55 protein-coding genes, 1 tRNA gene, 1 other RNA gene and 1 pseudogene (2 of these 58 cut by a window edge) are annotated in these 55,398 nt (G+C 73.2%); 21 read left to right on the top strand and 37 right to left on the bottom strand.

The window, feature by feature from the left end:
- Positions 1-1,420, bottom strand: the 5' portion of a protein-coding gene (locus tag FXF52_RS07235; protein ID WP_148794666.1) for a bifunctional [glutamine synthetase] adenylyltransferase/[glutamine synthetase]-adenylyl-L-tyrosine phosphorylase. 1,613 nt of this gene lie to the left of the window's left edge; 1,420 of the gene's 3,033 nt are visible here — the first part of the coding sequence; its start codon is at positions 1,418-1,420; its stop codon lies beyond the left edge, outside the window.
- Between the two features lies 1 nt (position 1,421).
- The gene (locus FXF52_RS07230; RefSeq protein ID WP_187413372.1) at positions 1,422-2,213 is read right to left on the bottom strand and encodes a type 1 glutamine amidotransferase; all 792 of its coding nucleotides are present in this window, start codon (positions 2,211-2,213) and stop codon (positions 1,422-1,424) included.
- A gap of 466 nt (positions 2,214-2,679) precedes the next feature.
- On the opposite strand from FXF52_RS07230, the gene FXF52_RS07225 reads away from it, so the two are divergent.
- From FXF52_RS07225 to FXF52_RS07215, 3 genes are all read left to right on the top strand, one after another.
- The gene (locus FXF52_RS07225; RefSeq protein WP_255471796.1) at positions 2,680-4,470 is read left to right on the top strand and encodes a transposase; all 1,791 of its coding nucleotides are present in this window, start codon (positions 2,680-2,682) and stop codon (positions 4,468-4,470) included.
- Positions 4,471-4,562: 92 nt separating this feature from the next.
- Positions 4,563-5,438, top strand: coding sequence for an LD-carboxypeptidase (locus FXF52_RS07220; RefSeq protein WP_148794817.1), 876 nt, complete (start codon positions 4,563-4,565; stop codon positions 5,436-5,438).
- A gap of 123 nt (positions 5,439-5,561) precedes the next feature.
- Positions 5,562-6,047 (top strand): hypothetical protein, encoded by a 486-nt coding sequence (locus FXF52_RS07215; protein ID WP_148794660.1) that lies wholly within the window; start codon positions 5,562-5,564, stop codon positions 6,045-6,047.
- A 180-nt stretch (positions 6,048-6,227) separates the two neighbouring features.
- Here FXF52_RS07215 and FXF52_RS07210 read toward each other — a convergent pair whose 3' ends face one another.
- The 3 genes from FXF52_RS07210 to glnA all read right to left on the bottom strand — a co-directional run bounded on the left by FXF52_RS07210 (position 6,228) and on the right by glnA (position 8,771).
- Complete coding sequence (locus FXF52_RS07210; protein ID WP_148794658.1) at positions 6,228-6,602, bottom strand: VOC family protein; 375 nt, start codon at positions 6,600-6,602, stop codon at positions 6,228-6,230.
- A 90-nt stretch (positions 6,603-6,692) separates the two neighbouring features.
- Complete coding sequence (locus tag FXF52_RS07205; RefSeq protein ID WP_148794656.1) at positions 6,693-7,385, bottom strand: YafY family protein; 693 nt, start codon at positions 7,383-7,385, stop codon at positions 6,693-6,695.
- A 36-nt stretch (positions 7,386-7,421) separates the two neighbouring features.
- Positions 7,422-8,771 (bottom strand): type I glutamate--ammonia ligase, encoded by a 1,350-nt coding sequence (glnA, locus tag FXF52_RS07200; RefSeq protein WP_148794654.1) that lies wholly within the window; start codon positions 8,769-8,771, stop codon positions 7,422-7,424.
- A gap of 200 nt (positions 8,772-8,971) precedes the next feature.
- Here glnA and FXF52_RS07195 point away from each other — a divergent pair, with 200 nt between their 5' ends.
- The gene (locus tag FXF52_RS07195; protein WP_148794652.1) at positions 8,972-10,732 is read left to right on the top strand and encodes an NAD+ synthase; all 1,761 of its coding nucleotides are present in this window, start codon (positions 8,972-8,974) and stop codon (positions 10,730-10,732) included.
- 113 nt (positions 10,733-10,845) lie between these two features.
- Entirely contained in the window at positions 10,846-11,691 is an 846-nt protein-coding gene (gene panB, locus FXF52_RS07190) for a 3-methyl-2-oxobutanoate hydroxymethyltransferase (protein ID WP_148794650.1), read from the top strand.
- 45 nt (positions 11,692-11,736) lie between these two features.
- Here the strand turns inward: panB and npdG are convergent, their stop codons facing one another.
- Both npdG and FXF52_RS07180 read right to left on the bottom strand, forming a co-directional pair.
- Positions 11,737-12,435: an NADPH-dependent F420 reductase gene (gene npdG / locus FXF52_RS07185; RefSeq protein WP_148794648.1), complete on the bottom strand. Its 699-nt coding sequence runs from the start codon at positions 12,433-12,435 to the stop codon at positions 11,737-11,739.
- A 91-nt stretch (positions 12,436-12,526) separates the two neighbouring features.
- Positions 12,527-13,990, bottom strand: coding sequence for an RNB domain-containing ribonuclease (locus tag FXF52_RS07180; RefSeq protein ID WP_148794646.1), 1,464 nt, complete (start codon positions 13,988-13,990; stop codon positions 12,527-12,529).
- Between the two features lie 55 nt (positions 13,991-14,045).
- Here FXF52_RS07180 and FXF52_RS41525 point away from each other — a divergent pair, with 55 nt between their 5' ends.
- Positions 14,046-15,098, top strand: coding sequence for a hypothetical protein (locus FXF52_RS41525; protein WP_187413363.1), 1,053 nt, complete (start codon positions 14,046-14,048; stop codon positions 15,096-15,098).
- 281 nt (positions 15,099-15,379) lie between these two features.
- Positions 15,380-16,654 (top strand): M48 family metalloprotease, encoded by a 1,275-nt coding sequence (locus tag FXF52_RS07165; protein ID WP_255471782.1) that lies wholly within the window; start codon positions 15,380-15,382, stop codon positions 16,652-16,654.
- Between the two features lie 73 nt (positions 16,655-16,727).
- Here the strand turns inward: FXF52_RS07165 and FXF52_RS07160 are convergent, their stop codons facing one another.
- From FXF52_RS07160 to FXF52_RS07115, 10 genes are all read right to left on the bottom strand, one after another.
- The gene (locus FXF52_RS07160) at positions 16,728-17,696 is read right to left on the bottom strand and encodes a hypothetical protein (protein ID WP_255471781.1); all 969 of its coding nucleotides are present in this window, start codon (positions 17,694-17,696) and stop codon (positions 16,728-16,730) included.
- A complete protein-coding gene (locus FXF52_RS07155) occupies positions 17,690-18,022 on the bottom strand; it encodes a PadR family transcriptional regulator (protein WP_148794641.1) in 333 nt (110 codons plus the stop codon). Before FXF52_RS07155 ends, FXF52_RS07160 begins: the two co-directional genes overlap by 7 nt.
- 76 nt (positions 18,023-18,098) lie before the next feature.
- The gene (locus FXF52_RS07150; protein WP_148794639.1) at positions 18,099-19,310 is read right to left on the bottom strand and encodes a PP2C family protein-serine/threonine phosphatase; all 1,212 of its coding nucleotides are present in this window, start codon (positions 19,308-19,310) and stop codon (positions 18,099-18,101) included.
- Between the two features lie 286 nt (positions 19,311-19,596).
- Complete coding sequence (locus FXF52_RS07145; protein WP_148794637.1) at positions 19,597-19,893, bottom strand: GYD domain-containing protein; 297 nt, start codon at positions 19,891-19,893, stop codon at positions 19,597-19,599.
- 197 nt (positions 19,894-20,090) lie between these two features.
- Positions 20,091-20,363 carry a membrane protein insertion efficiency factor YidD gene (gene yidD, locus FXF52_RS07140; protein WP_148794811.1) on the bottom strand — a complete coding sequence of 91 codons (273 nt, stop codon included), beginning with the start codon at positions 20,361-20,363 and terminating at the stop codon, positions 20,091-20,093.
- A 189-nt stretch (positions 20,364-20,552) separates the two neighbouring features.
- Positions 20,553-21,326, bottom strand: coding sequence for a phosphotransferase family protein (locus tag FXF52_RS07135; protein WP_148794635.1), 774 nt, complete (start codon positions 21,324-21,326; stop codon positions 20,553-20,555).
- 187 nt (positions 21,327-21,513) lie between these two features.
- An RNA gene (gene rnpB / locus FXF52_RS07130) (RNase P RNA component class A) lies at positions 21,514-21,925 on the bottom strand.
- Positions 21,926-21,982: 57 nt separating this feature from the next.
- Positions 21,983-22,180, bottom strand: coding sequence for a hypothetical protein (locus FXF52_RS07125; RefSeq protein WP_148794633.1), 198 nt, complete (start codon positions 22,178-22,180; stop codon positions 21,983-21,985).
- Between the two features lie 133 nt (positions 22,181-22,313).
- A complete protein-coding gene (locus FXF52_RS07120) occupies positions 22,314-23,765 on the bottom strand; it encodes a hypothetical protein (protein ID WP_148794631.1) in 1,452 nt (483 codons plus the stop codon).
- Positions 23,762-24,271: a SigE family RNA polymerase sigma factor gene (locus FXF52_RS07115; RefSeq protein WP_148794629.1), complete on the bottom strand. Its 510-nt coding sequence runs from the start codon at positions 24,269-24,271 to the stop codon at positions 23,762-23,764. The genes FXF52_RS07120 and FXF52_RS07115 overlap by 4 nt, the downstream gene beginning before the upstream one ends.
- 123 nt (positions 24,272-24,394) lie before the next feature.
- Here FXF52_RS07115 and FXF52_RS07110 point away from each other — a divergent pair, with 123 nt between their 5' ends.
- Positions 24,395-25,156, top strand: a complete 762-nt coding sequence (locus FXF52_RS07110) for a sulfite exporter TauE/SafE family protein (protein WP_148794627.1) — start codon at positions 24,395-24,397, stop codon at positions 25,154-25,156.
- A 66-nt stretch (positions 25,157-25,222) separates the two neighbouring features.
- Here FXF52_RS07110 and FXF52_RS07105 read toward each other — a convergent pair whose 3' ends face one another.
- The gene (locus FXF52_RS07105) at positions 25,223-26,455 is read right to left on the bottom strand and encodes an MFS transporter (protein ID WP_148794625.1); all 1,233 of its coding nucleotides are present in this window, start codon (positions 26,453-26,455) and stop codon (positions 25,223-25,225) included.
- A gap of 53 nt (positions 26,456-26,508) precedes the next feature.
- On the opposite strand from FXF52_RS07105, the gene FXF52_RS07100 reads away from it, so the two are divergent.
- Positions 26,509-26,988 (top strand): MarR family winged helix-turn-helix transcriptional regulator, encoded by a 480-nt coding sequence (locus tag FXF52_RS07100; protein ID WP_187413362.1) that lies wholly within the window; start codon positions 26,509-26,511, stop codon positions 26,986-26,988.
- Positions 26,989-27,039: 51 nt separating this feature from the next.
- Here the strand turns inward: FXF52_RS07100 and mctP are convergent, their stop codons facing one another.
- The 7 genes from mctP to FXF52_RS07065 all read right to left on the bottom strand — a co-directional run bounded on the left by mctP (position 27,040) and on the right by FXF52_RS07065 (position 33,902).
- Positions 27,040-28,695, bottom strand: coding sequence for a monocarboxylate uptake permease MctP (gene mctP / locus FXF52_RS07095; RefSeq protein ID WP_148794623.1), 1,656 nt, complete (start codon positions 28,693-28,695; stop codon positions 27,040-27,042).
- A complete protein-coding gene (locus tag FXF52_RS07090) occupies positions 28,695-28,937 on the bottom strand; it encodes a DUF3311 domain-containing protein (RefSeq protein ID WP_148794621.1) in 243 nt (80 codons plus the stop codon). The genes mctP and FXF52_RS07090 overlap by 1 nt, the downstream gene beginning before the upstream one ends.
- Positions 28,938-29,090: 153 nt before the next feature.
- Complete coding sequence (locus tag FXF52_RS07085) at positions 29,091-30,311, bottom strand: bifunctional RNase H/acid phosphatase (protein WP_148794619.1); 1,221 nt, start codon at positions 30,309-30,311, stop codon at positions 29,091-29,093.
- A 5-nt stretch (positions 30,312-30,316) separates the two neighbouring features.
- Complete coding sequence (locus tag FXF52_RS07080) at positions 30,317-31,054, bottom strand: zinc ribbon domain-containing protein (protein WP_148794617.1); 738 nt, start codon at positions 31,052-31,054, stop codon at positions 30,317-30,319.
- On the bottom strand, positions 31,044-31,916 hold the full coding sequence (locus FXF52_RS07075) for a Nif3-like dinuclear metal center hexameric protein (RefSeq protein ID WP_148794615.1): 873 nt from the start codon (positions 31,914-31,916) through the stop codon (positions 31,044-31,046). The genes FXF52_RS07080 and FXF52_RS07075 overlap by 11 nt, the downstream gene beginning before the upstream one ends.
- Before the next feature lie 176 nt (positions 31,917-32,092).
- A complete protein-coding gene (locus tag FXF52_RS07070) occupies positions 32,093-32,674 on the bottom strand; it encodes a flavoprotein (protein WP_148794613.1) in 582 nt (193 codons plus the stop codon).
- Positions 32,675-32,678: 4 nt separating this feature from the next.
- The gene (locus FXF52_RS07065) at positions 32,679-33,902 is read right to left on the bottom strand and encodes a helix-turn-helix domain-containing protein (RefSeq protein ID WP_148794611.1); all 1,224 of its coding nucleotides are present in this window, start codon (positions 33,900-33,902) and stop codon (positions 32,679-32,681) included.
- A gap of 244 nt (positions 33,903-34,146) precedes the next feature.
- Here FXF52_RS07065 and FXF52_RS07060 point away from each other — a divergent pair, with 244 nt between their 5' ends.
- From FXF52_RS07060 to FXF52_RS07055, 3 genes are all read left to right on the top strand, one after another.
- On the top strand, positions 34,147-34,818 hold the full coding sequence (locus tag FXF52_RS07060) for a bifunctional DNA primase/polymerase (RefSeq protein WP_148794609.1): 672 nt from the start codon (positions 34,147-34,149) through the stop codon (positions 34,816-34,818).
- A gap of 78 nt (positions 34,819-34,896) precedes the next feature.
- Positions 34,897-35,058: a hypothetical protein gene (locus FXF52_RS41520; RefSeq protein WP_187413361.1), complete on the top strand. Its 162-nt coding sequence runs from the start codon at positions 34,897-34,899 to the stop codon at positions 35,056-35,058.
- A gap of 461 nt (positions 35,059-35,519) precedes the next feature.
- Positions 35,520-35,777 carry a DUF3040 domain-containing protein gene (locus FXF52_RS07055; protein ID WP_148794607.1) on the top strand — a complete coding sequence of 86 codons (258 nt, stop codon included), beginning with the start codon at positions 35,520-35,522 and terminating at the stop codon, positions 35,775-35,777.
- Between the two features lie 45 nt (positions 35,778-35,822).
- Here the strand turns inward: FXF52_RS07055 and FXF52_RS07050 are convergent, their stop codons facing one another.
- Entirely contained in the window at positions 35,823-36,761 is a 939-nt protein-coding gene (locus tag FXF52_RS07050) for an SWIM zinc finger family protein (RefSeq protein ID WP_148794605.1), read from the bottom strand.
- The gene (locus tag FXF52_RS07045; RefSeq protein WP_148794603.1) at positions 36,758-40,069 is read right to left on the bottom strand and encodes a DEAD/DEAH box helicase; all 3,312 of its coding nucleotides are present in this window, start codon (positions 40,067-40,069) and stop codon (positions 36,758-36,760) included. Before FXF52_RS07045 ends, FXF52_RS07050 begins: the two co-directional genes overlap by 4 nt.
- A 63-nt stretch (positions 40,070-40,132) precedes the next feature.
- On the opposite strand from FXF52_RS07045, the gene FXF52_RS07040 reads away from it, so the two are divergent.
- Complete coding sequence (locus FXF52_RS07040) at positions 40,133-41,005, top strand: carbohydrate kinase family protein (RefSeq protein ID WP_148794601.1); 873 nt, start codon at positions 40,133-40,135, stop codon at positions 41,003-41,005.
- Between the two features lie 6 nt (positions 41,006-41,011).
- On the opposite strand, the gene FXF52_RS07035 is transcribed toward FXF52_RS07040, so the two are convergent.
- Positions 41,012-41,533 (bottom strand): DinB family protein, encoded by a 522-nt coding sequence (locus tag FXF52_RS07035; RefSeq protein WP_148794599.1) that lies wholly within the window; start codon positions 41,531-41,533, stop codon positions 41,012-41,014.
- 83 nt (positions 41,534-41,616) lie between these two features.
- On the opposite strand from FXF52_RS07035, the gene FXF52_RS07030 reads away from it, so the two are divergent.
- The gene (locus tag FXF52_RS07030; protein ID WP_148794597.1) at positions 41,617-41,823 is read left to right on the top strand and encodes a hypothetical protein; all 207 of its coding nucleotides are present in this window, start codon (positions 41,617-41,619) and stop codon (positions 41,821-41,823) included.
- 79 nt (positions 41,824-41,902) lie between these two features.
- Here the strand turns inward: FXF52_RS07030 and FXF52_RS07025 are convergent, their stop codons facing one another.
- Both FXF52_RS07025 and FXF52_RS07020 read right to left on the bottom strand, forming a co-directional pair.
- The gene (locus FXF52_RS07025; RefSeq protein ID WP_148794595.1) at positions 41,903-43,054 is read right to left on the bottom strand and encodes a polysaccharide pyruvyl transferase family protein; all 1,152 of its coding nucleotides are present in this window, start codon (positions 43,052-43,054) and stop codon (positions 41,903-41,905) included.
- Positions 43,055-43,124: 70 nt separating this feature from the next.
- Positions 43,125-43,700, bottom strand: coding sequence for a TetR/AcrR family transcriptional regulator (locus FXF52_RS07020; RefSeq protein ID WP_148794593.1), 576 nt, complete (start codon positions 43,698-43,700; stop codon positions 43,125-43,127).
- Between the two features lie 90 nt (positions 43,701-43,790).
- On the opposite strand from FXF52_RS07020, the gene FXF52_RS07015 reads away from it, so the two are divergent.
- From FXF52_RS07015 to FXF52_RS07000, 4 genes are all read left to right on the top strand, one after another.
- Positions 43,791-44,372, top strand: a complete 582-nt coding sequence (locus FXF52_RS07015; RefSeq protein ID WP_148794591.1) for a dihydrofolate reductase family protein — start codon at positions 43,791-43,793, stop codon at positions 44,370-44,372.
- A 41-nt stretch (positions 44,373-44,413) separates the two neighbouring features.
- A complete protein-coding gene (locus FXF52_RS07010; RefSeq protein ID WP_148794589.1) occupies positions 44,414-45,349 on the top strand; it encodes a phosphotransferase family protein in 936 nt (311 codons plus the stop codon).
- A 136-nt stretch (positions 45,350-45,485) separates the two neighbouring features.
- Positions 45,486-45,989 (top strand): SigE family RNA polymerase sigma factor, encoded by a 504-nt coding sequence (locus FXF52_RS07005; protein WP_148794587.1) that lies wholly within the window; start codon positions 45,486-45,488, stop codon positions 45,987-45,989.
- Entirely contained in the window at positions 45,986-47,374 is a 1,389-nt protein-coding gene (locus FXF52_RS07000; RefSeq protein ID WP_148794585.1) for a hypothetical protein, read from the top strand. The genes FXF52_RS07005 and FXF52_RS07000 overlap by 4 nt, the downstream gene beginning before the upstream one ends.
- Here FXF52_RS07000 and FXF52_RS06995 read toward each other — a convergent pair.
- The 3 genes from FXF52_RS06995 to FXF52_RS06985 all read right to left on the bottom strand — a co-directional run bounded on the left by FXF52_RS06995 (position 47,346) and on the right by FXF52_RS06985 (position 51,350).
- A complete protein-coding gene (locus FXF52_RS06995) occupies positions 47,346-48,143 on the bottom strand; it encodes an alpha/beta fold hydrolase (RefSeq protein WP_148794583.1) in 798 nt (265 codons plus the stop codon). The genes FXF52_RS07000 and FXF52_RS06995 overlap by 29 nt on opposite strands.
- Before the next feature lie 126 nt (positions 48,144-48,269).
- Positions 48,270-49,760, bottom strand: coding sequence for an NCS2 family permease (locus FXF52_RS06990; RefSeq protein WP_148794581.1), 1,491 nt, complete (start codon positions 49,758-49,760; stop codon positions 48,270-48,272).
- Between the two features lie 255 nt (positions 49,761-50,015).
- On the bottom strand, positions 50,016-51,350 hold the full coding sequence (locus FXF52_RS06985; RefSeq protein WP_148794578.1) for a low temperature requirement protein A: 1,335 nt from the start codon (positions 51,348-51,350) through the stop codon (positions 50,016-50,018).
- Positions 51,351-51,499: 149 nt separating this feature from the next.
- Here FXF52_RS06985 and FXF52_RS06980 point away from each other — a divergent pair, with 149 nt between their 5' ends.
- The 3 genes from FXF52_RS06980 (at position 51,500) to FXF52_RS41515 (ending at position 52,935) form a co-directional block, all read left to right on the top strand.
- On the top strand, positions 51,500-52,225 hold the full coding sequence (locus tag FXF52_RS06980) for a hypothetical protein (protein ID WP_148794576.1): 726 nt from the start codon (positions 51,500-51,502) through the stop codon (positions 52,223-52,225).
- Complete coding sequence (locus FXF52_RS06975; RefSeq protein ID WP_148794574.1) at positions 52,222-52,584, top strand: transcriptional regulator; 363 nt, start codon at positions 52,222-52,224, stop codon at positions 52,582-52,584. Before FXF52_RS06980 ends, FXF52_RS06975 begins: the two co-directional genes overlap by 4 nt.
- Positions 52,585-52,764: 180 nt before the next feature.
- On the top strand, positions 52,765-52,935 hold the full coding sequence (locus FXF52_RS41515) for a hypothetical protein (protein WP_187413360.1): 171 nt from the start codon (positions 52,765-52,767) through the stop codon (positions 52,933-52,935).
- Between the two features lie 146 nt (positions 52,936-53,081).
- Here the strand turns inward: FXF52_RS41515 and FXF52_RS06965 are convergent.
- The 4 genes and pseudogenes from FXF52_RS06965 to FXF52_RS06950 all read right to left on the bottom strand — a co-directional run.
- Positions 53,082-53,156 (bottom strand) — tRNA-Val (locus FXF52_RS06965).
- Between the two features lie 83 nt (positions 53,157-53,239).
- Positions 53,240-53,707 carry a peroxiredoxin gene (locus FXF52_RS06960; protein WP_148794573.1) on the bottom strand — a complete coding sequence of 156 codons (468 nt, stop codon included), beginning with the start codon at positions 53,705-53,707 and terminating at the stop codon, positions 53,240-53,242.
- Between the two features lie 78 nt (positions 53,708-53,785).
- The gene (locus FXF52_RS06955) at positions 53,786-54,223 is read right to left on the bottom strand and encodes a DUF3052 domain-containing protein (protein ID WP_148794571.1); all 438 of its coding nucleotides are present in this window, start codon (positions 54,221-54,223) and stop codon (positions 53,786-53,788) included.
- A gap of 111 nt (positions 54,224-54,334) precedes the next feature.
- Positions 54,335-55,398: pseudogene (locus FXF52_RS06950) on the bottom strand (thiamine pyrophosphate-dependent enzyme); its annotated part runs 901 nt beyond the window's last position; the annotation flags it as partial.

Here is a 55,398-nt window from a genome sequence, read left to right as displayed (position 1 = left end):
CCTCGGTGGCGTGGGTGACCCACTCGGCGCGGAACTCCTCGACGGCGCTGCGGCCCGGGGTGGCCTGGTAGTCGAGCGCGGCGGCCAGCCAGCGCAGCGCGGCCGGCTCGGTCGGCACGGTGTGGGTACGCCGCAGGTGCTGGAGCTGGAGCCGGTGCTCGACGGCGCGCAGGAAGCGGTAGCCGCGCAGCAGCGCCTCCCCGTCGGCCCGGCCGACGTAGCCGCCGGCGACCAGGGCGCGCAACGCCGGGATGGTGCCCGGCGCCCGCAGCGATTCGTCGCCCCGGCCGTGCACGAGCTGGAGCAGCTGGACGGCGAACTCGATGTCCCGCAGCCCGCCCGGACCCCGTTTGATCTCGCGTTCCAGCTCCTTCGGCGGGATGTTCTCGATGATCCGGCGGCGCATCGCGCGGACGTCCTCGACCGCCTCGGGCCGTTCCGCCGCGGTCCACACCAGCGGCGCGAGCTGGTCGATCCATTCCCGGGCCAGCGCCAGGTCGCCGGCCGCCGGCCGGGCCTTGAGCAGCGCCTGGAACTCCCAGGTCCGGGCCCAGCGCCGGTAGTAGGCCAGGTGGCTGGCGAGGGTGCGCACCAGCGGGCCGCGGTTGCCCTCTGGGCGCAGCGCGGCGTCGACCGGCCAGGCGACCAGCCCGCAGACCTCGATCAGCCGGGTGGCGACCTGGGTCGCGGCGGTCAGGTCGTCGTCCTCGGCCGCCACGAAGATGACGTCCACGTCGGAGACGTAGTTCAGCTCGTCGCCGCCGGCCTTGCCCATCGCCACCACGGCCAGCCGGGGCCGGGACGCCCCGCCGGGCAGCTCGTCCACGGCGATCCGGTAGGCGGCGGCGAGGGTGGCGTCGGCGAGCGCGGAGAGCGCCGCCATGGTCTGCTCCAGGCCGCGCCCGCCGGTCAGGTCGGCCGCCGCGATCCGCAGCAGCGCCAGCCGGTACGCCTGCCGCAGCACGGGAACCGGGCCGGTGGCGGCGGTCAGCCGGGCGGCGGTGGCCAGGTCCAGCCGACCGTCGGCGCTGGGGGCGAGCCCGTCCGGTGCGGTTGCCAGCACGGTCCACTGTTCCGGGTTGGCGACCAGATGGTCGCCGAGCGCCGACGAGGCGCCCAGCACGGCGGTCAGCCGGCGGCGCAGCCCCGGGTCGGCGTACAGGGCGCCGAGCACGGCCGGCTTGCCGCTGACCCGCCCTTCCGCCTCGACGAGCCGGTGCAGCTGGCGCAGGGCGAGGTCCGGGTCGGCCGCCCGGGAGAGTCCGGCCAGCAGCTCGGCGGCCCGCTCGTCGGTGGGCTCCTGGGTGTCCGGCCGCCACAGTCCCAGGCCGTCCGGACCGAGCAGGTCGGCCGCCCGCGCCCGGCCGTCGCCCTCGGCGAAGCCGTACCGGGCGAGGCGGCCCCTGATCGGTCGGGTCATCTCAGTGCCCGAGCAGCGGCAGGCTGCGGCGCGGGGCGTCGTCGTCCAGCTCGCCGAGGGCGAGGGCGGCGAACCGGACGGCGAACGGCTGCCAGACCTCCTCGACGTCGGCCATCACCCGGTCGCAGGCGGCCACCACCAGCTCCGGGTCGTAGCCCAGCTCGGCCAGCAGCGTCGAGTCGCGTGCCCAGTCGGCGATCATCGGGGTGTCGCACTCGATGTGGAACTGCAGCCCCCAGGCCCGGTCACCGAGCCGGAACGCCTGGTGCGGGTAGCGGGTGGAGGCGGCGAGCAGGGTAGCCCCGTGCGGCAGCTCGGTGATCTCGTCGGAGTGCCACTGGAAGACGTCCGGCATCAGCGGCACGTACCGGAAGAGCGGGTCGGTTTCGGCCGCATCCCGCTTGCCGACCACGGCCGGCCCGACCTCCGGCCCGGACGGGCTCCGTTCGACCTGCCCGGCGTGCGCGGCGGCGAGCAGTTGCGCGCCGAGGCAGACGCCGAGGGTGGGGACGCGCTGCCGGACCGCCTTGCGCAGCAGCCCCTCCAGGGCGGGGAACCAGGGCGCGCCGGGGCTGCCGTCGGGCAGCGGGTACGCCTGCTGCTCGCCGCCGAGCACCACCAGCGCGGCGTACCCGTCGAGGTCGGCGGGGAGCTCGTCACCGGCGTGCGGGCGGAGCACCCGCAGCTCGATGCCCCCTTCGCGGAGCCACTCCCCCAGTCGGCGGAGGTCGTCGGTCGGGTCGTTCTCGATCACCAGCGCGGTCGCCACGACGTCGAGGCTATCCGGTGGCAGCGGGCACGGCCGGAACGGCTCGGCGCACGGCATGGCCGCGGGCCCTGTCAGTCTTTCGATCAGGGGATGACGTTGTTGGATGATTGGCGCCGCGGTGTGAGTGGGATCGCCAGGCATGATCGGAGATGATCCGGCCGCTTCTATCGAGGGCCGGGTGATCACGTCGGGTACGGGCCGGTATACGCCGTCGGCGAGGACTCGGCGGGGTGGCTCGGCTCGCACTGGCAGGAACGCGGCTGGTTTGGTCGGACCCCGCGGGTACGGTCCTGCTCGACGAAAACCGAGCGCCCGGGCGGCGGGAAGGTTGGCAATGAGTTCTGTTGCATCCCCGTCTGCGCCTGCCTCTCGGCGGACGCGGGGCAGGTCGAAGGCGAGGAACTGGCGGCGGGACCCGGATGGCCCGTGCGCAGTGATCCGCCTGGGCCTTGACGCGTCGAATAGCCGGTCGCGTGCTCGGTTGGAGCGGATGTTCGCCGCGACGTTTCAGTTGCGGCGGGCGCTGCAAGCGCAGGCCCGGTCGCGGGTGGACGCGTTGTGGGCGGCGTCCCGGCTGCGTGAGCGTGATCTGGCGGGAGCACGTGCGCGGTTCGAGCTGACACGTGCGGCCCTGGAGGCGGCTGCTTACCGGCATGTCGAGGCGGCCGGGTGGTTGCGGCATCACGTGACCAACGCCATCGCGATGCACCTGGCCGACGAGGTGTGGCAGACCTGCGACCGTCATCTGTTCCCGGACAGGTCGGGCAAGCGGGCGGGCAGGCCGAGGACCGGCACTTGGTGGGACCACCGCCGTATTCCCGGCCGGGCCAGGTCGCACACGAAGCCGCGCACATGGGAGACGTTTCGGCTGGTCGGCGGTTTGGATGCGCACGCCTCCGCCTACCCACCGCGTCAACCCGACTCCGCGCTTTCCCAGCCCCGCGTGATGCCGACCCCGCCACGCCCTCTGAAGGGCTGGTGGGAGTACGACGGGCCCCTCGCCATCGTGTTCACCGGCCTGCCCGCAGGCGACCTGGTCCTGCCCGTCCGGTTGCCTCAGGGCGCAGGCCAGTGGGCGCGCCTACACCATTTCCTCGCCGATCCGACCCTCTGGCACAAGATCGATCTGGTACGGGTGGAAGACCATCGTGCGTGCGGTGGCTGGCGCTACTACGCGCATCTGATGATTCTGGGCTCTGGGTGGACGAGTCCGGCTGTCGCGGCCAACCGTAAAGGCGCGCCACGGGATCGGGTCGCGGGGGTGGATGGGAACGTCAGCAACCTCGCCGTCGTCTCCATGCCCGCCAGCCCCTCCACCGACGGTGGACTTGCCAGTGACCATGTGGCCGTCACGCCTGAGCAGCGGGCAGCAGTCGAGAAAGCCCGACTGGCCGCCCGCCGCCGGCAGCGAGCCCTTGATCGCTCCCGCCGGTCGTCGAATCAGGCGCAGTACACGTTGAGCGTTCGGCAGGCCAGACGGGCTCGCCGCCGCCGGGAGGCGGGCCTGCCCGAACGGGCGGCAACCACCCCGGCGGGCACCCGGGTCAGTGACGCGGCCGGCCATCCGAAACGCGCCTACCGGCGGGATATGCTCAGCACCACCTACCGGCGGGTCCGCGCGCAGCACGCGCAGGACTCTCGCGCGATGTCGCAGGCGAAACAGCATCGCGCTCGCGACATCGCCCGCACGATCGTTACCCGGCACGGCAGCCACCTGACCGTCGAGCACACGGACATGCGGGTATGGGCGCGACGATGGGGACGCGGGATCGCCATGTTCAGCCCCGGCCAACTCGTCGCCGCCCTGCACGGCGAGGCCAGAGCCGCAGGTGGACGGATGCTGCGTGCCGGCACCCGGCAGACAGCTTTGTCGCAGCGCTGCCCCTGCGGGCACCGACAACGCAAACCCCTGTCCCAGCGCGAGCACAACTGCCCCCACTGCGGGCTGATCGGCGACCGGGACCTGGTGTCGGCGGCGATGGCCGCATGCGTGCGCTTGACCGACCCGGACGACCCGAGAACCGCCTACCTTGATGAGACTTCCGTTGCCGCACTGCGGCAACGGGTAGCAGGGCAGCAAGAGGCCCTGACCCGGTCAACCGCACCCACCCCCACAACGGCGGCAGGGACGGCAGCCACCCCTGCGGTGGCCTCTGCCGGGCAAAGACCACCCGCACCCGGACGTGCCACCCCCGATGAGACCCGCCCGACTACGGGCGGGACCACGCGGCACACACATCCGACCCCGCGGAACGCCCGCCCACAACGGGTACGGTCGTGAGCCGTAACCGACTCAACTCTTAGGCTGCCGTCGTGCCCACCGACGACGACCAGTGCCTACGCTCACCAGTCCTGCGTCCCGGCGACACCGTGATGCTGGTGTCGCCCTCCGGCCCGACCCGTCCCGAGCGGGTCGCCCGCGGCATCGAACTGCTGACCGGCTGGGGGCTGCGCCCGGTGCTGGCGCCGAACGCGTACGCCCGCCAGGGCTACCTGGCCGGCGGGGACGAGTTGCGGGCCGCCGACCTGAACACCGCCTTCGGCGACCCCGAGGTGCGCGGGGTGATCTGCACCCGGGGCGGCTACGGCGCGCAGCGGGTGGTCGACCTGATCGACATGGCCGCGGTACGTCGGGACCCGAAGGTGGTGGCCGGCTTCTCCGACATCACCGCGCTGCAGTTCGCGCTCTGGCGGGGCGCCCGGCTGGCCAGCGTGCACGGCCCGGGGGCGGCGTGGCTGGACGAGCGCACCCCGCCCCGCTCCGCGGAGTCGCTGCACGCCGCGCTGATGACCAGCGAGCCTGTGACCGTCGAGGCGGTGCGGGAGGAGGAGACGTACCCGGTCCGGGTGCCCGGCCGGGCCGAGGGCCGGCTGCTCGGCGGCAACCTCTGCCTGATCACCGCGTCGATCGGCACTCCGGACATGCCGGACCTGACCGGGGCGGTGCTGCTGATCGAGGAGGTGCAGGAGCCGCCGTACAAGGTCGACCGGATGCTCACCCACCTGCGCCGCTGCGGCGCCCTGGCGGGGGTCGCCGGGGTCGCGGTCGGCCAGTTCACCGAGTGCGCGGACGGCTGGGACACCGCGGTCACCGACGTGCTCGCCGAGCGCCTGGGCGACCTCGGCGTGCCCGTCCTCGGCGGCCTGCCGATCGGGCACGGCGTCGGCCAGCTCACCGTCCCGGTCGGTACCCCCGCCGTCCTCGACGCCACCGCCGGCACCCTGACGGTCTCCCCCGCCGTCCGCTGACCACCCGCCCTGGCCCGGCGACATCGGATTTTCAGCGCGTTGACAGGGTCGCCACGGGTTCTCCCCAGCTCCACCCGTCACTGTCGGTGACGTCAACGCACCCCCACCGAACTGGAGAACCGCATGATCCGCAAGATGTCGAGGAAGCACATGCTGGCCGGCCTGGCCGCCGCCGGGGTGCTCGGCGTCGGGATCGCCGCCCCGACGGTGGCGCTCGCCGACGACAAGAGCCCGAGCCCCAGCGCCAGCACCAGCACCGACCAGGGGACGGACCGGCAGCAGCAGCGGGCCGACCGGCAGGCCGCGTTCGCCGAGGCCCTCGCCAAGGAGCTGGGCGTGTCGACCGACAAGGTCACCGCCGCGCTGGAGAAGATCCGCGAGCAGCACCAGGGCGACCGGCCGGAGCGGCCGTCGACCGAGGACCGGCAGGCGTGGCAGCAGGAGCGGCAGGCCCAGCTGAAGGAGCGGCTGGACCAGGCCGTCAAGGACGGCAAGCTCACCCAGGAGCAGGCGGACGCGGTGCTCAAGGCCGTCGAGGCCGGCGTCTTCCCGGGCCCGGGCGCGGGCGCGCGCGGCCACCACGGCGACTGGGGCATGGCTGGCAAGTGACCCGGGTGGCCCCGCCGTCTCCTCACCGGCCGCTGTTCCCTCCCGGCCGGACCTGCCGGCGGGGCCACTCCTTGACTCCTCACCGGGCACGTTTCCCGCAGCTTTGGGTGCGGTTGTTGTCGTCGGGGCGACAACAACCGCACCCAGAAGCGACCGGAGACGCGCGACGGGCGGCCGGGGTCAGGCCGCGGCGGGCGGGGTGAAGACGCCGAGGTGGTTCCCGGACGGGTCGAGCAGGTGCGCGAAGGTCAGCCCGCTCGGCGCGGTCCGCAGCGGCACCAGGACCTTGCCCCCGGCGGCCTCGGTCCGCCGGCAGGTCTCCGCCACGTCCGCCACCTCGGCGTAGAAGATCGCGTAGTTCGGCGAGCCGCCGCCGGTGGCCCGGATCGCGCCGCCGATCCCCTGCTCCCCGCCGGCGGTCGTCACCCGGTACGACCCGCCGTTTGCCGCGCCCTGCTCCTCGAAGGTCCAGCCGAACAGGTCCGCGTAGAAGCGCTCGACCTCGTCCGGGCGGTCGGAACCGATCTCGAACCAGGTGATGGGCGTGCTGGACATGCTGCCTCCTCGTCGTGCCGGCCGGTCGGCCGTCGTCAGGAAGCAGCCTCACCCCACTGCGCGACAGCGTCCTGTCGGTGTTTCCCGGACTCACACCAGACTGAGCGGGCGGACCCGCTCGTGGGGGATGTCGAGGTCGCCGGGGTGCAGCTCCCGGGTCACCGGCTCCGCCAGCGGGTGCACCGAGCGGATCCGGTCGGTGCGGAAGCAGCGCAGCCCGTCGCGGAGCCGGCACCAGGCGACCAGGTACCAGTGCCGGGGGCTGCCGAGGTAGCCCAGCGGCTCCACGTCCCGCACCGAGTCGGCGCCGGCGCGGTCGGCGTACCGGAGGCGGAGCACACGGCGCGCGGTGACCGCGTCGGCGACGGAGGCCGGGACGGGGGTGGCCGGCCCGTCGCCGATCAGGTGCACCCGGCCGGCCAGCCGGTGCGCCTCGGCGGCGTCGGCGGCCGGCATCACCGCGACCAGCTTGCGCAGCGCCGCGCCGGCGGCCGGGGCGAACGGCGTGCCGGCCAGCCGGTGCAGCGCGACGGCCATGGCGACCGCCTCGCCCGGGGTCAGGTTGACCGGCGGCAGGGTGCGCGCCCGGTCCACCACGTAACCGCCGGTGCGGCCGGGCTCGGCCCAGATCGGCACCCCGGCGCCCTGCAGCGCGGCGATGTCCCGCTCGATGGTCCGGGCGCTCACCTCGAAACGCCGGGCCAGCCAGCTGGCGCTGCGCGGCCGCGGCGACACCGCCCGCAACTCCTCCACCAGCGCGTAGAGACGGTCCGTGCGGTTCACCCAGGGAGGCTATGCCCGGGGTACGACAGGACGGCTCTACAGCGAGAGGTAGCGCTGCCGCTCGTACGGGGTGACCTCGCGGCGGTACTGCTCCCACTCGGCCCGCTTGTTGCGCAGGAAGAAGTCGAAGACGTGCTCGCCGAGCACCTCGGCGACCAGCTCCGAGCCGGCCATCACGTCGATCGCCTCGGCCAGGTTCTCCGGCAGCGCCTCGTAGCCCATGGCGCGGCGCTCGGCGCTGCTCAACGACCAGACGTCGTCCTCGGCGCCCGGCGGCAGCTCGTACCCCTCCTCGATGCCCTTGAGTCCGGCGCCGAGCATGACCGCGAAGGCCAGGTAGGGGTTGGTCGCCGAGTCCAGCGAGCGCACCTCCACCCGGGCCGAGTTCGGCTTGCCGTAAGCGGGCACCCGGACCAGCGCGGACCGGTTCAGGTGGCCCCAGCAGACGTACGCCGGGCTCTCGGTGATCCGGTCCGGCAGCGCCTGCGGGAAGAGCCGCTTGTAGGAGTTGACCCACTGGTTGGTGACCGCCGTGTATTCCCGGGCGTGGGTGAGCAGCCCGGCGATGAACGACTTGGCCACCTTGGAGAGCTTCATCGGGTCGCCGGCGTCGTGGAACGCGTTGCGCTCCCCCTCGAACAGCGACAGGTGGGTGTGCATCCCGCTGCCCGGCTGGTCGGTGAAGGGCTTCGGCATGAAGCTGGCCTGCACGCCGGTGGAGAGGGCCACCTCCTTCACCACGTGCCGGAAGGTCATGATGTTGTCGGCGGTGGTCAGCGCGTCGGCGTACCGGAGATCGATCTCCTGCTGGCCGGGGGCCACCTCGTGGTGGCTGAACTCCACCGAGATGCCGATCCGCTCCAACGCCAGCACGGCCTGCCGGCGGAAGTCCCGGGCCACCGCGTGGGTGGTGTGCTCGAAGTAGCCGCCGGTGTCCACCGGGGTCGGCACCGAGCCGTCCTGCGCGCCGTCCTCCAGCAGGAAGAACTCGATCTCGGGGTGGGTGTAGAAGGTGAAGCCCTTCTCCGCCGCCTTGGACAACGCCCGGCGCAGCACGTGCCGCGGATCGGCCCAGGACGGGCTGCCGTCGGGGAGCAGGATGTCGCAGAACATCCGGGCGCTCTCGCCGCTGACCCCGCCCTCGAAGGGGAAGACCTGGAACGTGGTCGGGTCGGGCATGGCGACCATGTCGGACTCGAAGACCCGGGCGAAGCCCTCGATCGCCGAGCCGTCGAAGCCGATGCCCTCCTCGAAGGCCGCCTCCAGCTCGGCGGGGGCCACCGACACGCTCTTGAGCGTGCCGAGCACGTCGGTGAACCACAGCCGGACGAACCGGATGTCCCGCTCTTCCAGCGTACGGAGGACGAACTCCTGCTGACGGTCCACTTCCACCCCTCGCGACACGTACGTCCGGCACCGGGCCGGGCCGGCCCGGGCCTGACCGCCCAGTCTCCACCGGCCTGGTTACGCCGACGTTACGCGACCACATCGGGACTGTCCCGCCGTGTCCCGCCCCGGCGACGGGTGGCCCGCGTCTCCCACGTCCGGCCGGGTCGGGCCCGTCCCGCTGGGGCAAGATGAGGGACATGCCCACCGTGCGTCTCGCCCTCTGCCAGGTCAACCCGACCGTCGGCGACCTCGCCGGCAACGCGGAGCTGATCCGCGCCTGGAGCCGCAAGGCCGCCGACGCCGGCGCTCAGCTCACCCTCTTCCCGGAGATGATGCTGACCGGCTACCCGGTCGAGGACCTGGTCTTCCGCCGGTCCTTCGTCGCCGCCTCCCAGGCCGCGCTGCGGCAGCTCGCCGCCGACCTGGCCGCCGACGGGCTCGGCGACCTGCCGGTCGTGGTCGGCTACCTGGACGCGGACGGGCCGCCGCAGGTCAGCGGCGACGCCCAGCCGGGGCGGGGGGCCCGCAACGCCTCCGCGCTGCTGCACCGGGGCGCGGTCGTGGCCACCTATTTCAAGCACCACCTGCCCAACTACGGCGTCTTCGACGAGGACCGGTACTTCGTCCCCGGCAACACCCTCGAGGTGGTGCGGATCGGCGGGGTGGACGTCGCGCTGACCATCTGCGAGGACCTCTGGCAAGCCGGTGGCCCGTTCGCGGTGGCCCGGCAGGCCGGCGTCGGGCTGGTGGTCAACATCAACGGCTCGCCGTACGAGCTGAACAAGGACGACATCCGGCTGCCGCTGGTGCGCCGCCGGGCCGCCGAGGCCGGCGCCACCGTCGTGTACGTGAACATGGTCGGCGGCCAGGACGAGCTGGTCTACGACGGCGACTCGATGATCGTCGCCGCGGACGGCGCGCTGCTCGCCCGGGCGCCGCAGTTCGTCGAACACCTGCTGGTGCACGACGTGGAGCTGCCGCCGAGGAAGGAACAGGTCGACGGGGACCAGGACCTCGGCGGGATGCGGGTGGTCCGCACCGAGGTCAGCGACGGCCTCCCGCCGGCCGCCACCGGCGCGGTCGCGGTCGGCGGCATCATCGAACCGGTCGCCGACGAGGCCGAGGTGTGGCAGGCGCTGGTGCTGGGCCTGCGCGACTACGTCAACAAGAACCGGTTCCCCTCGGTGGTGCTGGGCCTCTCCGGCGGAATCGACTCGGCGGTGTCGGCCGCCATCGCGGTGGACGCGCTCGGGCCCGAGCGGGTGGTCGGCGTCTCGCTGCCCAGCCAGCACTCGTCGGAGCACTCGCGGGCGGACGCCGAGGAGCTGGCCAAGCGGACCGGCCTGGACTACCGGATCGAGCCGATCCAGCCCATGGTGGACACCTTCCTGGCCAACATGTCGCTCTCCGGGGTGACCGTGGAGAACCTCCAGGCGCGGGTCCGCGGGGTGATCCTCATGGCGCTGTCGAACCAGGAGGGCCACCTGGTCCTCACCACCGGCAACAAGAGCGAGCTGGCGGTCGGCTACTCGACCCTCTACGGCGACTCGGTGGGCGGCTACAACCCGGTCAAGGACGTCTGGAAGACGCTGATCTGGCGGCTGGCGAAGTGGCGCAACGCGGACGCCGAGCGCCGGGGCGAGACCCCGCCGATCCCGGAGAGCTCGATCGGCAAGCCCCCGTCGGCCGAGCTGAGCCCCGGCCAGCTCGACAGCGACACCCTGCCCGACTACGACGTGCTCGACCCGATCCTGATCGGCTACGTCGACGGCGACCTGGGCCGGGATGGGCTGATCGCCTCGGGCCACGACCCCGCGGTGGTGGACAAGGTGCTGCGGATGGTGGATACCGCCGAGTACAAGCGCCGGCAGTCCGCGCCCGGCACGAAGATCTCGCACAAGGCGTTCGGGCGGGACCGCCGGCTGCCGATCACGAATCGCTGGCGCGAGCACGGCTGAGCCCACCCGGAAGTGAATTCCTCCACTCCGCCCTGCCGCAGCCCGGTCGTCCGGTGGGACGATCGCGGCGGAACCCGGGGACCGCGAACGCGGCCTCGAGGAAGGAGAGAGTCATGGTGGAGTCCACCCCGACCGAGGTGACCGCCCTCTACGGCGGGCCGGCCACCCGACGGATCCGTACCCGCGACCTGATCGCCGCCAAGGAGCGCGGCGAGCGCTGGGCGATGCTCACCTCGTACGACCAGTACACCGCCTCGATCTTCGACCAGGCGGGGATCCCGGTGCTGCTGGTCGGCGACTCGGCGGCGAACAACGTCTTCGGCTACGAGACCACCCTGCCGGTGACCGCCGAGGAGCTGCTGCCCCTGGTCCGGGCGGTGGTCCGGGCCACGAAGCACTCGCTCGTCGTCGGCGACCTGCCCTTCGGCTCGTACGAGGAGGGGCCGGCGCAGGCGCTGCGGACCGCGGTGCGGTTCATGAAGGAGGGCGGCTGCCACGCGGTGAAGCTGGAGGGTGGCCGCCGCTGCGCCGCGCAGATCGAGGCCATCGTCGGCGCCGGCATCCCGGTGATGGCGCACATCGGCTTCACCCCGCAGAGCGAGCACACGCTGGGCGGCTACCGGGTGCAGGGCCGCGGCGACACCGCCGAGGAGGTGATCGCCGACGCCCGAGCGGTCGCCGAGGCGGGCGCGTTCGCGGTGGTGCTGGAGATGGTGCCCGGTGAGGTGGCCAAGCGGATCACCGCCGAGCTCCGGATCCCGACCGTGGGCATCGGCGCCGGCCCGGACACCGACGCCCAGGTGCTGGTCTGGCAGGACATGGCCGGACTGCGGACCGGCAAGGCACCGCGCTTCGTCAAGCGCTACGCCGACCTGGCCGGCGCGCTGACCGACGCCACCCGCCGGTACGCCGACGAGGTGCGCGACGGCCAGTTCCCCGCCGCCGAGCACACCTTCTGAGTACGCCGGGCGGTGCGGCTGCGGCCGCACCGCCCGCGCTCCGGCTCAGAGGTCGGTGACCCGGATGCCGGCGTGGGCCTTGTAGCGCTTGTTGATCGCGATGAGGTTCGCGGTGAACGCCTCGATCTGGTGGGCGTTGCGCAGCCGGCCGGCGTAGATGCCCCGCATGCCGGGAATCCGGGCGGCGAGCGCGGCGACCACCCCGACCAGTTCGCGGTCCTCGGTGCAGATCAGCACGTCCAGGTCGATCCGGTCGATCTCCGGGTCGGCCAGCAGCGGCGCGCTGACGTGGTTGAACGCGGCGCAGACCCGGGACTCGGGCAGCAGCCGGGCGGCCTGCTGCACGGCGCTGCCCTCGGCGACGGCGAGGGCGTACGGGCCCTGCTTGTCGAAGCCGAGCGGGTTGACACAGTCGACCACGATCTTGCCGACGAGCGGGCCGGCGAGGGCCGCGACGATGTCGGCGTGCCCGTCCCACGGCACCGCGATGATCACCACGTCGCTGCGGCGGGCCACCTCGTCGTTGTCCGCGCCCGACACCACCCCGCCGGCCGGTACGCCGGGCAGGGCGGCGATCTCGGCCGCGGCCTGCGCCGCCCGATCGGCGGAACGGGACCCGATCAGGACGGTCTGCCCGGCCCGGGCGAACCGGTAGGCCAGACCCCGCCCCTGGTCGCCGGTGCCACCGATGATGCCGACGGTCAGCCCGGAGACGTCGGGCAGCGCGGTCGCGTCGTAAGCCATGCGAGCATCCTCGCAAACCGCGCCGCCCGCCAGCACCGTGCACGGCTGTGACAATCCCCGCTGCCCCACCCCATCCGCGGACCCGCGGCGGTCAGGCGCGTTCGAAGAGGACCTTGCGGTGGGTGGGGTCGGCGGTGACCAGGCGGACCGGGACGCGCTCGCCGAGCGGCAACTCGCCGACGCAGCGGGCGCGCACCGGCGGCTCGTCCAGGGCCACCATGCCGCCGGGCGGGCGACCCGGCCGAGTGGTCCCGTTCCCGGCCTGCCGGGGCAGCTCGGTGGCCGCCCGGGGCTCGTCCACGTCCAGCACCGCCGCTTCGAAGGTCTCCCCCACCCGGTGCTCCAGCAGCACCGCCTCGGCCAGTTCCACCGCGCCCCGGGTGGCCGCCGACGCGGTGCGGTCGGTGGCCGCCATCACCTCGGGCAGCTTCGGCAGCGCGGCGCGGGCCCAGTCGGGCACCTCCCGGCCCTCGTGCAGGGCCAGGCAGACCTCGGTCGCGTACCGGTCGGCGAGCCGGCGCAGCGGCGCCGTGACGTGGGCGTACGCGGCGGCCACCCCGCCGTGCGCCGGCTGCTCGGGCAGCTCCCCGTCGAAGGCGGTGTACGCGGCCCCGCGCATCAGCTCGGCCGCCTGGTCGATGAAGGCGGCCGACCGGGGCTGGGAGGAGTCCAGCCCGGCGAGCACCTCACCCACCGACATCCCGGCCGGCCAGGAGACGCCCAACGGCCCGGCGGCCAGCCGCAGCCGGTCGACCGCGTCCGGCTTCGGCGCGGGCATCGTCCGCAGCAGCCCGATCCGGCCGGCGAGCATGATGTCGGCGGCCGCCATCCCGGTGAGCAGGGAGATCTGCGCGTTGTGGTCCTCCATCGGGCCGGGCCCGCGCAGCACCAGCCGCCAGCCGTCGCCGTCCGGCTCGACGTCCTGCTCGGGCAGGGGCAGGTTGACCGCGCCCCGGCGCAGCCCGCGGGCGGTGAGCAGGGCGCCGAGCTCGGGCAGCAGGGCGATCGGCTCGGGCAACCGACCGGCGTCGGCGGCGAGCTGCACGCCGACGTAGTCGAGCTTGGCCCGGCTGCGGACCCGGGCGCGTTCCACCACCACGCCGACCGTGCCGCCGTCGGCGTCGAGGTCGATGGTCCAGAGCACCGCTGCCCGGTCGGCGTCGGGCAGCAGGCTGGCCGCCCCCTCGCTGAGCGTGTGCGGGTGCAGCGGCACGTTGCCGTCGGGCAGGTAGACGGTCTGCCCGCGGCGCCAGGTCTCCGCCTCCAGCGCGCCGCCGGGGCGTACGTGGGTGGCGACGTCGGCGATGGCGTAGCGGACCCGGAAACCGCCACCGGGACGGCGGGCGAGGTGCATCGCCTGGTCGAGGTCGCGCGAGGTCGCCGGGTCGACCGTGACGAACGGGACGTCGGTCCGGTCGGCGACGGCCGGCAGCGGCGCGGCGGCCGCCTCGTCGGCCTCGCGCTGCGCCGCGGCCGGGAAACCCTCGGGCAGTCCCAGCTCACGGCGCAGCGCGCCGAAGTTGATGCGGGGCGCGAGTACGCGTCGGATCACCACGCGGTCAATCCTGACAGCGCGGCGGCCGATCCGCCCACCGGCCGGCGGCTCCAGCGTGGCGCCGGTCAGCGGCGGCCCCGACCGTCAGCCGGCTGCCCTGCGGGTGCTGGCCGGTCTGATCGTCGAACGGCCGGCGGCGACCCTCGTGCCCGCGGGTTTCCGCGCGGCGGTGAGTCGTTTGTGGGTGGCGGTCGAGGTACTCGTCCTGGCCTCGATCGGGCCCACCGACGACGCCGCGGAGGTTGTCTTCCTCGCCGCCGCCCTGCGCGCGGTGGCCGCCGAGGAGCTGCCGGTCGCCTTCCTGGCCGGCGCCTTCTTCGCCGCTGCCTTACGGGCGCCCCCGGTCGGGCGGGTCGGAGCGGCCTTCGCGGCGGCGGTCTTCTTCGCCGCCGCCTTCCGCGCGGGTGCCTTCTTCGCAGGCGCTTTCCTAGCGGGAGCCTTCTTCGCCGCGGTGACCTTCTTGGCGGCGGCCTTCTTCGCGGGAGCCTTCTTCGCCGCGGTGACCTTCTTGGCGGGGGCCTTCCTGGCGGGGGCCTTCTTCGCCGCGGTGACCTTCTTCGCGGGGGCCCTCTTCGCGGGGGCCTTCTTCGCCGCCGCAGTGACCTTCTTCGCGGGCGCCTTCTTGGCCGCCGCGGTGACCTTCTTGACGGCGGCCTTCTTCGCGGGCGCCTTCTTGGCGGTGGTCTTCGTGGCCGGCGCCTTCTTCGCGGGCGCCTTCCGCGCCGCCGACACTGCCTTTCGGGCGGCCGCCTTCTTCGCGACTGCCTTCTTCGCCGGGACCCGGCCGGCACCCGCACCCGAGGCGTTGGCGGACGCCTTGGTGACCGTCGCCGTCCTGGCCGTGGCCGCGCCCACGGTCCGCCTGGCTGCGGTGGTCTTCTTCGCGGTCGTACGTCTGGCGGCCGGGCGGGTGGTGGCCTGCTGTGCTTCGGCCATCTCGGTTCCCTCCTTGGGGACGTGCTCTCGCCCTCGCGGAGCACGGATCACCTCGACGCGGGCCATCCCGCGCCGTCTACCTGTCCTCCCCGGCCCAACGGGCGTCCTCGGCGTCCCACGCTTCGTTCCGCTCCCGCACCGTCTGCAGGGCGTTCTCCGCGTCGGCGGCTGAGGCGTACGGTCCGAGAACGTGCTTCGCGGGGCACACGTCGGCATCGGTCTCGACCCGGTGGTGTCGCGTGCACCAGTAGTAGTGCCCGCCACTTCCGTTGTCGCTCATGCGATCACTGTGCACCGCGAAGCGTCCGGCCGCCACCGGAACGCCGCAAATAGTCCTGATGTTCTCCACAGTAGACCTGCCGGTCCAGCTCGGGGCGAAACGGGCGAAGCCGGCAACGATTCCGCTGAACGGCCGGTGCCACCGGCGTCCGGTTCCCGGCAGGATCGGCGCTCGTGATCATCACGAAGGCCGGTACGGGGACCTGCCCGGAGTGCGGGGCGGCGACGGTGTCGATCCACGCCGCGATGCCGTGGTGCACCAGGTGCGAGTGGAACCTCGACGGCTACGACCGCACCCGCCAGGCGCCGGAGTTCGGCTGGGCCTGGGTCGACCGGCGCACCCACCGGCTCGCCACCCGGCTGACCCGGCAGCAGTACGCGGCGCTGCTCGACCGCCCGCTGGAGTCGGCCGGCCTCGGGCCGGCCGGACTGGTCACCGCCGTGGCGTCGCTGCTGCTGACCGCCGGCGTGCTGGCGCTCGCGGTCATCGGCGGCTGGCTGCTGTTCGCGTACCCGTTTCCGAACTTCGCCGTCGTGTTCGGGCTGGCGCTCATCGGCCTGGCGGTGGCGCTGCGGCCCCGGTTCGGCCGGCTGGACCCGGGCCTGGAGGTGCTCTCCCGGGAGCAGGCACCGGAACTGCACGCGCTGGTCGAGGAGGTGGCGACGGCGATCGGCGCGCCGGCGCCGCACGTCATCGGGGTGGACGGCAGCCGCAACGCGTACGCGACCTCGGTGGGGCTGCGTCGGCGTCGGGTGCTGGCCCTCGGGCTGCCGCTGTGGGGCGCGCTGGGCGGCCAGGAGCGGGTCGCGCTGCTCGGCCACGAGCTGGGCCACTTCGTCAACGGTGACGTCCGCCGGTTGCTGGTCACCCAACCGGCGCTGACCATGCTGGGCAACGCCGCCGACCTGTTCCGCCCCACGCCCGGCACCCGTGCCGGCGGGCTGCTGGAGATGATCGGTGAGGCGCTGGGTCGGATGCTGTCCTGGGTGTTGTCCCGGCTGCTCTTCGCCGGTCACCTGCTGCTCATGGTGACGGCGTTGCGGGACAGCCAGCGGGCGGAGTACCTGGCCGACGAGATGTCCGCCCGGGCGGCCGGCACGGCCGGGGCGACCCGGGCCCTCGATGTCCTGCTCAGCCTGGACTCGGTCACGCTGTCGGTCCGCCAGGGCGCCCGGGGCGGACACGGTCCGGCGACGTGGCGGGCGGGGGTGGCCCGGTCGCTGGACGCCGCCGCCGACCGGCTGCCGCTGGCGCGCCAGCTCTCCGTCCGCGAGGAGACGTCGCTTTTCTCGTCGCACCCGCCGACCGGCCTACGCCACCGGATGCTGTCCGCCCGGCCCTGGCAGGACCCGGCGGTACGGCTCGACGACGACCGGATCGCACGCCTCGACGCCGAACTGGCCCGCCACTACGAGCGGGTGGGCCGGATCATCAGCTGGTCCGCATGAGTCCGGCCGGGCTCGCCCGCTGTGGTGCACCGGCCCGGGCCGGCCGCCGCGCAGCGGAGGAGGCCGGGTGCGCTCAGGCGCGCGACGACACCGGCGACGGCGCGGCCACCGGGTCCGCCGGCCGCGCCGCGCCGATGACGTACGCCAGCGCGTACGGGGTGCAGGCCAGGTAGAAGAAGGGTTGCAGCTCTACCAGGTCGCTGATCAGGAAGATCTCCGACGGGGTCGGTCTGGGTAGCCCAAACGACGAGTCGGTCAAGCTGGTGAAGAGCCACAGTGGCGCCGAGATCCGGTCGACGGTGTCGGCCTGCGCCACCCCGTCAACGATGGTCTCCGGACCGCCGGGGATCTGGTTGATCACCATGAGCGCCACCGCAAGGTCGGCGAGGACGAGCGCGCACAGCACGCCGGTCCACCAGGCGGCCCGGGTGCGGCCCCGGCCGGCGAGCATCCCCACGAGGTGGAGCACCAGGGTGAGGCCGGGGAGCCACACCAGCAGGGCCGGCGCGACGCGGATCAGGTCGTCGGTGCTGCTGTTCAAGGCGTACTCCGCACCGACGGCAGTCAGGCCAACGGGCAGCACAATGCCGAGCGCGGTACGGACCGGGCCGGTGCGGGCGCCGCGGACGGCACTGGCGTAGGCGAGCCGGGCCAGCAGTATCGCGAGGCCGGCCGTGAGGACGGCCAGGATCGACGGCTGGGCGTCGATCAGCCACTGCGCCGGGGCAAACGCCTGGTTGACCGCGATGTTCATCAGCAGGCCTGAGGCCAGAATGATGACCAGGCAGGCCGGCGGGGCCAACAGCAGGGTGGCGGCCGTCCGGCGGGCCCGGGCGTCGAACCGGGGCCGGTCGACGACCGGCTCGCTGGCGCGGCTGACGGCCAGGCTGGCGGCGAAGCGCAGCATCCGCCACCGCTGGCCGCGCTCGGCCAGCACGTGCAGCTCGGCCTGCCACTCCCGGGACAGCTCGTCGTGCAGCTCCGCCGGCCAGCGGCGCACCGCCGACCGCAACAGGAATCCGGCCAGCCGCCGGGTCACCACGCGGGGACCCCGGTCGGCTCGGCGCCGCCCCAGGACGTCCCGCCGTCGGGGGCGAGGGCCCGCAGCTCGGCCAGCGCCTGCCGGGCGGCGTGTACCCCCTCGGCGGTGAGCAGGTAGTAGCGGCGCGCGGGCCGACCGGCGGTGGCCGGATCGACCTCCTCCCAGTCGGCGGCGAGCCAACCGGCCGCCTGGAGTCGGTGCAGAACCGGGTAGAGGGTGCCGCTGGGCAGGCCGGTGAGCTTCATCAGGTCGAGCCCGTAGCGGGGGGCCTCGGCGTCGGCGAGGAGCGCCGAGAGCACCTTCGCCACCGGAATCGTCATCCGCATGGCGGCACTGTATCGGATTTCTATATAGGGTGGAGTGCCACCGGGCGCGCGGTGTCGAGTGGACGGTCGCCGGGTCCTAGCTGGGCAGCCGGCGGATGGCCAGCAGGGCGATGTCGTCGACCGGGTGCTCGGCGTCGAGCAACGCCATGACGGTGCCGCACACGGTCTCGGCGGCGGCCAGCGGCACAGCGGCCATCAGCCGGGCGAAGCCGACGTCGAGCAGTTCGCCACGACGCTCGACGAGCCCGTCGGTGTAGGACACCAGGACCGCGCCGGGCGGGAAGTCGATCGTGGTGGTGTGCCGCTCGGGCTGCCGGGGGCCGGTGCCGAGGGGTGGATCGATCCGGGCGGAAAGCATGACATTCGGCTGGCCCGGGACGGCCAGCACCGGGCGGGGGTGTCCGGCCAGGGCGACGCGCACGGTGGCGCCGTCGGGGGAGATCATCGCGTACAGCGCCGTGGTCAGGCTGCCGGCCTCGAAGTGGACCACCTTCCGGTCGAGCAGCGTCAGCGCCTCGGCGGGATCGTCGCAGACCAGCGCGTACGCGCGCAGGGCGCTGCGGATCCGGCCCATCACCACGGCCGACCGCAGCCCGTGACCCGACACGTCACCGACGACCACACCCACCCAGCCGGAGGGGAGGGTGAAGACGTCGTACCAGTCACCGCCGACGCCGGAGGCGTGACCGGGCACATACCGGGCGGCCATCTCGATACCGGGCACCTCGGGCAGTTCGGTGGGGATCAGGCTGCGTTGCAGCGCCAGCGCGGCGGCCTGGTCCAGCGTGCTCGCGCGGGCCCGGCTGGCCAGGCTGACCCGGTCAGCCACGAGTTCCAGCAGGCGGACGTCGTCGGGGGTGAACCGGCGCGGCGTGAGGGTGCCGACGTGCAGGACACCGACGAGGTCACCGCGCGCGATGATCGGTACGCCCAGCAGGGACTGCACACCGGTCCGCAGCAGGATCGGGTTGACCACCTTGTCCGGGGTGACCTGCTCGATGACCACCGGTTGCCGGGTGAGGGCGATCCGGCCGGCGAAGCCTCGGCCGACCGAGACCCGGAAACCCTGCCGCACCTCCTCCTCCACCCCCTTGGCCGCGGTGGCGACCAACTGCTGGGCGCGTGGGTCGAGCAGGAGGATGGCGGCCGTGTCGACCTCCAGCAGGTCGCGGACCCGGTCGAGGAGTTCGTCGAAGAGGTCGGCGACGTCGAGGCGGGAGAGCGTGGCATCGGTCACCGCCTCGATGCGGCGCAACCGCTGCTCGTCCCTGCTCTCCGCGCGAACCACCCCAGGATCGTAGTTGTATCCCCGCAACCTTCGCCCGTCGCGCGCCCTGGCCGAGACCCATCCTCCGCAAGCGGCGCCTCGTCCAGGCCGACGGCGGCCAGTGGCGCGAGCACAGCGGTGAGGCGGCCACGCAACCGCCGAGGTGAGGCACCCGACACTCAACCTATCGTCGGCGCGCGATCGCCCCAACGACGCGTGGCTGCGACTCGTTATGCCAGCTCCGCCCTGGACGCGATGGCTGGGTCGGGCCGCCGGGCGCCGCCATCCTGGCAGTGTGTGGAAGGCCTTAGCCAGCGGCTTTGGCGATGATGCGATCCATCTCCTCACGATCGAAGGCCCGCAGGGTCGTGGTACGGACGTTGCCCGCCCCGCCGAGCTGCAGGAGCGCCGCGCCGGCGGTTTCGTCGTCGGGCGCCTCGACCACGGCCACGAGGTCGTACGGACCGACGGTCCAGTAAATGTTCAGGAGATTCGCCCCGAGATTCTGGGTTGCTGCGGCGAAGGCCTCGGCGCGCTTCGCGGTGTCCTTGTAGCCTCGGATCCCCTGATCGGTCCAGTTCAGCAACGCGATATACGTCGGCATGGTCCTTCACCTCCATGAAGAGACCTCATCATAGGGCCAATTCCGGGCATAATGGCCGAAATCTGCATCGTCCCTATGGCGCCCCTATCGGAGCCGACGAGGAAATGGTCGAGGAGACCCGCCGGGAGGGGCTGCCGTACGCGACCGGCCGGGAGCGCGTCCAGGCCCTGGCCGTCAAAGCCGGACCAGCCGCGTTTTCATGCACGCCCGGCTGGCAGCGGCACCGGGTCGGGGGTGCCAAACGCGACGATTGGCCGGCATCGGATCAGCCGGCGGTGGATCATCCGGCAGCCTCGCAGGACGCCGTATTGCTCGATAGCCGCTAACCCAAACGCGCTGCACGTTGGCACGAACCTGCACCGCGCCGCCGTGCGCGACGAGATGTGCTGCCGATACCCCTTGACCAGGCCGATAGCCAGCCGGGTAGGGACGCTCGCAGACGGCGACCATTCCGCCGATGGGCTGGCCATTACCCCCCACACCGCACGGACGATTACCTCCGGCAACGACAACCAGGCAGCCAAGTCAGCCCTGCCGTCGGTGCAGGCGTAGCAGCACGCGCCACATGGTGGCTCCGCAACCGGCATGTCCCACCTCCGTGCCTCAGCGACCATAGGTGATCATGCAGAACGGAGCGCGTCAAAGCTGTTCGGCTATGCCTAAGTACCCAGCCGGTGCTCAGCCGCGTTGAGCCGGCGGACCCATGCTTGCGCCTCGCCCGACCCTTCCGCCGCGTCGGCGAAGCAGAGGAATCCTTGTACGACCACGGCGGGTAAGACCGTCATCAGGTGTTCGGCAGCTCCGTAGGCGGCGATCACGGCCGGCCATTGGGATGGGTCGACGGACGACAGCAGGAGCCAGGCGAGGTCGACGACGCCGGGGGCGGCCGAGACGTCTTCCCAGTCGAGAAGTGCCAGTTCCCCGTTCGGGCCGGTGCGGACGTTGCGGGCGGACGCATCGCCGTGCACGAGGGTGAGCGGACCTGCCGAGGCGATGTCCTGCTCGGCCTTTGGCACCTGCCCGACAAGCCGCTCAGCAAGCCTTCGTAGGTTGGCAGGTAGGTCAGGGCGTGCTGCCAGCATTGGCATCGTCTGGTCGAACAGGTCGCCGACGAGGTCAGCTGCTGCACCTACCGGGCGCAACCACGGCCACTTCAGCGGAGCCTGCCCGGCCCATTGCTGATGCATGCGCGACAACAGGTGGGCATGTGCGATCGGGTCGGCTCCCGGTTGCCATGCGGAGAGGTCTTCGAGGACCAGCGTCGTGCCTTCCGGGGTTATCTCGGAGTGAAGGCAGTTGGGCACTCGGACGCCCACGACAGGCGCGATCTCGCGATAGAAGCGCACTTCGGCACGGAACATGTCCAGGACATCGGGAATCGAGCCTGGCTCTGGCAGGCCGCGGCGCTTCACAAACCCGTGCACCGCGCCCATGTTACGAGGGGTCCTCGAAGCAGGGTGACCGTGCGACGTGTCGGCGATGCCGCTCCGCGGCCGTCGCTGGGCCGTCTGGGCAGTGACCGGGCCGGCAAGCGCCGACCAAAGACGACCAACGAGGACCAGTAGCACCCGAGGAACCAGCAGGTCAGCCACCACGTAGGGCGGCTGACCTGGTGGGCGACGGACGAGTCGACCTGTACGCCGGATTCTGTGACCGACGCGGCCCGGAGGCGCGTCGGCGGCGGCCATCCATCTCGGCCTACCGTCGCCGGCAGGCTCCAGCGGCCTACCCGCAGACATCGGGCGGGCAGCCCTCAAGCGTCTGCGCGGACCATCGCCTCGCGGCGAGGATCCTTTCTTGGCCTTGCTCCGGGTGGGGTTTACCGAGCCATCCCGGTCACCCGGGATGCTGGTGGGCTCTTACCCCACCGTTTCACCCTTACCGTCCCGTTTCGGGGCCGGCGGTCTGTTTTCTGTGGCACTGTCCCGCGGGTCGCCCCGGGTTGCCGTTAGCAACCACCCTGCCCTGTGGAGTCCGGACGTTCCTCGGCAACGGGCCGTGAGCCCGTCGACGCGACCGCCCGGTCGACTCGTCCGTCGCGTCCATCATCCTAACGACGCCAGCGCCGCCGCCATTTCCCGGTCGGCGGTCAGCGCACGTCGATCGTCACCACACCCAGACCGGCGTACGCCTTGGGCGTCTCCGTCAGCACCGGGCGCCCCTGGGGCCATTCCGGATCGGGACGCCCGAGCACGACGGCGTGCGCCAGCCGCCAGTCCACGCCCTGCTTGACTAGCCGCCCGACGGCGAGAGCCCCGGAGCAGCGCAGCTCCACGACGTCCAGCACCGGAAGGGCACCGACGTGCTCGCCCAGCGCAGGCCGGTGGGCGGCAGCGCCCGCCAGGCAGGAGCGCAGGTACGTACAGCTGTCTGCGGTGCTCCCGGTGCGCCTGCACGACCGCCACCGTTCCGGACAGCCCCTACCAGTTCGAGACGAGCGGCTCGTTGAAGACCCGCTCACCGGAGGCGCGCTCGAGCAGCGGCCCGTAGCAGCGCACCGCACCGTTCCGATCGAGCCCGCGCAGCATGACCACGCTTCCGACGGGCAGGGCGAGCAGGGCAGCGCCGCCGGCCACCGGCGCGCTCGCCCGGACCGCTCCGTCGGCGACCGCCTCGATCCGCGTCACGCCCTTGCACGGCACGACGAGCAACTGCCCGCCGAGCACGGCCCGATCGCCGTCGCGGACCGGCACCCGGACCGCCAGCAGGTCGTCCGCCGGGCCGTAACCGGTGGCGACCAGTGGTGGCCGCAGTGGGCCCGCAGGCGCTGGCGCGGGGTCGGTCGGGGCGGGGTCCTGGTCGGTGGCGAGGGCCAGCAGCGGGCCGGCGCCGGTGTCTCCGGTCAAGAGCAGAGTGGGGCCTTCCCGGTCCTGGGTGGCGAGGAGCACCGCCTCGCCGCCCTGCGCGTCGAGTCGGCCGGACCACCGGATCGCCGGCCGCGCCGCGTCGACCAAACCGGCCTGGCGGGCGAGGGCTTGGTACACCTGCCCAGCCTGCCGGGCGACCGTCGGGTTGGGCGGTTCGGCGGTCGGTGCCCAACGGCCGTCGTCCGGATACGTCTCGTCGGCGTTGCCGGCGCGGTCCGTCTCGGCGAACCACATCGGTCCCTCCTGCCGGACCTGTCCGTCGCACTCGACTCGCCACCAGCCGTCGCTGGCGGCCTGCTCGACCAGGAGATAGCCGTCGGTGGGCTGGGCCTGCCACTGCCGCCGCAGGCCGGACTGCCCGGCGTAGGCGGCGCGGCCCAGGGAGATGCGACAGCCGGCCGGGGCGAGGCCGAGCAGCCACTGCTTCTGCGCGCCGGGCATCCCGGAGGTGGCGGTGAGGAGGTTGAACGGCTCGACCCGCCCGTTGCTCTGCCCGTCGCCGCGCAGCAGCCGCGCCGGTGACGCCCCGGCCGGGCCCTCCCTGGTCACCAGCGCCGCCGCCGTCGCCGAGTGGTAGGCCAGCACCACCTGCCGGAACCCGGCGGACTCGTCGGCGTAGAGCACCTTCACCTTCGGCAGGTCCGCGGCCATCCGCACCTCGTCGCGTCCGTGGTCGAAGAGCCGGGCGACCTCGGCGACGAACGCCTCGTCCCCGGCCAGGCTGCCCCGAGTCGGCGAGTTGATCAGACGCCAGCTCCATGGCGAGTCGATCCGGTGGCCGTGGCCGAGTGGGAGGTCGTCGGCCCGGTGGTGCAGGCCCGCGGGGCTGAGCGCCGGTCCCGCCAGCGCCGCCGCCAGGACCGCAGCCACCGTCGCCGCGAAGCCGGCGAACCGGCGCCGCCGGCGCCGCCGCGCGTGCCGCAGCAGCCGCTCGTACGGATCGGGGTCGGGCACTACGGCTTCGGCGATCTTCGCCAACCCGGCCCGCAGTTCGTCCACGCTCATGCCCGCTCCCCCAGCAACCCGCCGGCCACCCGCGGCCTCGGCGCGGCCAGCACCTCCCGGAGCCGGGCCAGCCCGCGGGCCGCCTGGCTCTTCACCGTTCCGACGGAGCAGCCCATGGCCGCCGCCACCTCCGCCTCCGGCAGGTCCTCCCAATAGCGCAGCACCAGCACGGTGCGCATCCGGACCGGCAGCCGGTCCAATGCGGCGAGCAGTTCGTCCCGGATCGCCAGCCCGTCGGTGCTGTCCGGGGCCGCCCGATCCGGCACCGTCGCGGTGAGCAGCTCCCGCAGCCCGAGACGGCGCCAGCGGCTGGTCCGCTCGTTCACCATCGCCCGGCGCACGTACGCCATCGGCTCCTCGACCCGTCGCCAGTGCCGCATCACCTTGAGCAGCGCCTCGTGCACCAGGTCCTGGGCGGCGTCGCGGCTGCCGGTCAACAGGTACGCGGTGCGCAGCAGGTCGGCGTAGCGGACCTCCACGAACTCGCGGAACTCCGGGTCATCCACCGCTGGACCCCCCGTGGTGACCACACACGGCTCGCTCCCTTCGTCAGGCCCATTCGCAGGGAACGACGCGGGAGGGTATCGAAAGGTTGAGTTCCCGAGGGGTCGTACTAGCCTCTGGTGACCATGGACCTCTCGGACGCCGCGCTCCTGCTCGCCGCCGGTCTCGCCGCGGGCACGGTGAACGCGGTGGCGGGAGGCGGCTCCCTGATCACCTTCCCGGCCCTGATCGCGACCGGCCTGCCGCCGGTGCCCGCCAACGTCACCAACTCGGTGTCGGTCTTTCCCGGGTACGTGGCCAGCGTCGCCGGCAGCCGGATGGACCTGCCGCGCGGGCGGCAGCTGTGGATCCTGCTGCCCACCACGGTGGTCGGCACGGGGATCGGCTGCCTGCTGCTGCTGGCCACCCCGGCGCGGGCGTTCGAGCTGGTGGTGCCGTTCCTGGTGCTGGGCGCGACCGCCGTCCTGGCCTTTCAGGACCCGCTCCGCCGGCTGGTCGGCCACCCGGCCGACCTCAGCCCGCGCCGCCGTACCGTCACCGTGCAGGCCATGGTCGCCGTCGGCTCGGTGTACGGCGGCTACTTCGGCGCGGCGCTCGGGGTGATGCTGGTGGCCTGCCTGGCCCTGGTGCTGGACACCACCCTGGCCCGGGTCAGCGCCGTCAAGAACCTGCTCTCGGCCGTGGTGGGGCTGACCACGCTGGTGGTGTTCGCGCTCTTCGGCCCGGTCCAGTGGGCGGCGGTCGCGGTGGTCGCGCCGGCCACGCTGGTCGGCGGGTACGCGGGCGCCCGGTTGCTCCGCCGCCTCCCGCCGGTGGTGCTGAAGGCCATCATCGTGGTGTTCGGCACGGTGATCGGCCTCTATCTGCTCTGGCGCGCGCTGCGCTGACCCCGGACACCGAACCGCCCCGGCGCAACGCTGCGCCGGGGCGGTTCGACCAGGAGGGACAGTGGCTCAGTACGCCTCGCCGACCGGCTCTTCCGGCGCGTGCTCGGCGCCGCGGGCGGCCCGGTTCCACCGGGACCAGAGCACGCGCTCGCCGTAGCCGGCGGCCATCACGTGCGCGAAGGCGAGGTAGACCAGCACGCCGACGGCGAGCACCCCGAAGCCGACCCAGAACGGCATGGCCAGCCCGTGCTCGGCGAGCTTGCCGGAGATGATCGGGGCGGGCGCGGCGGCACCCCAGCGGACCAGGTTGAACGCGCCGGTGGCGACCCGCCGGTCGCTGGAGCCGAGGCCGAGCGCCAGGTCGGTGAGGTTGGCGTTGGCCAGGCCCATGAACAGGCCGGACAGCACCAGGATCACCAGCGACTCGGTGGTGCCTGACGAGGTGGCGAAGAGCACCATGCAGACCAGCAGGCCGGCGATGGCGACGCCGACGGTCTGCACCGCGCCGATCCGGTGCGCCAGCCGGTGGCCGATCAGCAGGATGCCGGCGGCCAGGCCGAGGCCCCAGCCGGTGAAGGCCAGGCCCAGCGGGATGACGTCGAGGTGCAGGAAGAGCGGCGTGTAGCCGAGCACCACGAAGAAGACGAAGTTGTACGCGGCGGTGACCACGCAGAGGGTGACGAACGCCGGCTTGCGGTAGGTCGAGAAGATCTCGCCGACGCGTACCGGGGCCTGCTTGCGGGCCGGCTCGCGGAGCTTGCGCGACGCCACGGCCAGCGCGAGCACCATGAAGACGCCGCAGACGAAGAAGGGCAGTCGCCAGCTCACCTCACCGAGCAGGCCACCGAGCAGCGGGCCGACGGCGAAGCCGAGGCCGAGTGCGGTCTCGAAGAGGCCGACCACCCATTCCCGGTCGTTGGCCAGGTTGACCAGCACCACCATGGCGGTGGCGAAGAACATGGCGTTGCCCAGCCCCCAGACGCCGCGCAGCACGGAGAGCTGCACGATGTCGTTGCTGAACGACGCGAGGATCGCGGCCAGGCCGACCACGGAGACGCCGGTGATGAGCACCGGCTTGAAACCGAACTTCCCGCTGGCCAGGGTCGCCGGGATCATGCCGACGGCCATCACCGCGATGTACGCGGTGAACAGCAGCTCGACCTGCCAGGCGGTGACGCCGATCGCCTCGCCGATGGCCGGCAGGATCGGGTCCACCACGGCGATGCCGGCGATGGCGAGGAAGGCCACCAGCGTGGTGGCGTAGATGGCACTGCGGTTGGGTTCGGATCGCCGATCCACTCCGCCTCCCAGATAGCTGTATCGTACAGGTAATTTGGTTGTATCATACAGCTATGACGGACGACCACACCACGGGAATGACCCAGGACGAGGTCACCCTCGGCCGGATCGAGACCGAGATCGCGCTGCTGATGCGGCTGGGCGAGGCGACCCGCCGGGCCACCGGCACCGCCGAGCACCGGGTGCTGGACCGGGCGGCGTACGTGATCCTGCGGCACCTGGACAGCGCCGGCCCGCAGAACGTCTCGGCGCTGGCCGCGCGGCTGAACCTGGACGGCTCCACGGTCACCCGGCAGGTCTCCGCCATGCAGCGCGACGGCCTGATCGTCCGTACGCCCGACCCGGCCGACGGGCGGGGCACGATGATCTCCCCCACCCAGGCCGGGCTGCAGCGGATGGCCGCCGTCCGGGCGGCCCGCACCCGGCTCTACGGCGACATCCTCGCCGGCTGGACCGGCGAGGACCGGGACACCCTCGCGGAGATGCTGCACCGCCTCAACGAGGCGTTGGAATCGCGCAACCGACGCCGCTGACCGCACGGCGAGGCCCCCGGCCGCCGCGGCGACCGGGGGCCTCGGCGCACCTCAGGCGACCGGCTCCGGGGCGGAGTCGGCGTCGCGGGTGGGGCCGGGGGTGAGCCGGGGGTCGCCCTCGTCGGCGAAGTAGTCGTTCGGGGTGGTGCCGTCCACCCCGTCGGCCACCTTGCCGGCCCGCAGCACCAGGGTGAGCAGCGCGGCGACGACCAGGTTGACCAGCACGGCCACGATCCCGACGTAGATCGTCTTCTTGGTGTCGAAACCGAACTCGGAGAGCGGGAAGGCCGAACCGGCGAAGTGCTTCTTCCCGGTCGCCGGGTTTCCGACCTGGTAGAGCATCCACATGCCGAGCGCCATGCCGGCCACCCAGCCGGCGATCAGCGCGCCGCGGTGGAACCAGCGGGTGTAGAGGCCCAGCGCCACCGCCGGCAGCGTCTGGAGGATGATCACGCCGCCGATCAGCTGCAGGTCGATGGAGAACTGCGGGTCGAGGAAGACGATGCAGGCGACCGCACCGACCTTCACCACCAGCGAGGCGATCTTCGAGACGTTCGCCTCCTGCGCCGGCGTCGCGTCCCGCTTGAGGTACTCCTTGTAGATGTTGCGGGTGAACAGGTTCGCCGCCGCGATCGACATGATCGCCGCCGGCACCAGCGCGCCGATGCCGATGGCCGCGTACGCGACCCCGGCGAACCAGTCCGGGAACTGCGCATCGAAGAGCCGCGGCACGATCGTGTTGGTGTCGAAGCTGCCCTCCTTGGTCCCCGCCAGCGGGGTCACCTTGGCCGCGATGGCCATGTAGCCGAGCAGCGCGATCAGCCCGAGCAGCAGGCTGTACGCCGGCAGCGCGGACATGTTCCGCTTGATCACGTCGCGGTTCCGGCTGGCCAGAACGCCGGTGATGCTGTGCGGGTAGAGGAAGAGTGCCAGCGCCGAGCCGAACGCCAGGGTGACGTACTGGAGCTGGTTGTTGGCATTGAGCAGGATGCCGTCACCCGGCGCGGGGGACGCCTGAAACTTCGCGTCCGCCGCGTCGAAGATGCTGCCCCAACCGCCGAGCTTGTACGGCAGGTAGAAGACCGCCACCAGGATCACGATGTAGATCAGCGAGTCCTTGACGAAGGCGATCAGCGCCGGCGCGCGCAGCCCGGACTGGTAGGTGTAGGCCGCCAGGATGGCGAACGCGACGATGATCGGCAGGTGCCGGGCCAGGGCGCTCTCCCCGGTGACCCCCATGGTCTTGAGCACCGCCTCGATGCCGACCAGCTGCAGCGCGATGTACGGCATGGTCGCCACGATGCCGGTGATCGCGACCAGCAGGGCCAGGATCGGCGAGTCGAACCGGCTGCGCACGAAGTCGGCCGGGGTGACGAAGCCGTGCCGGTGCGACACCGACCAGAGCCGGCAGAGCACCAGGAACACCATCGGGTAGATGACGATGGTGTACGGCACCGCGAAGAACCCAGCCGCGCCGGCCCCGAAGATCAGCGCCGGCACCGCCACGAAGGTGTACGCGGTGTAGAGGTCACCGCCGACCAGGAACCAGGTGATCCAGCCGCCGAAGCTGCGCCCGCCCAGCCCCCACTCGTCCAGGTGCGCCATGTCGCGCGGCGCCCGCCACCGGGCCGCCACGAACCCCATGGCGCTGACCAGCAGGAAGAGGACGGTGAAGACGATGATCTCGGTCAGGTGGTCGCGCCACATTATCGCTCACCCCGCTTCTTCGTCATCTGGTAGACGAGCGTGGTGGTGCCGACGCCGAGCAGGATCCAGGCCAGTTGCAGCCAGTAGAAGCGCGGAAACCCGAAGATCCGGGGTGAGTCGGCGTTGAAGAAGGCCGGGATGAGCGGCACCACGATCGGTATGAAGAGCAACCAGTTCCAGGGACTGTGATCCTTCGCCCTGGATCGCGCCGTGGTCGGCGCCTCCGGTTCGGGTGCTGCCATGTGACACACCTCCGGGAAGTTGTAACTCGCCATGTGACGGCCGGAGGCTACGACCCTGTGAGCCCGGTCACGTTCAGCCGGACAGCGGCGATGCGCCGAGCGGCCACCCGCGTGCGCCGAACGGCGACGACGAGCGGCCGGACGGTTGCGAGGTCAGCCGGAGGTCAGGTGGGCGGTGTCGTTGACCGACCGGACCGCGACGCCGCCATCCGGGTACAGGTCGAGCACCGAGACGCCCGCGGTGTCCAGGTAGAGCCGGTGCAGGAAGGCGTCGCCGGCCGCGAGGGCGTCGCGCAGCACCAGCTTGATCGGCGAGACGTGGGAGACCACCACGACGGTCTCCCCGGGGTACGCCGTACGCAGCCGCTCGACCGCCCGGCCGGTCCGCTCGGCGACGGCGGCGAACGACTCGCCCTCGGGCGGGGCGATCCGGGTGGAGGCGAGCCAGGCGTCCAACTCCCCCGCCCAGCCCTCGCGTACCTCGGCGAAGGTCCGCCCCTCCCAGACCCCGAAGTCGCACTCGATCAGGTCGTCGTCGAGGCGTACCGGCGGGTTGCCGACCAGGGCGGCGATCGCCTCGGCGGTGGCCGTACAGCGGGACAGGGGCGAGCTGACCACGGCCGCGACCGACGGCGCGAGGGCGGCCACCCGCGCGGCGGTGGCCCGGGCCTGGGCCCGGCCCCGGTCGGTGAGCGGGACGTCGCCGCGGCCGGAGTACTGCTTCTGCACGGTCCGCTCGGTCTCACCGTGCCGGACCAGGATCAGCCGGGTGGCGCTCTCGGTTGGGCGCGGCTCCCAGGAGGCGGGCGTGGTGGCCGGGTCGGTGCCGGTGGCCCGGTCGGTGGCGGCGCGGGCGGCGACCTCGCGGGCCGCGGCCCGGGCGGCCGAGTCGGGGCCGGCGACCTCGCGCGGCGGCTCCACGATCCGGGGCGTGGCGACGACCGGCCGGGCCGGGGCCATCCCGGCGGCCGCGTCCATCGCCGCGTTGGCCAGCGCGTCGGCGTGCTGGTTGCGCTCCCGGGGCACCCAGGTGAACCGGACGGCGGCGAACCGGGCGACCAGGCCGGCGGCCTGCGCGGCGAGCGGCCGCAGCCCCGCGTTCTTGATCTGCCAGCGGCCGCACATCTGCTCGACCACCAGCTTGGAGTCCATCCGGGCCTCGACCTCGGCCGCGCCCAGGTCGGCGGCGGCCTCCAGCCCGGCGATCAGGCCCCGGTATTCGGCGACGTTGTTGGTGGCCGTGCCGATCGCCTCGGAACGCTCGGCCAGCACCTCCCCGGTCGCCGGGTCCCGGACCACCGCGCCGTAGCCGGCCGGCCCCGGGTTGCCCCGGGACCCACCGTCGGCCTCGACGACGACCGCGCGCACCGCCACGGCGGTCAGAGGCCCGACTCGGCGGTCCGGACCATGATCCGCCGGCACTCCTCGCAGCGCACCACCTCGTCCGGCGCCGCCTTGCGGATCCGGGCCAGGTCGGCGCCGGAGAGCTCCAGCCGGCAGCCGCCGCAGCGGGCACCGGTGAGCAGCGCGGCGCCGAGCCCGGTGTCCTCGCGGATCCGGTCGTAGAGGGCGACCAGGTCGGCCGGGAGGTCGCCGGCGAGCGGCTGGCGGGCGCTGCGCTTGAACTCCTCCTCCTTGGCGATCTCGGCCAGGCTCTCGTCGCGCCGCTGCTCGGTGGCGGCCCGCCGGTCCCGGGCTTCGGCGATCCGCCGCTCGACGCCGTCGAGCACCCCCTGCGCGGTCTCCCGCTGCTCCATCAGCTCCAGCTCGGCGTCCTCCAGGTCGCTCTGCCGGCGGTTCAGCGAGACCAGCTCGTGCTGGATCGCCTCCAGCTCGCGGGCCGGCCCGGTGCCGGACGCGAGCCGCGCCTCGTCCTTGCTCTTGCGCGCCCGGACCTGGTCGACGTCCTTCTCCAGCCGGGCGATGTCCCGGTCCAGGTCGTCGACGGCCACCTGGGCCCGGACCCGCTCGTCCTCCAGCGCGGAGAGCTCCCGGGCGAGGGCCTCCAGCTCCGCCCGCTCGGGCAGCGACCGGCGGCGGTGGGCGAGCTGGGCGAGGGCGGTGTCGATCGCCTGCAGATCGAGCAGCCGGCGCTGCACCTTCGGGTCAGCCTTCACGGTCGGGACTCCTTGTCGTCCGGTCGGGTGCGGCGGCGTGCACGGTCCACGGGTCGGTGTCCAGGTCGGACACCACGGTCTCGACGCCCAGCTCGTCCCGCAGGTGGGCGGCCAGGTCGTCCAGCCACGGTCGTTCGGTCGCCCAGTGGGCGGCGTCCAGCAGGGCCGGGCCGCCGGCGGCGAGGTGCTCACCGGCGGGGTGGTGGCGCAGGTCGGCGGTGAGGAGCGCGTCCACCCCGGCGGCGGTCGCCTCGGCGAGGAAGCTGTCCCCCGAGCCGCCGCTGACGGCGAGGGTACGAACCATACGCCCGGGATCCCCGGCGGCGCGAACACCCCACGCGGTGACGGGCAGCACGGCGGCCGCGTGCCGGGTCAGCTCGGCCAGGGTCATCGGGGCGGGCAGCTCGCCGATCCGGCCGATCCCCCGTCCCGGGCCGTCGGCGGGTGACCCGGGCCGGGGCCGGTGCAGGGGGCGCAGCGCGGTCAGCCCGAACCGGGCGGCGAGGGCGTCGGAGACGCCCGGGTCGGCCACGTCGGCGTTGGTGTGCGCCACGTACAGCGCCACGTCCGCCTTGATCAACCGGTGGACGATCCGCCCCTTGTACGTGGTGGCGGCGACCGAGGAGACCCCGCGCAGCAACAGCGGGTGGTGGGCGACGATCATGTCGGCCCCGGCGGCGAGCGCCTCGTCCACCGTCTCCGGCACCACGTCCACCACGCAGGCGATCCGGCGTACCGGGGTGGTGGGCTCCCCGAGCACCAGGCCGACCCGGTCCCACTCCTCGGCCCACGCCGGCGGGTAACGGCGGTCCAGCGCGGCCACCACGTCGGCGACGGTGGGCGGGGATCCGGTTGTGCTCACGGCCGGCCAGCTTACCGGCGTCCGGCCCCGGCCAGGCGCCAGACGGAACCTCCTGTCCACGGAACGCCCGTCATCCGCCCTCCGAAGCGGGGGCGACGCCGGGGCCCGGACGGCCGGCGGGAGCGGGCCGGCCGGCCCGACGGTGCGGCCCAGCCGGCCGGTGCGGCCGAGGCGGCTCAGCCGACCGGGGCGGCCGGGCGCGGCGTGCCACGCAGCGCCGCGAGGCCGACCTCCCAGGGGAACGCGTCCAGGTGCCGCTCACCGGTGCCGGGTGGGTGCAGCGGGACGACGTGGTCGCCGAAGACCACCCGCACCCCCCACTCGCGCAGCCGGTCCAGGCTGGCCCGGAACGCCGGGTGCGCGGCCATCGCCGAGTTGGTGTACGGGACGGCCGCGATCGACACGTCCAGGCCCTGCGCCTCGATCAGCAGCCCCAGGGCGAGCGTGTCGGCGATGCCGGCCGCCCACTTGTTGACCGTGTTGACCGTCGCCGGGCAGACCAGCATCGCGTCCGCCGGCGGCAGCACGTCCGGGTCGCCCGGGTTCTTGTAGTGGGTGCGTACCGGGTGGCCGGTCTGCCGGGCCAGCGAGGTGCGGTCGATGAACTTCGCGCCGTCCGGCGTGGTGATCAGGCAGACGTCCCAGCCGTCCTCCTGGGCGAGGTCGACCAACCGGCCGACGTGGCGGGACAGCGGCGAGCCGCAGGCGATGACGTAGAGCACCCGGCGACGCCGGTGACTGAGGTGCGGACTGTTCATCCGCTCATACTCCGACTCCCATGTGCTCAGCCAACTCCGCGATCGGCGGAGGCGGCGCACCCCGTGTGCGACGGAGCACGTCGGACATCACCTCGTGGGCGATCGGCCGGCAACGGATCTCGGACGGTGCGAGCCGGTCACCGAGCAGCAGCATCTCGCCCGCGTTGGCGACGTCACCGATCTGGGCGTAGCCGCGGGCGATGTCGAGCAGGTGGTGCGCGCGGCGCTCGGGCAGCAGCGCGTTGAACGCCGGCTCGGGAATCCGCTGGTGGATCTCCACCGCGCGGCCCCCGTCGCCGAGTTCGACCGCGGCGGCGGCCCGGTGCAGCTCCAGGTTGGTCGGGCCGAACGAGGTCCAGTAGTGGTTCTGGTCGCTGCCCAGCAGGGTGGCCGCCTCCTGGGCGCCGGCGAGCAGGTCGTCCACCGTCGCGGAGTCACCGATGCGGGCCGCGGCCATCGTCCCCTGGAGCAGCAGCATGCCGTAGACGGAGAGCTGCTCCGGAGAGGCGTCGCCGGTGCCGGGGGCGAGCCGGTTGGCGATGTTGACGTTGAGTTCCAGCGCCGGCCGGGACCGGCCCATGGCCGCGAGCGCGTTGCAGACCCGGGTGGTGGCGACACCGGCCAGCAACTGGTCGTCGGCCCGCTGGGCGACCGCCATCGAGCGGTCGGCGGCCAGCCAGGCCAGGTCGCACTCGCCGAGCTTGCGCAGCACCGAGGAGGCGATCTGATAGACCTGCCCGAGCAGGTGGGCGGCGTCCCGGGCCTGCTCGTCGTCGTAGCCGGCGTCGGCGGCCTGGGCGTCACGTAGCAGCTTCGGCAGGGCGCGGGTGAGCATCCCGTAGCGGCCGTACTGGTAGGTGAGCCAGGCGTGGCTGACCGCCTTGCGCATGTCGACCAGCGGGGGCGGGTACGGCGCCGCGTCGAAGTAGGCGGTCATCGAGTCGTACCGCTCGAGGGCGGCCCGGATCTCCTCGACCTCGACCTGGTCGATGCAGTTGAGGGCGTCGGTACGCCGCTCCGGGTCCTTGCCGAGGAGCAACTGGACGTCGACCTGGAGGATGTCGGCGATCTCGTAGAGGACGGAGAACTTGTCCAGCCGCCGGACGCCGCGCTCCACCTTGTCCACCCAGCTCTTGGACTTGCCGAGCCGGTCGGCGAAGACCTGTTGGGACATCTTGCGCCGCCCCCGCCAGTACGCCACCCGGCGGCCTATGGGTAGTTCGTCCATCTCGCCATCCCTCCCCCTGCCTGCGTCCGGCTGATCTGCCCCGGTCGACGACCGCAACCGCCCGTCGGTCTTCAGGTTTTCCCTGGTCGCACAGTCTGTACGTCAGCCGTACGGTCAGTCCTCGTAGTTTCCGTGCAAGTTGCATCAGCCGTTCGTCAACTAAACGACCGTGGGTTACGGCAGTGACGGCGTTCGACGTGCGACACAGGACCGTCCAGCGCGGACTAGAGGGGATGTGGCACACATGTGGGGGAATGTCGGACCGCGCGTGGCTCACCTGTCGCCTCTGGAACGGGTCCGGCTCCGCCGGGTCGCCGTCCGGTACGCCGCCCACGGCTGGGAGGTGACGCCCGGGGCCTGCCTGGCCAACAGCCGCTTCGTCTGCGGCCGGGCCGGCTGCCCCACCATCGGCTGCCATCCCGTGCTGGAGAACTGGGAGCACGCCGCCACCGCCGACCCGGCGCGGGTGGCCACCTGGTGGCGCAGCCGGCCGCACGGGGTGCTGCTGCCCACCGGGCGCGCGTTCGACGTGCTGGAGGTCGCGGCCCAACTCGGCCGGCAGGTGCTGGACACGCTCGCGACCCACCCGGCCGGCTTCGGCGTACGGGGGCCGGTCCTGGTCACGCCCACCGGCCGCTGGATGTTCCTGGTCCGCCGCGGCGACCCGCTCCGGCCGGAACTGGAGCACTGCTTCCACGTGGTCCGGCACGGTGGCGGCTCGTGGATCCCGGCACCGCCGACCCGGCTGCCGGAGGGGACGGTGCGCTGGGCGGTCGCCCCCGAGCAGGCGCGCTGGCAGCTTCCCGACTCCTACCTGGTGCAGAACGCGCTGATCAACGCGTTACGGGCGGCCGGCGTCACGCTCACCTCCGACCTGCTCCCGGGCCAGCTTCCCCTCCCCCGGCGCGGCTGCTGACCGGCGGCAGCGACTTCTCCGGTGCCGGACTCGTTGAACTCCGGTGACGGCGCGTTCGCGCCAGAGCGGGGGTTGAGCATGTCCAGGGACGACGCGGACCGCCACACCGGCGGCACCGAACCCTCTCCGCACCGCCACCGCCCGCGCCGCTGGGCCGGCACCCGCCCCTGGGGCACCCGCCCCGGCCGCCCCCGCCCCACCGGCTCCCGCCCCAGCACCACCCACCGCCCCCTCCGCTGACTGTGAGGCTGGCCTGGTCCCCCGCTTCGTCGGGTGCCGGCACGTCCCCGAACCGTGTAGGCGCCGGGCCGGCGACGGTTGCCGGAGGAATCGCCTCGGGTGGTAGCCACGCCTCCCCGAGGGCGCAACGGCACGCCGGCGGCGCGACCGCGGCCACTTGAGACGGTGCTCAGAGAGCCCGGTGCGGGGCCACCGGCACGCCCTGCCGGCGGCATCGGTTCCGGGAGCAGGGCCGACCGGGGCGACGACCGCCGGGACGTGACGTTTCGACCGTGGTAGTCCGTTCGCGCCGTTCGGAGGCTGAACGAAACGTGCGGCCCGGACAAGCCTGCGCTGCGGCCGCCCGACCGGAAGATGCGGACCCGCCCGGCCCGTCGAAGTGGCGGCAGCAGCAGCGCGTGACCCGCCTCCGTTACGGGTATGCCGCGGGACCGCTGAAGCCGTGAGGGGAAGGCACCGCCATGCTCAGCAAAGAGGATCAGCGCAGGTTCGAACAGATCACCCGCCAGCTGCGGGAGAGCGACCCGCAGTTCTTCGCCCGGCTCGATCACCGGGCCCGGGGCCGCCGAGGCCGGTATCTGATGCTGTTGACGATCGTGCTGTGGGCCTCGCTGCCGGCGATGACCGTACTGGCCGGCCGGATGGCCGGCGCGATCTGCGCCGTGGTGCTGCTGGCCAACGCCGGGCTCATGTGGCACTTCCGGCGACGCTGGCTATGACCGCGCCGATCGTCCCGCCGACGCCGGGACACCGGTCGCGGGCGCTCAGTGTGCCGAGGCGTCCGGATCCGTCGACGCACGGCCGAACTCCCGGTACGCCCGGCGCAGCCGCTCGACCAGGCCGGGGCCGCCGATCGCGGCCCCCGGCGGGGCAAGCTGGCGCAGCAGCAGCTCCGGTCCGGTCGCCAGGGTGGGTGGCCGGTCGGGCAACGGCGCCGGGGGGAGCCAGAACCGGTCCAGCGCGTCGGCCGGCTCGGCCGCCGGCAGGCCGTCGAGCACCCGTCCCGCGCCGGCGACGGGACGCTCCGTCGCGAGCCGGGCACGGGCGTCCGCCGGGCCGGCCGGTGCGCCCGTCTCCACCGCCGGCTCGGCTGCGGCGACGCCCCGCAGCGTACGCAGCCGGTCGAGCAGCTGGGCCCGGCTCCGGCCGCGCCAGTGCAGGAGCTGGAACGGGTCGGCGTCGAACGCCTCGGCGAGCAGGTAGAAGCTGGCCGCCAGGTGCTTGCACGGGACGGCGAAGTCGGGGCAGCCGCAGTGCTGGTCCAGTTCGTCCACACCGGCCGGGAAGAGGGGCGCGCCGGCCTCGGCGAACAGCTCCTCCAGCTCGGCCGGCAGGTCACCGGCGAGCAGCCGGGCGCTGAAGAATGCCTGCCCGGCCAGGTCCGCCTCGATCCGATCCCAGACCTCGTCCGGGTACGCCGCCAACCCGATCCGCACCGGGTACGGCTTGGGCCGCGAGCCATGCACGCTGGCGGTCACCAGCCCGGGGGCGACGTCGAGCCGGAGCACCTGGCCCCGGCGCGCGTACGCGCGACCCCGGGTGAGCCGGGTGCCGAGCGCGAACGACTCCAGCACCTCCAGGAACCGCCGGGACCACCAGGAGCGCCCGATCGCGCCCCGGGTGCTGCGCGCCCTCAGGCCACCCTCGACCCGGCGCGGCGGCCCGAACTCCGCGAACCGCGACCCTCCGTCCGGGCTGGTCACTCCACCACCGCCCCGGCCTCCAAGGCGAACAGCTCGCGCAGGGTGTCGGTGGACAGCTCGGTGACCCACTGCTCGCCGCTGCCCACCACCCGCTGGGCGAGGCTCCGCTTGTCCGCGATCATCGCGGCCACCTTCTCCTCGACCGTGCCGGCGCACACGAACTTGCGTACCTGCACCCGGCGCCGCTGGCCGATGCGGAACGCCCGGTCGGTGGCCTGGTCCTCGACGGCCGGGTTCCACCAGCGGTCCACGTGGACCACGTGGTTCGCCGCGGTCAGGGTCAGCCCGGTGCCGCCGGCCTTGAGCGACAGGACGAACAGCGGCGGGCCGTCCGCGGACTGAAACCGGGTCACCATGGCGTCCCGCTCGGCCTTGCGGACGCCGCCGTGCAGGTAGAGCACCTCCCGGCCGGTACGCGCCGCCAGGTGCCCGCGCAGCATCCCGCCGAACTCGGCGTACTGGGTGAAGAGCAGGGCCTTCTCCCCCGCCGCGAGGACCTCGTCGACGATCTCCTCGAGCCGCTCCAGCTTGCCGGAGCGACCGGGCAGGGCGGAGCCGTCGTGCAGCAGCTGGGCGGGGTGGTTGCAGACCTGCTTGAGCCGGGTCATGGTGGCGAGCACCAGGCCGCGACGTTCCATCCCGTCGCTGGACTCGATCTTCGCCATCATGTCGTCGACCACCGCCCGGTAGAGCGCGGCCTGCTCGGCGGTGAGGTTGCAGAGCACCTCCATCTCCAGCTTCTCGGGCAGGTCGGAGATGATCGACGCGTCGGTCTTGAGCCGGCGCAGCACGAACGGCCCGGTGATCCGGCGCAGCCGCCCGGCCACCTCGGCGTCGCCGTGCCGCTCGATCGGCTCGGCGAACTTCTTCCGGAAGGTGGCGGCCGGGCCGAGCAGGCCGGGGTTGGCGAACTGCATGATCGACCAGAGGTCGGCGAGCCGGTTCTCCACCGGCGTACCGGTGACCGCGACCCGGTGCCGGGCGGGCAGCGACCGGACCGCCTCGGCCTGCCGGGTGGAGGCGTTCTTGATCGCCTGCGCCTCGTCCACCACCACCCGGTACCAGTCGATCCCGGCCAGGTCATACGCGTCGCGAGCGGCCACGGAATAGGTGGTGAGGACCAGGTCCGCGGCGTGCACTGCCGCCGCGAACGCCTCGCCCCGGGCCCGCTCGGCCCCGTGGTGCACGTGTACGCGCAACCCGGGCGTGAACCGGGCCGCCTCCCGCTGCCAGTTGCCAACCAGCGACATCGGACAGACCAGCAGCGTCGGCCCGGCCTCCGGCGGATCCCCGGCGAGCAGCGCGAGCAGCTGCACGGTCTTGCCCAGCCCCATGTCGTCGGCCAGGATCCCGCCCAACCCGAGCGACTGGAGGAACGCGAGCCACGCCAGCCCGCGTCGCTGGTACGGCCGCAGCGTCCCGGCGAACCCCGGTGGCGGGTCGGCCGGGGTGAGCCGCCGCTCCGCCTCACCGGCCAGCAGCTCGCCCAGCGCGCCGTCGGCGGTGACCTCCAGCACGGGCAGCGCGTCGGGGCGGTCGGCGCCGGCCAGCCCCATGCGCAGCAGGTCGGCCACGGTCAGCTCGCCGGCCGAGCGGAGCAGCCGCAGCCCGGCGGCGAGCCGGTCCGGGTCCAGCTCCACCCAGCGCCCGCGCAGCCGGACCAGCGGAGACTTCAGCTCGGCCAGGGCGGCCAGCTCGTCGGCGGTCAACGGCTGGTCGCCCAGGGCCACCTCCCAGCGGTAGTCCACCAGGGCGTCCAGGCCGAGGCCGCCGGCGGCGACGGCGACGGCGCCGGGGGCGGTCCGGCTGCGCGCCCGCAGCCGCGCGCCCAGGCGGGACGACTGCCGCCGCCACCAGGACGGCAGCAGCACCCCGAACCCGGCCGCGTGCAGCACCGGCGCTCCCTCCCGGAGGAACCGGTGCGCGCCGTCCGCATCCAGCTCCATCCCCTCCGGCGCGGCGGTGCGCAGCGCGTCGTCCAGCTCCGGCCAGAGCCGGCTGGCCCGGCCCAGCTCGGCGAGGAGGGTCTCCTGAGGCTCGATCCGGTGGTCGACGAGGGCGGGTGCCGAACCCCGCCAGATCTGCGCCGCGTCGACCACCAGGCCCGGCTCGTCGGCCGGGTGCAGCCCGAACTCGAGCTGCCAGGACCCCCCTTCGACCAGCTCGGCGACGGGGTCAACGGGCGGCTCCACCAGGCGGAAGACCCCGCGTACGCGGCCACCGGCGGCGTCGCGCTGCCAGGCGTCCAGCTCGGTCCGCAGGGTGTCCAGGGCGGCCGGCTCGGCGGGGAACGCGCGCTCCGGCCCGGTGAGCGCGGCCAGCCAGCGGGGCACCGGCCCGCCCGGGCGCATGCCGCGGTGCAGCACGGTGTCGGCGAGGGCCGCCCGGGCGGCCGCATCGGTCAACGCGTCCAGCGCCTCGGCCACCAACTCCCCCGGCCCGGCGCCGTCCGCGTGCCCCGGCGCGGCACCGGAGCCGGACGGGTGCCCGGGCGCGGACCGGGCAGCGGACCCGGCCGCGCGGCCCGGCCCCGAGCCGACGCCCGGCTCGGCCGCGACACCGGGCGGCGTGACCGCCCATTCGACGGCGGCACGCGCGGCCGGGGGCAGGGCGCCGGCCAGCGAGCGCGCCCAGGCCGCATCCGTGCCGGTGAGCAGGGGCCGCCAGACCGCCAGCGCGGTCACCACGTCGGAGTCGTCCACCGCCCGCAGGTGCCGCCGGACCGATCCGGTGCCGTGCGCGCCGGCGGAGTCAACCGCCCGTGGACGACGCCGGGCGGATCCGGTGCCGCCGGTCCGGTTCGCGGGGCCGGACTCGCCCGGTGACTGCGGGTCGGATCCGGCGGCGAGGTCGACCAGGCCGGGCAGCACCCGGCCGCGGGCGACCAGGTCGGCGGCGAAGTCGGCCAGCTCCGCCAGGTGGCGCAGGGTGGCGCCGGGCACCGCGTCCCCCAGGTCCAGCGCGCGGAGCAGGGCGAGCGCGGCGTCCGGGGCGTACGCCAGGGCCGGGACCCGCCAGCCGGCTCGGGTGACCGGGCCGCGGACCGGCTCCCCGACGGTGGTCCGGACCAGCTCCGGGGAGTCCACCGGTGAACCGGCCCGGGTGGGCAGGGCGAGCAGCACGGACGCCGGCTCGGCCGGCGGGTCGCCGAGCGTGGCGGTGAGGCTGCCGTGGTCGGCGGCGAAGGGATGCGGGCGCTCGCGTGGCGTGCGGCCCGGACGGCGCGGGGCCCGGGCCGGGCGGGTGCTGTCCTCGGCCCAGACGGCGAGCCCGCGGCCGGACAGCCACAGCCCGTGGATGACCAGCACGCACTCCTCCTCGACGACGCCCGGGGCCAGGATAGGCGCTCGCGGCGCACTACCCTCGTCGCCATGGTCGATCTGCTTGTGATCGGTGGCCTGGGCGTCGACGTCCGTGCCCAGGTGCCCGCGCTTCCGCTGCCCGCCGCCGACTCGCTGACGGTGCCGCCGATCGAGCTGCGGATCGGCAACACCGGGGCCGGGGTGGCGCTCGCCGCGCATGCCCTGGGCCTGCGGGTGGCGCTGGTGGACGTGCTGGGCGCCGACCCGGCCGGCGACGTGGTCCGGGCCGCGCTGGCGCGCACCTCGGTACGGGCCGTGCTGGCCGAGGCGCCGGGCGGCACCCGCCGGTCGGTCAACCTGGTCGACCCGGCCGGCCGCCGGATGTCCCTCTACGACCCGCGTCCGTGGTCCGGGCCGGCGCCGTTCACCTCGGCGGAGCTGGCCGCGCTGGTCCGGGACGCCCGGCACGTGCATGTGTCGATCATGGACTGGGCGCGGGACGGGCTGCCGGCGCTGCGCGCGGGCCTCGGAGCCGGCGTGACGCTCTCCACCGATCTGCATGACTGGGACGGCGAGAACGACTACCACCGGCCCTTCGCCGACGCCGCCGACCTGGTCTTTTTGAGCGACGTGCGGCTCGGCGAGCGGGCCGGGAAGGTGGCGGCGGGGCTGGCGCCCCGGACCGTGCTGGTGACCGGCGGGGCGGCCGGCGCGACGCTGCACAGGCCGGACACCCCACCGGTGCGGGTGCCCGCCGCAGCCCCGCCCGCCCCGGTGGTGGACACCAACGGCGCGGGTGACGCCTTCGCGGCCGGCCTGATCGCCGCCCGGCTGCGCGACGCGTCCCCGCTCGACGCGGCCCGGTACGCCGCCCGGGTGGCCGCCGCCGCCTGCACCCACGACGGGATGGAGTATCCAGCCGGCCTGCTGCCCCGGGACTGACGCCGGTCAGATCGCCCCGGTCTCGCCGTCGGTCAGCTCGCGCAGGATGTCGGCGTGGCCGGCGTGCCGGGCGGTCTCCTCGATCAGGTGCACCAGCACCCAGCGCAGCGACACCTCGCCGAGCTGCGGGTGCGGGACCACGTGGTCCAGCGCGAACCGCGCGGCGACCGCCCGGGACCGGGCGCAGGCGGCCTGGTACGCGGCGGCGAGCGCGGCTACGGTCTCGCCGGGTTCGAGGGTGAAGCTGGCCACCGCCTCCTCCTCGCTGGTGAGGTAGACGTCCCCCGGCTCGGGCGCGAACAGACAGGGGAGCCAGTTCCGCTCCACCAAGGCCAGGTGTTTGAGCAGCCCGGCGAGGGTGGTGAGGGACGGCACCAGGCGCCGGCTCGCGTCGGCGTCGGAGAGGCCCCGCACCTTGCGCAGCACGATGGCCCGGTGGAAGTCGAGGAACGATTCGAGCACGGCCCGCTCGTCGCCCGTGCGGGCGAGGACCGGACCGAACGTGGGGTCGATCGTCGTGTCCGCCATCTTCGGACCCTAGTGCCGCAGCGGGCCGGTCCGCTGCCCCGCTATCCCCTGCGGCGCGGCGATCTCCCGGGCAGGATGGGCGTATGGCAGGAGCGGTGCAGATCCCCCTGGTGGGTGGCGTGGCCGACGGCGAGACCGTCACCGTCGAGCTGGACGACAACGGTCGGCCGCCGCTGACCCACCACCACCTCGGCCCCGAGGGGCTGGCCGAGGCGGAGATCTACGAGCTGGAGTCGGACGACCACCGCGGCCGCCCGTGGATCTACACCTGGCGCGGGCCGGCACTCTGACCCGCTCCCGGGTCGGCCCCGCCGCCGGTCGCGGCTGACCCGCTCCCGGGTCGGCCCGTCGCCGGTCGCGCCCGCCGGCTCACTGGATGCCGGCCTGGGTCAGGGTCCGCGACCGGATGCTGTCCAGCACTCCCCGGGTGACCTGGGAGGTGCCCCGGGCCTGCTCGCACACCTCGGCCACTCGGCGCGCGGTCTCGTCGGCCCGGGCCTCCCGCTCGTCCCACAGCTGGTCCACCTCGGCCAGCAACGGGCCCTCCACCTCGCGTTCCACGCCGCGCAGCGCCGGCACCCCGAGCCGTTGGGCCAGGTCGAAGACCTTTCCCGCGTACGGCAGGGGCAGGAACGGCGTGCCGACCATGGCGGCGAAGATCAGGAAGTGCAGCCGCATGCCGACGGCGAGGTCCAAGTGGCGCATCATGCCCAGGATCTGTCGCGGCGAGTAGTCGCCGTGCAGGATCCGGCCCCGCTCCGACGCGGTCATGTGCGACATCACGCCGTGCGAGTGCCGGATGTCGTCGCGTTCCATCGGCACGAAGAGCACGTACGCGTCGATCCGGTGCACCAGGAAGTCGGCGATCTGGGCGAGTAGCCGGTGGTAGCCGTCGACGTCGAGGCGTTCGGCGGCCCGGCCCGGCTCCCGGACGCTCAACCCGACCAGCCGCTTGCCGCCCGGGACACCCTCCTCGCGCAGCCAGCTCTCCGGGAAGTCCTCCGGTTCCAGCAGGAACGCCGGGTCGGCGGTGACCGTAATGGGGTTCAGCAGCCCGGTCTCCTCCAGCACCATCCGGGACTCCTGGTCCCGCACGGTCACCTCGATGGCCCCGGCCAGGGTCTCCCGCACCATCCCGGTGTCGATGCCGTCGCTGAGCGGGCCCACCCCGACCGCGTAGGTGAGCAGTGGCAGGCCCCGCTCCTGGGCCACCCGCACCACCCGCAGATAGCGACGGGCCTCGCGGTTGTAGAGGATCCCGCCGCCGCCGAGGATGAGCAGGTCGAGCTCGGCCAGCAGCACCGTCGAGTCGGCGCGGCTGACCCCTTCCCAGGGCACCGCCTCCACGTCGGGATGGGCCAGCGCGGTGTGCGCCGGGTTCCGGGAGAACACGATGATCCGCGCTCTCGGCTCAAGCTGCCGCAGATCGGACAACAGGCCGGTGAGGATCGCCTCGTCGCCGAGGTTGCGACCGCCGTACGAGCCGAGCACGCCGATGGTCAGTGTCGGGGCATCCGTCATCCGTCGCTCCTCCCCAGGGGCGTCCCGCCCGGGTTTCCCGCTGCGCCCATGGGCACACCTGCGACGGCGGTCAGCCGGCGGCGCCGAACAGCCGGGGGACCAGGGCGGACACCACCTGGTCGACGTCGAAGCCGGCGTCGATCGACGTGGTGAGCAGGTCGAGCAGGAGCCCGTCCACCGCGTAGTGCAGCAGGGCCACCTCGAAGGCGCCGCCGGGCAGCCCGGCCGCGACGTGGAAGGCCACGTCGTCGGCGTACCCCCGGCGGAGCACGTCGCCCAGCGCGCGCCGCAGCTCGGGCCGGCGGGACGCCTCCAGCCGAAGCTCGAACAGGGCCCGGGTGAGGTCCGGCTCGCGCGTGGTGCGCTCGACGATGTACCGCAGGTAGTCGGTCACCAGGGCGAGGGACGGCTCGCGCCGGCCGAGGTCGGCCAGCACGGCCGGGTCGGGCGCCATCCGTTCGAAGATCCGCTCGGCGAGCCCGGCCAGCAGGGCGGCCCGGGACGGGAAGTAGTTCGAGGCGGTGCCGGTCGGCACGCCCGCCTCGGCGTCGACCGCGCGGTGGGTCAACCCGCGGGCGCCGGCCGCGGCGAGCACGCGCAGCCCGGCGTCGGCGAGGAGCATGCGGCGTTCCGGATTTCTGGCCACGCCGACACCCTAGCAATAACCACAACAGGTGTAGTAGATTCTTGCTCAACCACGACGGCCGTCGTGGTTGAGCCGAACATCGGAGCAGGTTTGCGCAAGCTCGTGTACTACGTCGCCGCCACCCTCGACGGCTTCATCGCCGCCCCCGACGGGTCGTTCGACTTCTTTCCGCTGGTGCCGGAGCCGGACGTGCTGGCCCACCTGGTCGCCGAATGGCCCCAGACCTTCCCCACGTTCGCCCATCCCCAGTTCGGCATCGAGTCGCCGCAGGGCCGCTTCGACGCCCTGGTGATGGGCCGCGGCACCTACGACCCCGGGCTGAAGCTCGGCGTCACCAGCCCATACGCCCACCTGAAGCAGTACGTCTTCTCCCGTTCGCTGCCCCCGTCCGACGACCCGCAGGTCGAGATCGTCGACGGTGACCCGGTGGCCTTCGTCCGCGAGCTGAAGCAGCAGCCCGGCGGGGACGTCTGGCTCTGCGGCGGCGGGCAGCTCGCCGGCCAACTCCTCGGCGAGGTGGACGAGCTGGTGATCAAGCTGAACCCGATCGTGGCCGGCAGCGGCATCAAGCTGGCCGACCGGGGCTTCGAGCCACACCGGTTCACCCTGGTCGAGGCACGCCCCTTCGACAGTGGCGTCGTCGTCCTCCGGTACGCCGCTCCGGCACGGTAATCGGCTTGCCCGCGCCGGGCGCCTGGCCGCACGGTGGGAGCGTGACGCTCGCGACGAACCGCCGGATCCACTGGACGGATCTGCCCGACCGGGTCCGGGCCGCGGTGGAGGAGATCCTCGGTGACCGGGTGGTGGAGGCCGTCTCCCAGTCGGGCGGCTTCTCGCCCGGCACCGCCGACCGGGTGCGTACCGCCGGCGGCCGGCGAGCCTTCGTCAAGGCGGTCAGCCCGGCGCAGAACGACCGCAGCCCGGGGCTGTACCGGGCGGAGGGCCTGATCGCTGCCGCGCTGCCGCCGGCCACGCCCGCGCCTCGGCTGCTCGGCAGCTACGACGACGGCGACTGGGTGGCGCTGGTCTTCACCGACGTGGCCGGGCGGCACCCGGTGACGCCGTGGGACGCCGCCGAGCTGCGCGCTGTGCTGTCCACCCTGGCGGCGATGGCTGCGGCGCTCACGCCGGCATCGGTCCCGGCGGCACCCACGGCCGCCGAGCAGCTCGCGCCGGACTTCGCCGGCTGGCGGCGGATCAGCGCCGACCCACCGGCCGACCTGGACCCGTGGGCCCGGGCCCGGCTGCCGGAGCTGTGCGCCGCCGCCGACCGGGGGCTGGCTGCGTTGACCGGCGAGACGCTGTGCCACCTGGACATCCGCGCCGACAACCTGCTGATCGGCGCGGACGGCACGGTCAACGTGGTCGACTGGCCGTGGGCCTGCCGCGGGCCGGCCTGGCTGGACAGCCTGATGATCCTGATCAACGTGCAGGTGTACGGCGGGCACGACCCCGAGGCGCTGCTGCGCGACCTGCCGCTCACCACCGGGGTGGACCCGGCCGACCTGACCGGCGTACTGGCCGGGTTCACCGGGTTCTTCCTCGACGGCGCCCGGCTGCCACCGCCGCCCGGCATCCCCACGGTACGGGCGTTCCAGCGCGCCCAGGGCGACGCGCTGCTGCGCTGGCTGGCCCGCCGCCTCCCCTGATCCCGCCGCAGCACCCTGATCCTCGAGCCGCGGTCTTTCCGGCGGGTCGAGTTCCTGGGCTGCCGGCGATCACCGTCGGGCTCCGCCCCAACCATTCGTGGGGCGGGGCGCGTTGGTAGGGGGCGAGGGGGTGGGCATGTCGGAGACGTTCCACGAGTTCGTGGCGCAGCGGTCGCCCGCGTTGTCACGGACGGCGTATCTGCTCACCGGGGACCACCAGCTCGCCGAGGACCTGTTGCAGAGCGCGCTGGCCCGGACGTACCGGCACTGGCGGCGGATCCGCGGCGGCGACCCGGAGGCGTACGTGCGCCGGGTCATGTACCACCAGCAGGTGTCCTGGTGGCGTCGGCGCCGGGTGGTGGAACGACTCGACCCGGAGCCGGTCGAGCGGGGCGGCGGCGATCACGGCGACAGCACGGTGCTGCGGCTCAGCCTCCTGGCCGCGCTGCACCGGCTCACCGCACGGCAGCGGGCGGTGGTGGTGCTCCGGTTCTACGAGGACCTGACCGAGGCGCAGGTGGCGGAGGCACTGGGCTGCTCACTGGGCACGGTGAAGCGGCACGGGCACGACGCCCTGCGCCGGCTCCGGGAACTCGTCCCCGACCTGGTGGAAGCGACGCCGGAGAGGAGCATCCGATGACCGTACGGCTGCGGGAGGCGCTGCGGGAGGCGGCGGACGTGCCCGCGTACCAGGTGCACGAGCGTGCGGTGCGGACCGCCCGGCGCACGCGGCAGCGGATGGCGGCGGGCGTGGCGGCGGTCCTGGTGCTGGTGGCGCTGGTGCCGCTGACCGTCCGCGGCGGTGGCGGCGGTCTGGCGCCGGCCGGCTCCGGCGGCCCGGCGCTGCCCGACCGGATCGGGCTGCCGGTGTTCGGCGCGCTGCACGCCACCGACCGGCCCCGGCTGGGCCCGGCGTCGGTGATCTTCAGCGGCCAGGCCCGTGGCCTCACCGGGCTGATCGACGAGAACGGCACCATCGGCGTCGTCGGTGCCGAGGCGGACCGTTACCGGACCTACCGGGTGGGGCACGAGGCGCCGGTCGGCGAGCAGGTGTTGCTCTCCCCCGACGGTCGACGGATCGCCGTGCCCGGCGGGACGTCCGAGCACCCGCAGGTCGATCTGGTGGACCTGGTCGACGGCCGGGTACGCCCGCTGCCCTCCCCCGTCGCCAGGAGCGTTCTCATGGAGCCGGCAGGGTGGGCACCGGACGGGAAGTCGCTGGTGGTCCGGGACGTCGTGCCGGCCAATCCGGAGGGCAGCGCATACCGGAACGTGCTCAGCCTGGTCTGGCTCGACACCGGACGCGCGGTGCGGGGGCTGGCCCAGGGCGTGCAGGTGCCCAGCTTCGGCGCCCCGGTCGCGTTCTCCCCCGACGGGGCCCGGGTGGCATACCAGATCGGCGACGAGGTCAGGGTCTCCCAAGTGGGCGGGACGGCCGACCCGATCGTCCCGGACTTCCAGCCGCTCTTCTCCTTCCGGGTGTCCAGCGACGAGGGGCTGGCTGGCAAGGGGGCCTGGCTGCCGGACGGCGGGTTGGCCCTGGTCAGCCGGGACCCGGAGAGCACCCGCTGGCGGCTGCGCCGGGTCGACCCGAGGACGGGGAAGGACCTCGGCCGGCTGGAGTTGCCCGCCGTCTCCGGCGTCACCACCATCCGGCTGCTCGGCTGGCGGCCGGACGGGTCCGCGCTGGTGGTCGCGTACCGGCCGGAGCCGAACGCGCCTGCCCGCTTCGACCAGCCGCTGGAGCTGGACCAGCGGACCGCGTACGGCCACGTGCGGTCGGTCCGGGTGCTCGCCCTGGCGCCGGGCGCCGCCACGCCCACCACCGTGCTCACCGCCCCGGAGCAGGTGCTCGCGGTCGACGTCGCCGACGACGTGGTGCGCTCCGGGCGGGTGCGGGACGCCGACCCGCCGTGGGGAGTGGGTGGCCGGTTCTGGTGGTGGGCGGGGCTGGTGGCGCTGCTACTGCTGGGGTATGTCGGGATTCGCTGGGCGGTCAGGCGGGCGCGCGCACCTCGTGGGTGAGGAACGGCAGGACCGCCTCGGGCAGCGCCGGTGACGCGACGATGTCGTAGTGGGTCAGGCCGGGCAGCACGGCCAGCCGGGACGCCGGGCGGTCGGTGCCGTCCCAGCCGGCGTCCCGGCGCCCGCCGCCGAGCAGCCCGAAGAACTCCGCCACGTGGCTGACCGGTACCGAGTCGGCGTCGGCGAAGACCAGGAGCACCGGCAGGGCGAGGGCGGCCACCTCGGCGGACCAGTCGTACTCGCGCCGCAGCAGGTCACCGGTCTTGGCCCAGAGCGTCGGCCAGTCCTGTGGGCGCGGCGCCCGGCGCAGGTAGAGCTCGTGCGGCGGGGTGCCCCGCATCTGCTCGGCGACTCGCTCGTCCTGGGCCGCCATCGCGGCCAGCACCTCCGGGTACCAGCCGCCGCGCCGGCACGGCGTGGAGACCAGCACGAGGCGGCGGACCAGGTCGGGGTGCTGGATCGCGGTACGCAGGGCCACCCCGCCGCCGAGCGAGTAGCCCATCAGCTCGGCCTGCGGCAGGCCGAGATGCCGCAGCAGCGCGGCGATGTCGTCGGCCATCGACTCGTACCGCAGGGGCCGGTCCACGTCGGCGGTGCGGCCGTGCCCCTGCAGGTCGACGCCGATCACCCGGCGGCGGGCGGCGAGGGTGGGCAGGATCGGCTGGAACATCTCCACCGCGCCGTAGCCGCCGTGCAGCAGCACCAACGGCTGGCCGGTCCCGTGCACCTCGTACCAGAGCCGCAGCCCGTTGACGTCCGCGTAGCTCATCCCGCTCCTCCCGTCATCCCGGTACCGGTACCGGTACCGGTACAACGAACGCCGCGTCCCGGAGCCGGATACGCCGCGCCCCCGCCGCCTCGGGCCAGTGGGCGGCGGGGGCGCGGTGCGGACCGGTCAGCTGACGCCGGTGACGGCCTTGACCAGGTTGATGCCGAAGTAGACCACGAACGCGGCGGAGACCGCCCACATCAGCGGGTGGACCTGGCGCGCCTTGCCCTGCGCCACCCGGATCGCCACCCAGCTCACGAAGCCGGCGCCGATGCCGTTGGTGATCGAGTAGGTGAAGGGCATGAGGGTCATGGTGAGGAACGCCGGGACCGCCACGCCCACGTCGGTGAAGTCGATGTCCTTGACCTGGCGGATCATCAGGGCGCCGACGATAACCAGCGCCGGGCCGGCGGCCTCGCTCGGCACCAGCGACACCAGCGGGGTGAGCAGCAGCGCGCCGAGGAAGAGCATGCCCGTGACCACACTGGTCAGGCCGGTACGCCCGCCGTCCGCGATGCCCGAGGACGACTCGACGTACGTGGTGGCCGAGGAGGCGCTGCCCGCGCCACCGGCGACCGCGGCGACACCGTCGACGAAGAGCACCTTGCCCAGCCGGGGCATGTCGGTGCCGTCCGCGGTGGTCAGGCCGGCCTGCTTGGCCAGGCCCACGGTCGTGCCCATCACGTCGAAGAAGTCGGCGAGCACCAGGGTGAACACCAGCAGCAGCGCCGTCATCACGCCGACGTGGGCGAACGCGCTGAACGACACGTTGCCGAGCAGGTGCAGGTCGGGCGCCTTGATCAGCGGGTCCGGCAGGGTCGGGACGTTGAGCTGCCAGCCCCCCGGGTTGGGCTTGCCGTCGACGAACGCCGGGCCGGGCTTGGCGAAGGCGTTGACGATCACCGCGACGACGGTGGTGGCCACGATGCCGATCAGGACGCCGGCCTTCACCTTCTTGGCGACCAGGATGCCGGTGACCAGCAGGCCGACCAGGAAGACGACGGTGGTCCAGCCGCGCAGCGTGCCGTCGCCCCCGAGCTGCACCGGGACGGTGGTACCGGCCGCGTCCGGCACCCGCCGGACCAGACCGCCGTCGACGAAGCCGATCATGGCGATGAACAGACCGATACCGGCGGCGATGGCCGCCTTCAGCGAGGCCGGGATGGCCCGGAAGACGGCCTTCCGGAAGCCGGTCAGCACCAGCACGGTGATGATCAGACCCTCGATGACGACCAGGCCCATCGCCTCGGCCCAGCTCATCTGGGAGGCGACCGCGTACGCGACGAACGCGTTCAAGCCCAGGCCGGTCGCCACGGCGAACGGCACCCGGCCGACGATGCCCATCATGATCGTCATGACCGCCGCGACGAGGCAGGTGACTCCGGCGACCGGCGCGATGCCGAGCAGATTGCCGTCCTTGTCGGGCGCGGTGCCGATGATCAGCGGGTTGAGCACGACGATGTACGCCATCGTCGCGAAGGTGGTGATCCCGGCGAGCACCTCCCGCTTGACGGTCGAGCCACGACGGGTGATCTCGAAGAAGCGGTCGAGGCGGTCGCGCTCGGCGGGTTCCGCCGACTCGACCGGGGCAGCAGGATCCTGCGTAGTCACGCTCATGGCGTGGCCTTACTCCGTTCCGGGTTGGCCCGCCGGACGCGCCGGCCGGGCGGTGGGGGTGCAGTCGTCCCGATTCGGTTGGCCCGGAGAACGTCGGGACGGCTGGGCTCCACGGATCCCCGTGAAGCACTAGGAAGCCGCACCCAGGTCGGGGAGCGACTTCGCACCCCTACCTTAACCGCCGGGTAACGGCAGGTGACCTGCCCCTACGCGCCGCCCGAGCAGAGGGTGGGCAAGCTCACGCCGGACCGCCGCTCAGCCGGCCTTCTCGTCCGGCTCCACGTCGTGCCAGCGGGCCCGGAAGTCGGCCTCGTGCCTCTCGTAGGTGGTCCGTTCCTCGAAGACGACCGCGAGCAGGGCTTTGCGCGCGTCGGCCATGACCACCAGCTCGACCGCCACCATCCCCACGCAGATGACCGCCAGCAGGCCCAGGGTCGCCAGCCCCGGCAGGCGCTGGGCGAGCGGGATCGCGGCCCCGAGCACGAGGACGGTGCCGACGCGTGTCCAGGAGAGGGTGCGCAGGGTGCGTGCCTGGAACAGCATGTTGCCGCACAGGTAGCCAGCTACCCCGCCAAAGAGCAGCGATACGGCGGAACCGTGGGGCGGGGGCTCGGCAAGGGGAACAGACCGGTCGGCGATCTGGCGCACGATCTCCTCGGCGCCGATGGCGAACAGGATGATGCCGGCGATCATCACCAGATGGCAGTAGCCGTAGGCGTCCCGGGCCATGGCCACCCGTGGGCGGTCCAGCGCGACGTGCTGCGCGATCCGCGCGGCCGGCGCGATCACGTCGAAATGCGCCCACCAAAGGGCGGCAGTGAAGACGACGCCGAGGACCGCCGCGACGACTGCCCGTCCGGTGACCGGTCGGCCCAGCAGGTTACCGCCCACGCCGACGGAAATGATCGACTCGCCCAGGGCGATGATGAGGATGAGGTCGTACCGCTCGGTCCAGTGCTCGGCGGAGGTCACCATCCAGCCCCACGCGCCGGCGACCAGGCCGCTGCTGTACTGGAGCACGACGACGGCCAGCCAGAGCCCGTCGCGCACCATCGCAGCCCGACCCGTGTTGTCGATGAACGGCGGGATCAGCGCGGCGCTCAGCAGCAGAGCCGTGCTGATCATCAGTTCCGGGGAATACTTCAGCAGCAGCCGGCGCTCGCCCGGCTTCTCCCGCGCGACGTGCCAGTACAGCAGCAGATGCACGCCCCGGATCACCACATAGCTGAGAGCCACGACCACCGGCCCGGCCGCCCGGTACCTCGGGTCGCCGAAGGCCTGCGGCAGGGCCAACGCGAAGGAGAAGAGCGCGGCCATCGCGACGACCATCAACGCCGGCACGAACCCCACGCCGAGCCGGACCCGCGTCGCGACCACCGTGTGGATCACCCAGACCCACCAGAGCACAGCCAGCACCAGCATCGCGTGCAGCAGGTTGGTGCCGGTGACGCTCATGGCGGTGGCCCGCGTGATGATGAAGAACGAGAAGACGAAGACCAGATCGAAGAAGACCTCGAACCGCTCGACGCGGGCGCCAGGCGCTACCGCAACGGCCGGCCCCATCCGCTCGGTCCACCGGTTGCGCCCCACCGACCGAGTCTCTCAGCAGGTGGCACTCGTGACGGCCGTTGCCGGCGCTGCCACCGGAACCGGTGCTGTCCGGGGAACAAGACCCAGGAGATTCCCTCCCCTCGACGTTTGTACTAGCGCCAATTGGTTGGCTATGGAAACCTATTGGCATGACCACTGATTCGGTACCCGCCGGCGGCGATCCCCGCCGGCTGCTGTCGGACGTACGCGCCCTCGCCCACCAGGTGCGTCGTGACCAGCGGGTGACCTGGGTCGCGCTGCTGGTGCTGGCCGTGGTGACGTTCGCGGCGATCCCCTTCGACTGGTATTCCCTCAACGTCGACTGCGGCTCCGCGAGCGCGTGGATCAAGGACGCCAACGGCGGCTCCTCGTGCCACATCACGGGTCGGGGCGCGATGTTCTACTGGCCGCCGGCGCTGCTGCTGGCGTACACGGCGATCGCCGTGTACGCCGTGCGGGTCGCCCGGGCGAGGGGGGTGGGCGTCCGGGTGCTGCCGTACGCGATCACCGGCGCCGCCCTGACCGTCTTCCTGTTCATCGTCGCGTGGGTGCTGGTGCGCGTGTACTTCGCCAGCCATCCGGCGCCGACCCACCCGTTCCCGTACTGGGTGATGTTGCTGGACCGTCTGGTCGCACCGTGGGGCACGATCGGGGTCGCGCTGCTGGTGCTGGCCCGGCTGGAGCGCAACGTCGCGCTGCTCCTGTTCACCGTCGGGTACCTGGCGGTGGTCCTGGTGCCGATCAACTTCGGCTGGCATCCCTCCTGGGGATACCGGGGGATCCTGGGGGCTTTCCTGCCGCAGCAGATCATCAACGGCACCGTGCTGCTGCTGGGCGCGGTCGGCTTCGCGCTGGCCCGCTGGCGGCGCCGGTGACCGCCGAGGCCGGGGCCCCGGACCCGCACGAGCCGTCCGCCCACCCGGTCACCGGGCTGGACGACGTGGTGCACCAGCGGGTCCGCCTCGGCATCCTCACCATCGCGCACGAGGCACGCCGGGTCGAGTTCGGCTACCTGCGCGCCCAGTTGCAACTGACCGCCGGCAACCTCTCCAAACACCTCGGCGTGCTGGAGACGGCCGGCCTGATCGAGATCGAGAAGGGCTACGAGGGCAAGCGTGGCCGCACCTGGATCACGCTCACCGCCGCCGGCAGCACCGCGCTCGCCGAAGAGATCGAACGACTGAAACTGCTCATCGCGCGGCTCGAGACCACCGACACCACGGAGGACCGATGACCACCGCACTGACCCGCCGACACCTGCTCACCGCCGCGCTCGCCACCGCGTCGCCCAGTTCTGGTCGCACCTGCACGGATGGCGGCTCAACGTGCACGCCGACGGCGCGCTCCACGGGGCGTACTGCGACCACCAGTGGCTGGTCCCGCACCGCGCGCGCTACTGGCGACGATCATCGGGATGAGCGACGAGGACCTCGCCAGCTGGGTCGGCACCCTCGACCCGGCCCGGGCGGTACGGATCCAGCAGGCGTACCCGCTCGCGTTCTTCGACCTGCACCTACGCCACCGGCGGCAGCGCCTGCTCAATGGCCCGAACCCGGCCTTCCCAGAGGTGCGGTTCGTCCCCTGACCCACTCCGAACTGATGTCAGCCGGCCACCCCGCTGCCGCCGTGACTGCCACCGGACCTCGCGAGCAAGCCACAGGTCACGCTGTCACCGCTGCTGTCATCGTCCGAGGACCTGATCTTCGGGCCAGCGTCTCCGCTGGTGGTACGTGGTGGGCGCGGCAGGTTTCGAACCTGCGACCCCTCGCTTGTAAGGCGAGTGCTCTCCCACTGAGCTACGCGCCCCGAACGCCCGTACGCCGGGCCGGAGTTCGGCAAAGCTTACCTGCCGGGCTCCGACCCGGTCGAACGGCGTATCTGGGGTGGGATCAGGCGGCGACGGCGTCGGCCAGCGCCTTGCGCCAGCCCTGCTGGTCGCGGGCCTCCCCGGGCATGTTCATCTCGGCGAACCGGACCACGCCGGCCTTGTCGATCACGAACGTGCCCCGGTTGGCGATGCCCGCGACGTCGTTGAAGACGCCGTACGCCTGGGCCACCGCGCCGTGCGGCCAGAAGTCGGCCAGCATCGGGAACTGGTAGCCCTCCCGGTCGGCCCAGATCTTGTGGCTGTAGACGGAGTCGACGCTGACGGTCAGCACCTGCACGTCGTCGTTGACGTACTCGTCGAGGTTGTCCCGCACCTCGCACAGCTCGCCCTGGCAGATGCCGGTGAAGGCGAGCGGGTAGAAGACCAGCAGCACGGTGCGCTTGCCGCGGAAGTCGGAGAGCCGGACCTCCTGGTTGTTCTGGTCCTTGAGCACGAAGTCCGGCGCCTCGGCGCCAACCTCGATGGGCATGCGAGCTCCTTGGGTCGAGTCTGGAGATGATCAGCCTGCCACACCCGGCGGCGCCGGCCGCCGGGTGCGTACGGTTGGCTACTTCTTGCTCTTCGACCCGCGCCGGAGCACGAGACGGGCGCCGCTCCAGTCCCGCCCCGCGTTGATCGTGGAGGTCTGCTGGAGGCCGGCGGTCTGCGCGCTCTCGGCCACCTCGCTCGGCTCGACGTGACCGTCCCGGCCGGCCTTGGGCGTCAGGAGCCAGACCACGCCGTTGTCGGCCAGCGGTCCGAGGGCGTCGACGAGGAGCTCGAAGAGGTCACCGTCGCCGTCGCGGTACCAGACGAGAACCGAGTCGACCACCTCGTCGGTGTCTTCGTCGACCAGATCCCCACAGCGGTCGGTCAGGGCGTCCCGGAGATCCTGGTCGACGTCATCGTCGTAGCCCATCTCCATGACGACCATCCCCGGCTCGATCCCGAACCGGTCCGCCAGGCTGCGTACCCCGTCGGCGGCCTGACCAGCGGTCGCGCTCACTGTCGCGTGCCTCCTCATCTCATCCCTGCTCGCGCCGTCGTCCGACGCCGTTCCGCCCAGTCCACACAGTTGTGGCTCGCCGCGCAAGTGGCGCACCGGGTGGAACGGAATTTACCGTGCCAGCAGCGTACGGGCACCCTCGGTAATGGCTTCCTCGGAGACCAGAACCTGACGTGCTGCCGGACCTAATGGTACAAACGAGTCAAGTCCGGCGACTCTTCGTGCCGCCCCGACGTATCCGCCGTCCACCAGGGCGGCGAGCACGCCCTCGCCCACCCCGCCGGACCGGCGGGTCTCGTCGACCACCAGCACCCGGCCCGTGGCCGACGCCTCCCGGATGATGTCCGCCACCGGCAGCGGAGCGAGCCACCGCAGGTCCACCACCCGGGTGCCGATCCCCTCGTCGGCGAGGGCGGCCGCCGCGCGCAGCGACATCCGTACGCCGTTGCCAAAGGTGATGATCGTGACGTCCTCGGCGGAGCCGACCCCGTACACCCGGGCCCGGCCGATCGGCACGTGTCCGCCGGCCCAGGCGCCCGGCGTGGCGTACTCGGCCAGCCATTCACCGTCGCCGTCGGCGTACAGGTCGCGGGTGTGGTAGAGCGCGATCGGCTCCAGGAAGACGCAGACGCTGCCGTCCACCGCCGCCGCGGCCAGGCAGGTCCGGAGCATGGGCGCGGCGTCATCCGGCCGCGCCGGCACCGCGATCACCAGCCCCGGCACGTCCCGGAGCACGGCCACCGAGTTGTCGTTGTGGAAGTGGCCGCCGAACCCCTCCTGGTACGCCAGCCCGGCCACCCGCACCACCATCGGATTGCGGAACGCCCCGCGGGAGAAGAAGCGCATGGTGGCCGCCTCGCCCCGCAGCTGGTCCTCGGCGTTGTGCAGGTACGCCAGGTACTGGATCTCCGGCACCGGCAGCATCCCGGCCACGCCGGCGCCCAGCCCGAGCCCGAGGATCGAGGTCTCGTCGAGCAGCGTGTCGAAGACCCGGGCCGGGCCGAACCGGTCCCGCAGCCCCTTCGTCACCCCGTACACCCCGCCCTTGGCGGCGACGTCCTCGCCGAAGACGGCCATCCCGGGGTGGTCCAGCATCCCGTCGGTGAGCGCCGCGTTGATGCTCTGCGCCAGGGTGAGCGGCCCGGCCAGCTCCGGCAACCTGCCGCCGAACGCCT

Origin of the sequence: Micromonospora sp. MP36 (assembly GCF_008119785.1) — a bacterium.
Taxonomy (GTDB): domain Bacteria; phylum Actinomycetota; class Actinomycetes; order Mycobacteriales; family Micromonosporaceae; genus Micromonospora.
Note: the sequence above shows the minus strand (reverse complement) of the source record. Positions and strands in the feature narration are given on the sequence as shown.

Coding starts and splice junctions, on each gene's coding strand:
- FXF52_RS06995 (WP_148794583.1), bottom strand. CDS start 48,143: ATGAGCTACGCGGACGTCAACGGGCTGCGGCTCTGGTACGAGGTGCAC.
- FXF52_RS07055 (WP_148794607.1), top strand. CDS start 35,520: ATGCTCAGCAAAGAGGATCAGCGCAGGTTCGAACAGATCACCCGCCAG.
- FXF52_RS07005 (WP_148794587.1), top strand. CDS start 45,486: ATGTCGGAGACGTTCCACGAGTTCGTGGCGCAGCGGTCGCCCGCGTTG.
- FXF52_RS07060 (WP_148794609.1), top strand. CDS start 34,147: ATGTGGGGGAATGTCGGACCGCGCGTGGCTCACCTGTCGCCTCTGGAA.
- FXF52_RS07210 (WP_148794658.1), bottom strand. CDS start 6,602: ATGTCCAGCACGCCCATCACCTGGTTCGAGATCGGTTCCGACCGCCCG.
- FXF52_RS41515 (WP_187413360.1), top strand. CDS start 52,765: ATGAGCGACGAGGACCTCGCCAGCTGGGTCGGCACCCTCGACCCGGCC.
- mctP (WP_148794623.1), bottom strand. CDS start 28,695: ATGTGGCGCGACCACCTGACCGAGATCATCGTCTTCACCGTCCTCTTC.
- panB (WP_148794650.1), top strand. CDS start 10,846: ATGGTGGAGTCCACCCCGACCGAGGTGACCGCCCTCTACGGCGGGCCG.
- FXF52_RS07035 (WP_148794599.1), bottom strand. CDS start 41,533: ATGGCGGACACGACGATCGACCCCACGTTCGGTCCGGTCCTCGCCCGC.
- FXF52_RS41520 (WP_187413361.1), top strand. CDS start 34,897: ATGTCCAGGGACGACGCGGACCGCCACACCGGCGGCACCGAACCCTCT.
- npdG (WP_148794648.1), bottom strand. CDS start 12,435: ATGGCTTACGACGCGACCGCGCTGCCCGACGTCTCCGGGCTGACCGTC.
- FXF52_RS07030 (WP_148794597.1), top strand. CDS start 41,617: ATGGCAGGAGCGGTGCAGATCCCCCTGGTGGGTGGCGTGGCCGACGGC.
- FXF52_RS07145 (WP_148794637.1), bottom strand. CDS start 19,893: ATGCCGACGTATATCGCGTTGCTGAACTGGACCGATCAGGGGATCCGA.
- FXF52_RS07040 (WP_148794601.1), top strand. CDS start 40,133: ATGGTCGATCTGCTTGTGATCGGTGGCCTGGGCGTCGACGTCCGTGCC.
- FXF52_RS07100 (WP_187413362.1), top strand. CDS start 26,509: ATGACGGACGACCACACCACGGGAATGACCCAGGACGAGGTCACCCTC.
- FXF52_RS07025 (WP_148794595.1), bottom strand. CDS start 43,054: ATGACGGATGCCCCGACACTGACCATCGGCGTGCTCGGCTCGTACGGC.
- FXF52_RS07195 (WP_148794652.1), top strand. CDS start 8,972: ATGCCCACCGTGCGTCTCGCCCTCTGCCAGGTCAACCCGACCGTCGGC.
- FXF52_RS07110 (WP_148794627.1), top strand. CDS start 24,395: ATGGACCTCTCGGACGCCGCGCTCCTGCTCGCCGCCGGTCTCGCCGCG.
- FXF52_RS06980 (WP_148794576.1), top strand. CDS start 51,500: ATGACCACTGATTCGGTACCCGCCGGCGGCGATCCCCGCCGGCTGCTG.
- FXF52_RS07120 (WP_148794631.1), bottom strand. CDS start 23,765: ATGAGCGTGGACGAACTGCGGGCCGGGTTGGCGAAGATCGCCGAAGCC.
- FXF52_RS07215 (WP_148794660.1), top strand. CDS start 5,562: ATGATCCGCAAGATGTCGAGGAAGCACATGCTGGCCGGCCTGGCCGCC.
- FXF52_RS07220 (WP_148794817.1), top strand. CDS start 4,563: ATGCTGGTGTCGCCCTCCGGCCCGACCCGTCCCGAGCGGGTCGCCCGC.
- FXF52_RS07065 (WP_148794611.1), bottom strand. CDS start 33,902: ATGGACGAACTACCCATAGGCCGCCGGGTGGCGTACTGGCGGGGGCGG.
- FXF52_RS07225 (WP_255471796.1), top strand. CDS start 2,680: ATGTTCGCCGCGACGTTTCAGTTGCGGCGGGCGCTGCAAGCGCAGGCC.
- FXF52_RS07090 (WP_148794621.1), bottom strand. CDS start 28,937: ATGGCAGCACCCGAACCGGAGGCGCCGACCACGGCGCGATCCAGGGCG.
- FXF52_RS06990 (WP_148794581.1), bottom strand. CDS start 49,760: ATGAGCGTGACTACGCAGGATCCTGCTGCCCCGGTCGAGTCGGCGGAA.
- FXF52_RS07000 (WP_148794585.1), top strand. CDS start 45,986: ATGACCGTACGGCTGCGGGAGGCGCTGCGGGAGGCGGCGGACGTGCCC.
- yidD (WP_148794811.1), bottom strand. CDS start 20,363: ATGGCCAGCCCATCGGCGGAATGGTCGCCGTCTGCGAGCGTCCCTACC.
- FXF52_RS07155 (WP_148794641.1), bottom strand. CDS start 18,022: ATGCGGATGACGATTCCGGTGGCGAAGGTGCTCTCGGCGCTCCTCGCC.
- FXF52_RS06960 (WP_148794573.1), bottom strand. CDS start 53,707: ATGCCCATCGAGGTTGGCGCCGAGGCGCCGGACTTCGTGCTCAAGGAC.
- FXF52_RS07070 (WP_148794613.1), bottom strand. CDS start 32,674: ATGAACAGTCCGCACCTCAGTCACCGGCGTCGCCGGGTGCTCTACGTC.
- FXF52_RS07135 (WP_148794635.1), bottom strand. CDS start 21,326: ATGGGCGCGGTGCACGGGTTTGTGAAGCGCCGCGGCCTGCCAGAGCCA.